Raw genomic sequence first — 57,671 nt, forward strand, 5'->3', positions numbered from 1 at the left:
CCTTATCATAGTGAGGAGGAAATTGCCAAGGCCATGGGGCAGGACCCGGATGCTTTTGCGAGCTATCTCTCCCGGTGGGCCTACGGATATGCCAGCCAGGTGGAGAAGGACTATGGAATGTTCACAGAATGGGTACAAGAACGATTCGGAACGGCGGCTGTGGAGTAATCAATCCAGCTCAGCCCCGGGGAAGAGGTCCCGGATCAGCGTCATAGGTTGCCATCGCCAGACAGAGCGATGCCGTTCAGCTTGCGCAGCAGGGCCTCCCGGGCTTCTTCCGTGAAGGTAAGCACACCACCGCGTTCAACAATGCTCCCCTGCCGGACGCGCTCGTCCAGCCAATCCGTTATGAAGGACGGCGCGTAGCCGCCGGTTCCGAATTCGCCGCCAAAGGCAATCATTTTGGAATAGACCTCAAGGTATTCAGCCCGGATCGTTGTCGGGTACGACTTGGTATACAGCCAGAACTGCATATCATACATCAAGGTGGACCGCTCATCAGCATGGAGAGAGAAATGTCCTTTGTCTTCTACAATCTCCGTGCAGATCGTACGGATGATGCCTTCGATATTCTCTATCTCCGTGACATTGCCGCACAGTTCCGCAAGCAGAGGGGAGAAGGCTCCCTGAGCCACCTTCCGCAGATCCTCTTCCTTGTCCTCCACGGACGTATCGAAGACCTCCTCATTCACCAATCCGCGTACAAAGCTCTCGAAGTCTTTGGCCAGAAAAGTAATCTCATAATCCGCTTCCTGATCCACGTGGATCACTACCGGCTCGCCTTCCGGACCACAGGCCCGGTAATCCAGCATAATCACATCATGCCCTGCGGACGGACAATCGCCGAATACCACCCCAATATCAGGGTAACCCCACTCTTCAATCATGAAGCGGCTGCCAAGTTCCCCGCACAGGGAATAGGTCTTCTCCTGTCCAATGCCCATAATGCCTGTAATGGCCACATGGTCCTCTGCCCAAGAGGTCGCTTCCTCTGTAGGGAAACAGGTATTCCGGGGAATCCCACCGTTCTGCCGCTTCATCATCCCGATATAAAAAGCCGGCAGCTTATACCCCAGCTCCTGCTCCACAGAGGCAATCAGCTCATCCGTAAGCGGCTCGGATACATACGATTCGCGGGCATATTCGCTGTCCTCCCAGAAGCCATCGAAGTCGAAAGGTTCCAACGGGGCTCCTCCTGAAGTGCCTCCGGTCTGTGCCGCTGCAAAACGCTGCTGTTCCCGCACTTCCCGTGCCGCCGCAAGGCGGCTCCAGTCCAGAAGCTGCAGAACCGCCTCATCCCCGGGCTCTAGCTCATCTGCAAGCTCAAATTCGCGAACAGCATGATCGTACTGCTTCAGATAATAATAGGCATATCCTGTCCGGTAGTGCCAGACCGGGTCCTTCTCTCCTTCCCCGACAACACTCAGCAGCTGTTCCAGTGCTTCATTGTAACGGTCCAGATTGTTGAGCGCCCTGCCCAGCTGACCGATAATCGTATAGTCTCTATCCGGTTCGGGAATCTCCATGATGCGGTCTACAATGTTGGCAAATTCATTATCTTCATGCCACTGTGTCAGCTGCGCCAGCAAAGCTGCTTCCATGATGCAGATACCTCCTCTCGAATTCTCTCTTCGGGACTATTCCTCTTCCTCGTCAGCATCTGTATCCGCCGGGGCTTCAGCTGCCTCCTTGCGGCTCCATTCCAGGAACTGTACGGTATCTTCATCTTCAGGGTCCAGCTTGTGTGCAATCTCAAATTCCCGGATCGCATCCTTCAGCTGGTCCAGATAATAGTAGGCGTACCCCACACGGAAATGCCACAGCGGGTCTTTTTTGCCCTGGTCCGCCGTTTTCATGAACCATTTCAGCGCTTCTTTGTATCGTCCCAGATTATTCAGAGCTCTCCCCAAGTGGGTAGCCAGCTCGTCATCAATGAGTATCGTCGGTGTTTCTTTGATCCGGTCTACGATCTCCTGATACTTGTCCTCCTCATGCCACTTATTTAATTGTGCGATCAATTCTTGTCTCATTCCTTCGGCCTCCTGGTTATCATTTCCTGAGAACTCTATCTTCAATTAAATACTTTATCATTTTTGAATAGGGGTCTGCCACAGAGTAACTTTAGGTAGGAATGGTGATGAGGAAGGTTGTGCCCTTACCCTTTTCACTTTCCACCTCAATGTTCCCTTTAACCTTATTGATCGTGCTGTAGGCCATGAGCATCCCTAGACCTGTTCCTTCTTCTTTGGTGGAATAGTAAGGCTTGCCGAGACGGGAGATTTCTTCCTTAGTCATGCCGATGCCGGTGTCCTGGATCGTGATCAGGATGTCTGACTTTTTCTCCGAGATATCAATGGTAAGGATGCCCCCGTCTTTTTCCCTCATCGCTTCAATCCCGTTCTTGTACAGGTTGATCAGGCATTGCTGGATTTGGTTCTTGTCATAGCTTTTATTGAGCGTGTTATGGAAAGTGAATCTGACCTCCACCTTGTGGATGCTCGCATAGGGCATAATGATGTTCTTGGTGTACTCTGCCTCCGCCTGCATATTGGAAAATACCATATTGTCGGATTGCGGCTTGGCAAAAGAGAGATAATCGCTTACGATCTTCTCCGCCCGGTTCAGCTCCAGCAGCGATAGCTCAACATATTCCTTTTCTTCAGGCGTAATGGACGTTGATTTATTCAGCAGCTGCAAAAAACCACTGGTCACCGTTAGCGGATTTCGGATTTCATGGGATACACTTGCTGCCAGCTCACTAACTACATTCAGGCGCTCCGACTGGAGAATCCGGTCACGGTTCTTGATATTGGTGATAATCTGCTCAATCAATATCATGATGATACTCATGACTACGGCATGCGTGGTCAAGGCATAGACCGTGAGCGTCCAGAATTGCTTGTCCAACCTACCCGTCATCGTCGCCAGAACCATCAGGTAGATTCCCATGGTTAGCGTAGCAATAGCAGCGGCCCAGAGGATGCGGCGGCTGGATGACTGCTTGATAAAGCGTTTACTGAAGTAAGGTACCAGCAGCAGCACCGCGGTTGAGAACAGGAAGGAGGGAATCAGCCCCGCTCCCCCTACATAGAAACGGTAAACATTCATAACTAAATATAATGGAAGCACATTACGGTATCCGCCAAAAAGCGCCACAAGAATAAACGGGATATACCTGAGATCATAGATATATCCCATTTCCAGCCGGATAGGCTTGGCCATACACAGAACCATCGTTACGGCTGACATCATAACAAGCAGCCTGTTATTGTACGGGTACGCTCTATTTTCAAAGAAAATCACTACGATCAAGACCGGGAACAACAAAAATAAAAAATTTAAAAGTAAGGTTTCGAACAAGGTTAACTCCCTCTCAGTTGTCTTACTATATAAGATGCCTGTTTCTATTATAAGGAAAGTTCACCCAATTCCCTATACATTTTTCCTGCAATCATTCGATGAGGAAACAGACAACTGATCATTGACGGTGCGGCAGCAGAAAGGATTGGTTTCGATTATTTTATAATCAGGACAAAATCTCTCGCAGATACCCGGTCAACTCTTGGGCAGCCCGTTCATGGGCCAATACGCCGGGATGGGTTCTTGAACCTACGGTTTCATCCGTGGTATTCGGAAGCTGAAAAACCGACACCCTTCTGTCCCCTGTTGCCTTCATATAGCTGTTGACCGCACGGTGGATGGATGGCATCATCGGTATGCCCAGCATGCCATAGACCCACACGATCCGGGCCTTATTATTATTGTGCCGAAGTGTACCCAGAAAACGTTCAACCGCCTCCTCAAAGGCCGCCAGATCCTCTTCATTATAGGTTCCATCTTCATTTAACCGTTGTTTATGCGTAACTCCGGTCGCTTCATCTCTCCATGCCGGGGATTGGAAAGCACCGCCATCATTGGTTGCCAGATTTACTACCACCACATCCGGCTGCCAATCCTCAAAGGCGTTCGCTGAATGGGCCCCTAACGTCTTATTCCTCTCCCCGGTGAGCAGCCCGCATACCTGCTCATAATACCGGGGAATATTGCCATGCGGATTATTATCCCAGCTTGTGAGCACACCCCAGCCACTCTGGGAGATCACCCGGTAATCCGCATTCAGCGCTTCTGCCGTCATTGCCGTGTAGTTATAGGTTGCGCTGAACCAGGCAGGAATCCAGTCTTCCTCCGTCTTGGCCCCTACTGTTCCCTCACCTGAAGTAATACTGTCACCGATAAACTCAATTTTATAGGGTTTATCTGCAACCAGAAGAAATTCCCCATCTCCCTTCACCGCATGGATCTGCAGGAGGCACGCGGGATCTCCGCTCATGGCTTGGACCTCTTTGACGATCCGCACATTTTTGATAACACTCGCATTCATGCCTCTAAAGACACATATCCAGTAGCGCCCTGCGGTCAGCATTTGTCTGCTTACTGGAACGGAATTAATCAGAATGCTGATCCAGGGCTCATACACCTCATAATCCACTTCGACTTCAATCCACAGCTCCGAGCCCTGCACATTGAATTCCACAGCACTCCCCGTCCAAAACAGAGTTAATGGAGCAAGCGCACCGGTTGTTCTGCCATGGACTTTCACATGTGCTACTTCAGACAGCGGCTGTGTCACTAAACGTTCTTGCGTGGTCATTGAATGGCCCCCCATAATTTTCTTTTCCCTTGGATTATATCAATAATTATTTCTCTTCGCTTCAGAACCCCCTCCAGTATGAGAGGATCCTAAAGTACAAGGAAATACACCCTTTGTGTCGAATACCTACACTTTGAAGCAGAACTGCTCACGTTTACGACATTATTGCCAGCAGAGGAGAGGATTAATATGGCCTACACTATCAATAATCTGAAAGATAACAGCAATGTTGTGATCAAGGAACAGCTTGGCGGATTTTCGGTGATTGAGTACAAAGAGGATTTGAGCAGTACTACCTTGGCGGAAGCAAAGTCCAACTTCTTCATGAGCAAAAGCAACATGCGTAACAAGCAGCTCATGATCGAGCTGAACAACAGCGAGGTTACGCTTAGCGCCGGAGCCATGCAGTATATGGTCGGGAATATTGAAATGACCTCAGGGGTCAAAGGGGTCGGCGGACTGATGCGCAATATCGTGTCCAGTGCCGCAACCGGAACCAGTGCAGTCAAACCGCTCTACAAAGGCACGGGGACGATTCTGCTGGAGACCACCTATAAATATCTGTGGCTGATTGATGTCGACAACGATCATATTGTCATTGATGACGGCCTGTTCCTGGCTTGCGAGTCTTCCCTCCAGCTTGCCGTCACCGCGCGTAAGAATCTGTCCTCTGCGGCACTGGGTGGAGAAGGGCTGTTCAATCTGAGCGCCAAAGGCAAAGGGGTCCTGGCTCTGGAAGCGCCTATCCCTTCCGAGGAAGCCGTTGTCATTGAGCTGCAGAATGATGTGCTGAAGGTCGATGGCAACTTTGCCTTAATGTGGTCCAACACTCTGGACTTCACCGTCGAAAAGTCGGGTAAAACCCGCCTCGGCTCCGCCGCCTCCGGCGAGGGGCTCGTCAATGTGTACCGGGGAACGGGTACCGTCTGGCTGGCTCCGCTTACCCCATACAGAAACAGCGTGTTTCAGCCGAATACGCCCTGAATAATTTCTCATATTAGCACTTTGTTTATCGAATCAGCACTTCCTTTGTCACCCATGCAGGGAGCCGCTTATGAAGGGCGAATTGTTCATAACAAGACTACCTGAACTGGAGGAATCGAAATGGAAATGCTGAAAACAAAGGATGCCGCAGAGCTGCTGTCCGTTAGCCAGACTACTATTAAGCGCTGGGCTGCCATGTTCCCTGATTTCTTTCCAAAGGACCGGTTTGGACATTATATATTCTCAGAGCAGGAAATTCGCCGGCTCACACATATTAAAGACCGCATCAATCACGGGGAAGCACTGGAATGCCTGAACCTGGATTCCGTTACTGACACCGGGCAGCACGTGTCACAGCAGGAAAGCCTGCTCCCCCGCACACCGGATGGACCTATGGAAGACATGCTGTCACGGATCGATTACATTGAACGCTCACTAGAACATAAAGCGGACGAGGTGGTGTCGGTACAGCTGCTCCAGCAGCGCGGAGAGCTTGAGGACCTGCGTCAAATGATCAAGCAATTGGCAGTCTCTCTGGAAACTATTCAGGAGCAGAGCGGTCCTCCCCTCTCCCCGCTCCAAAAGCATCCCGCTGTAGCCGGGAGGATCCAGAATCCGCCGCGGAAGCGCGGGCTGCTGCGCACCTTTTTCTCATTCCTGTAACTCTACATGGCTGCTTGCAGGCCAAACAAAGAACGGTTGATTCCATAGATCATGGATCAACCGTTTTTTGTTGTAGCTGTCTAGAACAGGCTTTTAGCGGCTTCAATTCGTTGCTCTTTGGTTACCTATCAAAAAACCGTTCTCAGATTGTGTTTTCTTGTTATATACTCAATGGACATTCTATTCTTACACTCTGGTCTATTCATATAAAGGAGCATACATCCATGAGCAATATACAATTCCGGGGACGCTTATATCCGGGTAAATGGTTCGACAAGCTATTGATCCGCAAAAAGATTATGTATGTCTACATTCCGCTGATTATCCTGCCCTTACTTATTCTAGGTTCTGTTTCGTATCGGGTCTATACGGATGCTATCGTCAAAAAAACAGTGAATAGTGTCTCCGACAATTCAACTCTGATTACCACTCTCATGAACAGCATGCTGACCAATACGGAAAGCGCTGCCAATATACTAACTTTGAATCTTAATAAAGTCATTGCCGAGAAATATTCAGAAGACGGCGGGCAGGTATCTAATCTGCAGCTCTACACCCAAATTACCAATCAGTTAAGCTATGCACTGCTGATCTTCCCGGATGTGGATGCAGCAGCCTATATTAGCCGGAGCGGTATGGTCTATGGCTCGAATCTTGAGATGGAGAGAAATGCTGAACGGCTCCGGGGAAGCGATATGCTGAGCACACTAGAACATTCCCGCGGCTCCAACATTTGGTTCCCGATGGAGCGCCGCAGCTTTCTGGTCGCGAACCCGGATCAACCCGTACTCTCCCTCGGCAAACGGATTGTCAATATCAATACCGGAGATACACTGGGCTACGTGATTCTGAATGTGCGGGAGGACGCCTTCTCAGCCATATACCGCAATATCGGCTCCATCCAGGATGAATCCTTCATGATTGTAGACCCCAGCGGTCTAGTGGTCTCTGCACTGGAGGAGAGCCAGGTCTTACAGCCACTTCCCAAGGGTGCTCTAAGCGAATGGGTGATGGGATCAACGGAACAGAATCTGCTGCAGCCTTCCCCCTCAGGGAGGATGCTTCTGATCCGCGCAGATATTACAAAGCTGGGCTGGCAGCTTATCTCCATGGTTCCCTATAATCAATTGAACGAAGACACCAAAACCATCACCCAGTTGATCTTCCTCATTGGTTTTATCTGCCTATCCTTTGCAATTCTCGGAGCGGGCATGTTGTCCAATCTGATTGCGAAGCCGATTATCAACCTCTCCCGTCACATGAAGCATGTGAATGAAGGCAATCTGGACCCATACCTGGAGGTCAAGTCCAAGGACGAAATCGGAATTCTTGCCTCTGGATTTAATATGATGATGTACCGGGTTGAAGAGCTGCTGAGCAATATCAGCAAAGAGCAGCGGGAAAAGAGGGAGTACGAGCTCGCTTTGATTCAGGCGCAGATCAAACCTCATTTTTTATACAATACACTGGATGTCATTTATACGCTGTCGGACATGGGAAGAGCACGGGATGTACAACGGACCACGAAGGCACTGGCAGACTTCTACAGGGTAGTCTTGAGCAATGGCCGGGACCAGATCACATTACAGGAAGAACTGAACAGCGTTCGGGATTATCTGTCTATTCAACAGATCCGGTATTCCGATGTGTTCAATTTCAAAATCGAGGTCGACCCGGATATTCTACCTTGCATCATTCCTAAGCTTACCCTTCAGCCGCTTGTTGAGAATGCGATTTATCACGGACTTAAGACCAAGGGCTCCTTCGGTGAACTCGTAATCAATGGATATAGGGAAGAAAATAAAGTAATCTTGAAGATTACAGATGATGGCGTGGGGATGCCCGAAGAACGGCTGCACGCACTGGAAACCGCTATGAAGGGCCAGGAAAAGCCTGTTGGCTATGGAATAAGCAGTGTTCATGAAAGAATACGGCTGTATTTTGGCTATGAATATGGATTGCACATTACAAGTATACCGGGACAAGGGACAGAGATTGCTGTGAATCTCCCTTATCCGGGCAGAGCAGGAGAGTAATACACATGCAAACAGTAATGATCGTAGACGACGAGAGTATTTTCCGTGAATATTTACGCGGAGTGCTGGATTGGGACACTCTGGGTTTCGAGATTTCGGTCGAAGCGAGGAATGGAGTGGAGGCACTGGAGCTCTGTGCAGCAAATCCGGTTGATATTGCGCTGATTGATATTACTATGCCGTTCATGGACGGCTTGGAGCTTACCCGGAATCTGAAGAAGCAATACCCTGATATGAGCATCGTGCTCATTACGGGACATAATGAATTTGAATATGCGCGGACAGCACTCAAGCTGGGGGTAGAGGATTATATTCTGAAGCCCTTTTCCAAGGACGAGCTGATGCTGACCCTGCTCAAGCTGCAGCAGGAGCACCGGAAGGTCCAACAGGAGAATCTAACGTATAAGGAGAACCAGCAGCTCGTGAAGGAGAGTTTCCTGAATCAGCTCATCAGCGGAGACTGCATCTTGACTCATGAGGAAATTATAGCGCGCCTTGGGCAGTACAACATTCACATTCAGAGCCCGGTTTTTGTGGTTGCATGCATTGAAATAGACTATATTGACCAGAAATGGGAGAAAATAAGCGAACGGCTCCTGATGAAGTATGCGGTTACGAACATCCTTAACGAAACCCTGGATGACAGCTGGAAACATTATATCTTCAATGGTCCAGAAGGACGAATTGTGGGGCTGATTGAGCATGTGGACCATCATACTCAAATCGCATCTTATCTGGACGGGTACAGAAGACTCGGGGAACTAATTAAGAAATACCTGAATTTCACGATTACGATTGGCGTTGGCCGCAGTAAAGAAGGGTTCAAAGATATTCACGATTCTTACAAGGAAGCGCTTGTGGCGCTGCAGAACAAGTTCGTCCTCGGCCATGACCGTGTGATCACTTATGAATCGGTGGCCGCCGAAGTCGGTAAGCAGGCTTTTTACCCCGTAGAGGTTAACGAAAAGCTGCTGATCCAGCTTCGGATGCGGAATTCGGAAGGGGTGCAGCACATACTGGACGGTGTGTTTGACTCCATTCGTGATAAACGGCTGTCGATTGAGCATGTGTATGTTATTTGCATTGGTCTGATAGCGGTGAATCTCGCCTATATTACAGAATCGGGGCATCCGGTTGAAGAGTGCTTCGGAGAGAATTTTTTTCCCTACAACGAAATCCGCAAGTTTGAATCGCTGGATATGACCTTTGAATGGATTAAAGAATTGTTCCATAAGGCCATCCGGTATACGGGCCAGTATAAAAATACAAGAGCCGCCAAAATCGCACAGTCGGCCAAAGCCTATATAGAGCAATGTTATCCCGATCCCGAGCTCCAGCTGGAGCAAGTCGCTCAGCATGTATTTATTAATACCAGTTATCTAAGGGCTGTATTCAAAAAAGAGTTCGGTATGACACTAAGCGATTACATTACACAGTACCGCATGAAACAAGCTAAGGAACTGCTGAACCGGGGCGGACAGCGCTTATCGGATATCGCCGAGAGTGTCGGTTTTAGCGATGCTGGCTACTTCAGCAAAAGCTTCAAGAAATTCTACGGCTATTCCCCCAGCGAATACGAAAAAAACCGGATGTAGGTTTTTTTCTGCGCGGATTTTACCAGAAGCACTCAGTTTTTGCCTTATCATCGGGGCCTGCTCTAACTATACTTAAGTCAGAAAACAACATTGAAGGGGGTCACCCGAATGAAGAAAATCGCAACAGCTCTAGCGGGCTTAAGCTTGGTATTTGTAAGCGCATGCGGATCAGCGGGCAACAACAACACAGATAAAGCAGCAGACGCAGCCAATGGAGCAAATGCTGAAGCCACTGCTGTAACAGAAACTGCAAAGGCTGATACGGCAAAGGCAGTCAAACTTCGCATTTATGCCCAATATTCTGATGATGACACGAAGCTTCCTTATGATTATGCTGTCGCTGAACTTAAGAAAGAGATGCCAAATGTCGAACTGGAACTCGAGATCCAAGCTCAGGATGATGGGCAGAAGCTCAAAACCTACGCCGCAACCGGAAATCTTCCGGATATTTACCAGGCGGGCACGGACATTATTAATACATTCAAGAAATCCGGCAACATTCTAGAGCTGGATCCATACGCCGATCTATATGATTTTAAAAGCAAAATGTACCCAAGTACGATGAACACGCTAATCAGTGAAGACGGTCATATCTATGCCTATCCTTATGCTGGTAACGAATTCATGCTCCTATACTACAACAAAGAGCTGTTCGAGAAAAACAACGTTAAAGTTCCAACCACCTATGATGAGCTGATGACAGCTGTTCAAACCTTTAACAAAGCGGGAATTACTCCGCTGTCCCTGTTCGCCAAAGAGAAATGGCCAACCGTTGCACTCTATGATGTGTTCGCCACCCGCGCAGAGCCCCAAGGCATTCTGAAGCTTCAAAGCGGAGAGGCATCCCCGAGCGATCCGGCCTACAAGCAAGCAACTGAAGAATTATACAAGCTGATCCAGGCCGGTCTGCTGCCTAAAGGCGCAACCAACCTGAACTTCGATCAAGCGGCATCTTTGTTCTATGAAGGCAAAGCAGCAATGTTCCTGAACGGACAATGGGAAATCGCTACTTCCACCGAGAAGCTTGGAGACAAGGTAGGCTGGATGTACTTCCCGGGTGTTGACGCAGCTTCCTATGAGAAGAACAAATATGCTTTTGTAGGTGGAGGAAATCCTGGAGGGTATGCAGTTAATCCGGATACCAAGGATCCTGAGCTGGCAGCCAAAGTTGCAGCTTTCATGTCCTTGAAATATGCCGAATTCAAGTACACCGAACGCGGAAATCCGCTGGTAGCCACCAAAGTGGATAAGCCTATTGTTAAAGAATACCCACCAATGATGAAGCAGCTGTCCGAAGACATTTCCAAGATCACCAGTACTACTGCCTTCGATTGGGGTCTGTCTGATGCTAAATTCAAAGCTGCCATTGAAGATGCAACGCAAGTATTGATGACCGGCGGCTACAGTGTTGATCAATTCATTAAAGATGTATCCAAAGCAGTACCAACCGCCAAATAAGCAGCCAAAGCCTGAATGGGACTCACCTGAGCTTATAACCGGGTGGGTCCTGGCTTTTTCTTCAAAGCTATGGATTGTGCAGCTACCAGCAAGGGATGTGAAGAGATGAAGAAATTTTTAGGGAACAAGATGGCAATTGCTTTATTTACACTGCCTGCGCTCCTATTGTATACAGTCATGGTGTTCTACCCGATCATGCAGACTTTCTTTCGCAGCTTATATGAATGGGACGGCTTAACGGCAGGCACCTTCATTTGGTTTGACAACTACAAGAATTTATTTGACGACAGTGTGTTCTATACCTCACTCTACAATGGGCTGATCTTTGCAGCGATCATTACTGTTACTCAGATCGGTATTGCTTCTATTCTGGCTTTTGTTATCGCTGATGGTGTGGTTAAGGGCCGCCGCCTGCTTAGAATCAGTTATTTCATCCCCGTTGTGCTATCGATTACCGTGGTCTGTCAATTATGGCTGTCGATCTATAACGGACAATATGGACTCATGAACAAACTGTTTGAGCTCCTGGGCATCCATTATCAACAAGACTGGCTGTCGAGCAGCAAGTCTGCCATCTTCGCCATCGCCTTTGTTAATGCCTGGCAGTACATGGGCTATCATTTTGCTCTGATCCTTGCGGGAGTAAGATCCGTACCCGAGCAATATATGGAAGCCGCCCGTATTGACGGTGCCACTAAACTTCAGGCCATCCGCAAAATCATGATTCCAATGATGGCTGAAACCTACAAGTTCTGTCTGGTCTTCGCAGTAACAGGGGGACTGAACGCTTTTGCAAACATGTATATTATGACCGGTGGTGGACCAGGAACTTCAACCTATACACTTACCTATTTGATGTATCGTTCCGCTTTCCGTGTAGGAGAGTTCGGTTATGGAAGTGCGGCTGCGGCTATGCTGGTCATTGAATGCCTGCTTGCAACACTAATCATCAACCGTCTGGTTGCCAGAGAACGAATCACTTATTAAAGGAAGTGTCCAATATGGCCTGGCTTATTAAGAAGGTGCGCAAAAACAACCTGCCCGTCACAGGCTTTATGTGGCTGTATGCAATCTTGTCGGTTTATCCGTTGATCTGGATGATTTTTTACTCGCTAAAAAATAATGACGAGATCTTCGTAACCAATCCCTTTGGATTCCCGACTCATCTGAGATTTGAAAATTATTCGAATGCCTGGTCCAAATACAATGTGCCGGTGTACTTCATGAATAGTGTAATCGTGGCAGGAGCCACTGTTATTGGAGCGATCATTCTGTCCGTCATGTTCTCCTATGCGGCGGCCCGGTTGCAATGGCGGCTGCGCGGCATCGCCCATACCTACATTATGATAGGCATGTTCATCCCTATCCAGGTTATTATGATCCCGCTCGCTATTCTCGTCAGAGATTTCCATCTCGCCAATACTTATGGTGCGCTGATTGTGCCGTATATCGCATTTAACCTGTCTTTTACCTCCATAGTATTCTATGGATTCTTCCGCAGTATTCCGAACGAACTGGAAGAGTCGGCGTGCATTGACGGAGCTTCGATCTACCGGACATTCTTTAGTATCATGCTGCCGATTATCAAACCGGCACTCGCCACGATGGTCATCTTTATCTTCCTGAACTCCTGGAACGAATTCACGATGGCTGTCATCCTGATTACCAAAGAAAGCCTGAAGACGTTGCCGCTGGGTCTGCTATTTTTCCAAGGTCAATTCACAACAGACTGGGGCGCGATGGGAGCAGCTATGACCATTGCCAGCTTACCTACGGTCTTGATCTACATGCTGTTCAGCGAGCAAGTCGAAAATGCACTTACTGTTGGATCAGCAGTTAAAGGTTAATATCTTCAACAACAAAAAGGTATCCTTCACAGGATGCCTTTTTTGTTGTCCCCTTAATCCTTATCAAATCTTTATAAACGGCTCCTATAATGAGGTCAAATGATATACGTAACCCATTTGAGGAGGAACACCCATGTCAATGAAGTTAAGATGGAACCGTAGGGTAATCACTCTATTATCAGCGCTGCTGGTGCTGTTGCCCAGCCAGAGCGCTCTAGCAGGGGATGCACCACAGGCCGTTTCGAAGCCGCTGGCCTATGCACACGAGATCAAGTCACTCCGCGGAGAGGATTATAGCGATTTGGCCTTTTTAAAGCCGCTGCTGGCAGGTAAAACGGTAGTCAGTCTGGGGGAGAACTTTCACAGGGTAGCCGAATATGCAAGTATGAAGACTAAAATGATTAAGTATCTGCACGAAGAGCTTGGATTTGATGTCATTGCCTTTGAATCAGGCCTGGGCGATGCCGAATTCATCAACAACCAGGCCGGTCAATTGACTGCCACCCAGATGATGATGTATTCCGTCCTGCCCGTCTGGCATTCCAAGGAGACGCTTGAGCTGTTCAACTATATCAAGAAGTCGCACAAGACAGACAAACCGCTGGAATTGGCCGGTTTTGACAACCAGTTTACTTCGCCTATGTTAACCTACGGTGTGAGAGACTTTATCTCCACCCAGGATAAGGAGTACGGGAAGGCCTTTGAGCATTTTGATCTACAGGCAATTACCGACTTCTATGAGGTCATTAACCAATATGGCTTGAAACCGGAGAGTAAAGAGTATAAGCAGGGGATGGAACAAGTAAACCAGCGCAATGTACCAGAATATGAAAAGTATATCCAGTTCATCCAAGACCGGCGGCAGCAGTTGGCGGCGGCCTATCCCAATGATCCTTATCTCGTCGATGTTGTGCTGAAATCACTGGAGGATCGGGTCCAATTTTTGCAGAGTGGCATGATTGTGAATGTGCAGGAATCCTATGAGATGCGCGACCGGGCTATGGCCGAGCATGTGGAGTGGCTGATGAAGGTCAGATATCCAGGCAAGAAAATCATATTGTGGGCACATAACGACCACCTTGCCAAGAACACCTCTGACATCCGGGTGCTGGAGGGCGGTAAATGGGTGGGCAGCTTCAAGAGCATGGGAGAACTGCTGCACCAAAAGCTCAAAGATAAGATGTACGTGGTCGGCTTCTTTATGAACAGGGGCAAGACGGTTTCCATCACAACAATGAAGCCATTTTCAATTAACCCCATGCCAAAGGGCAGCCTGGAGCATACCATTATGAAGTCTGGTTATACAAATACTTTTGTCGACCTGTCCCACCACACCAAGGCGAAGGCTGCCAACAGTTGGATGTTCAAGCCGATATATGCTGCGGAAGACGGAATGACAAGCGAGGTCATTGCTCCGATGTCGATGAAGTTTGTACCGAAGGAGCAGTTCGATGGTCTGATGGTTATCGACCAGGTTCACCCTCCGACTCCTGCGTATTAGAAGAACGAAAGATCGACATCCTGGCAAAAAGAAAAGATCATCCTTCAGCACTTTTTTCTGCTTGAAGGATGACCTTATAATACAGTCTACATGAATTGATTATTCAATAGATTCTAATAGTGTTTTAATTTCCAAGTTCGTTTGAAGTGCATGTAAAACAATTGTTAAAGCTTCTGCACGAGAAGAGGGTCTATTAGGCGCAAATTCTCCATTGCCTTCTCCACTAATGATGCCAATCTTTGCAGCTTTCTCAATTTGATCCTTGTTCCATGTACCATCAATATCTGAGAACGCAGATGCTGCAGCAACCTCTACATTATTAATGTTAACAATTTTAGAGATGATAGAAATAATCTCAGCACGGCTAATTTCTTTGTTTGGTTTAAATGTACCATCTGCGTATCCAGAAACAATTCCTTTATCAGTCAAAGCATGAATTGAGCCTGCAGCCCAATGACCGGAGATATCAGATAATGTGTTCCCAGTACCGCTACCGGAAATATCAAATACTTTTGCAATAATCGTAGCAAACTCCGCACGAGTAATTTTTGCGTTAGGTTGGAAGGTACCATCTGCATATCCATTAATTACTCCCAATTTAACGAAGATGTTAACTGTTGAACCGGCCCAATGGGAGGCAGTGTCCTTGAATTGGACCTTAGTAGGATTAGCGTTGGTTTCCTCTAATTTCTTATTAAGACTGGTTAATACTTTTTCAGCTTGGACAACCTTGCCATCAAACGTCACTTCTGGTGTCGCTGTTGGTGTTGCTGTCGGAACTACTGTTGGTACTGGTGTTGCTGTTGGTGTTGCTGTTGGTGTTGCTGTTGCTGCCGGAACCGGTACTGTTGGTTCCGGTGTTGGTGTTGCTGTTGGTGGAGTTCCCGGGGTTTCAGGATTTCCTGGGGTTCCCGGAGTTTCCGTCCCTGGGTCCGGCTCCATTCCCTTGGCAAAGCTTAAGTAGAAATCATCGAGGGTTCCCCATGCGCCGCCATCAGCTTTGATATTGGCTCCGATGGTAAGCTTACCATCGGTAACAAGGATATTCCCTATTTCAGGATTATTCCATTGCGCCCACCCGTTAACCCCGGTGTCAGCCTTCACTTCTTGTGCACCAGTTACGGCGAAGAGATTCATCTCGGGATTAACAGCATCTCCCCCCTGAATGAACATGGAAAGATTGTAATATCCCGGCTTAAGCCCGTAGACGGTCTGCACTACACTGAAGTTAACTTTGCTTGCGGAGTAGAAATGAAGCGAATAATTTCCTGTTTTCGCATCTGAAACCTTGTTCTGATAGTTCGTATGAGGTGTGCTTCCCTCTCCGTACGTAATCTTCCACATGCTTCTGTCGGTATTCTCAAAGCTTGCGTTAACGATGAAATTCTCTTTTTTAATTTCAAGAAGAGCCTTCACCGCATGCCCGCCTTCTCCGGTCCCACCGATTACATAGCTGCCCGCACCCTGGCTAACGGCCTGATTAACCGCGGCTTGGTCCCATGTAACCTGCATCTTCCCGGTACTTCCATCATTGTAAGTAACACTTACCACAGTCGGTAAATCAATAGGTTCTCCGGCAATCGCAGTCACCGAGACATCCTGGATTTTATCAATGGCCAGTGGAGCAACGGCTCCTGTATCCACATATTTGAATACATTCAGCGATGAGAGAGGATGTCCGCTGAAATCAAATAACGCCTGGTTGTCGACCGCACTCCCGCCATACCATACTCCTGCATCTTTGGGATCATATTCCTTCGCATAGCTGGCAGCCCAACCTGAACCGTACTTTTCCCACAGCAGTTTATTCTGCTCAAGGTTTGCTTTCGGACCTACCGGAAGCCATGCAGGCTCCCAATAAAAGACACCAATTCCCTTAGTACCGACATTTGACACTGCCTCAATAACATTTCTGACCGAGGTGGCCTGACCTTGAACACTAATAGGATAGTCTAGGGTCTGTCCGGAGCTCTGCGGCGCAGTGTTTCCATGCCCATCTCCATCCTCAGCGGTATACGCATACGAGGTTTCGGCTACCATTACTTCTTTGTTATAATTATCGGCAACCTGCTTCAGCACGGATGTCAGATTGCTTAATGTGCCATGCCAGAATGGATAATATGAACTCGCAAACACATCATAGTCTACATTATTATTCTTCAGTGTTTGTGCATAGGATGCATATTTGCCCGCCGACTCCGGGTTCGTAAAATGCAGTGCGATCCGGATAGTAGGATCGACTTCTCTGATCGCTTTGCTGCCCGCATTAAATAATGCACTCATCTTCACCCAATCGGATTCACCAACGAATTGTCCGTTGGTTTCATTACCTACCTGCACCATGCCAACATTAATCCCTTCATTGAGCAGGGCTTGCAGGCTTCCTTTGGTATAGGTGTACAATGCCGTCTTCTTATCATCAAAACTTAGGTTTGCCCAAGCCTTGGGCGTGTGCTGCTTGCCCGGGTCGGCCCAAAAGTCGGAATAATGGAAGTCCACCAGCAGCTTCATTCCATTCGCAGTGGCTCTTTTGCCGATTTCAATGGCAGTTGCCAGATCGTTATTACCGCCGCCATACCCATTTCCTGCTGAATCAAAAGGATCATTCCATATCCGTACCCGAACATAGTTCACTCCGGCTTCATGTACCGTTGTAAAAATATCCTGGACAGCACCAGCCTCATTGTAAAACTTGACCCCGCTGTTCTCCAAGGCAATGATGCTGGAGATATCCACGCCCTTAATAAAGTCGGTCCGGAGTCCTTCCACCTTCTTCACAAAAATATCTGCCGCTACCGGCACGCTCGTCTGCTTCAGCGCAAAGCTGTCCAAATATCCCCATGCTTTGGCTGCACCGCTGATATTCGCCCCAATCACAAGGTTCAAGGTATCCTGAGCCAATGTGAACTTCAGACTCACTGTGCCCCAGGCATTATAGCCGGTAGTGGCAGCCAAAGCTGATTTCCCATTTCCCGCAAATAATTCTACGTTACCTGCTTCCAATCCAGCGCCGCCCATCGATTTGACCGATAATTCATAACTTCCCGCCGGAAGAGACATGAGGGTCTGCTTCACCGTAATTACCTGGTTTGCAGGCGCTGTATCTTTAATCCAGTATTTGAATGCATAATTACCTTGATCCGGCGTGAGCCATTTATCATCAGCGTATGCAAACTGGCTAGTCGTTACCTGATTCAAGTCTGTTGCTTCTACACTCCATGAGTGATCGGTCCCGAAGTTCGTTTCGAAACCGCCATTCACAATATAAGGACTGCCCAAGGCTGCAGCTTTTGCCGCCCCCATCTGGAATGAAAATGAACTGAACATCAACAATACTGCCATTACTACAGATATACCTTTTACTCTAGTCCTCATGTTCTGATCACCTTTCTGCGCGTGTCTTTCGATGCTGATGAGTACTCCATCTTTGCGTAAGCACTTACATATAACTATATCAATGGATAAACTATTAGGTAACGGATGAAAAGATAACATTTTGTATGCTTAAGCAAGCATTTTGAACTTTTGCGTGCATTCCCCCTCAGATGCCATTCCAGGCGCAACGCAAAAAGCCGCTTCCCGGTAAGGCCGGAAAACGGCTTTCTCTCACTCACTAAGACTCCATTCCATTCTCAATGCGCTGCATGAACTCTTCAACGGCGCTGTACCCGAGCTGCTTCAGGTACCAGTTATTGGCTGCTGCTTCGATCAAGCCTGCTACATCCCGCCCCGGCTGAAGCTGAACCTCGATATGCGGTATCTGGACACCGAGGTATTCCGTGAACTGGGGCACCAGCTCCAGGTCGTTGTTGAGCGAATTCTCCCGCCATGGGCTCAGCTCAATATCGAGCACAATACGTGTCTCGTCCTGAAAGGCTTTGCGTCCATATTGGCGCACCACATTGATCAGGCCAATGCTGCGCAGCGCGAGGAATTCACGCGTGGTCTCATTGTGTGTCCCGAGAAGCGTGGACGGACCCAGCTTCTTGAGCACCACAATATCATCTGCCACGAACCGGTGTCCTCTGCCGATGAGCGTGTGGGCGGTCTCGCTTTTGCCAATCCCGGACTTGCCTCTGAGCAGAATACCGATTCCTGATACATTCACACATACCCCATGAATCGACACCTCCGGCGCCAGCGCCTTCACCAGATAACTGTCCAGCTTGGCAATGAACTCCGTTGTGATATCGCTTGTCCGCAGTAGCGGAATTCCCTCCTGGTCACAGAAGAGAGTCAGGTAGGGGATCTCCTGCTGGCCCGAGGTCACGATAAAACACGGTGGATGATACTTCACGATATTCCCGATATGCAGCATGCGTTCTTCTACGCTTAGCGTCAATAAATAGTTGATTTCCTTACGGCCGAGCACCTGCACCCGCTCCATAGGAAAAAAATCAAAATAACCAACAAACTCCAGTCCCGGTCTATGCGTCCGTGGACGGCTGATCTCGCGGTCCATACGGCTGGAACCCGCCAGCACTTCCAAATGGAACTTCTCCGTAAGACCTTGAACAGTGATAGACTTCATTATGGTTCTCCTCCTGCGGTTAGGATGTATCCAGGATAAGCCTGTCATTAATCCTTTGCTTCCGGTTTATATTCAACGATTCAAGGGAGTATTCCTGCATGTAAGTTGTAAGTTAAACCGCGGCTGGTTGGTATAATAAAATCTGATGTGGATATGCCGTTACCCCTACCTGCCTTTTACATATTTTAAAATAGGGTATAGATGCATACAGATAAGGGAGTGATGGAATGAAAGCTGGCTTAGGAAATTCTATAAAAAAACAGGGAGCATACCGTCAAGAAAACGAAATACAGCTACATTGCCAATTTGGATGATGATGGTTATTCTGCTTCCAGAAAACCAATGCCGACGTAATTGGAAAGCGAGCACATTATATGTAGTAAAAAACTGCTATTGCTTAAGGCTTTACGATTTATTCAGCAAGCAATCCAACTTTCTGGCGATTCGCAGGAGAAATATAAGCAAAAGCTAAACATACACACCCAGGAAATAAAGAAGCAGATCTGTCCGGGTAACCGGCAGATCTACTTCTTTTGCAGGACTATATTCATCAATCTGCTTTATGAGATACGCTTACGCTTCCGGGTGTATCTATTTTTTTTCAGAATGATCTGTTTGATCACATATCTGCTCTTTCTTCTCACCGGCCGTAATTTTTTCCGTCTCAGCCGCAGCACCTTTCTCTTTCGGTACTTAATCAGCCTTGCCCGCTTGATAGAACGGTATCTGGCGCGGATCATTCTTCTTCTTCTCAGTCTGCGTATCAGCCGCAATGTTCTGCGGCGTTTTCGTCTGTGCCGCTTCACAGGAATATTCGGGGGCGGCGCAGGCACTTCAGGCACCGGAACTTCCAGAATTGGAGTCTCTGGGAGCTGAATTTCTGGAGCGGGCGGTTCAGCCGGGAGCTGAAATTCTAGAACGGGTTCAGCCGGAGTGTCCGTCAGCATCGGCTCAGAAACCTCTACTGGTGTGAACCCTCTAGCCCATGGAGTCATGGCAAGGTAATTATTGTATATCGGTGCATTGGGTGAATCTATATCCCACCATTTGTTGTCTCCGGCGAAATGAACAATTTTATTCTCTAAATTGAGCCCGCTATGAGCGAACGTATTAAACCGCTGATCCATTTGCAAATAGTTACAGCTATAAACAGCATTCAGAACATCCTGATCAGGCATGGTCATCGTGGGGAAATTACGCAGAAAATCAAGCATTTGGCCATACCAGTTCTCTTTACCACGGATATTGTTCAGATGAAACAGAATGACCCCTGAGTTAAAATACAGCTCCGCACTTAACCCCATTGAGGTGAAGTACTCCAGCAAATTTTCGCCCTGATCCAGTACTGCGCCCAAATAACGTTCTCCCAGGTCGATGCTCCATAATTCATTAATATCCATGTTAACTAAAATGTCGCAGTCGAGATAAATAACCCTGTCAGCCTGAATAATTATCGGAAGCAACAAACGGTACATACTGGCCATTGTCCAGTAGTCGATTTTATGCACACCAGCTGCAACTTCTTGCATATCCTCAGGAATTGTAACATGATAAAAAAAGATGTTGTGATGAAATACATCCACCAATTGAATAAGCTTTAACTTGTTTTCTTCGCTTAGGGAATCATCATGCACAATGTGCACATTGATCTTTTGCTGGGTGTTGAAAAAAACCGATGCAAGAACAACACCCGCATGCTCCGTATAGCTCCCGTCTTTATCGTTAATCGTTAAAACCAAATCAACCATTATCAAGGATCACCTACCTTTAAAGTATCTTTTTGCACAGTTGCCTGATGCATTCGACTACTTTAAGTGTATGTTTCCCCCCATGACTAGATTGGACTATTCCCTAGTACAGCTGCAATTTATTTTGAATCGTTCTGCGAATCCGCTGGAACTCTTGTGACTGATGCACGATCGCCCAGAATATAGCAGGCCGGCCGCTCCTGAATTTCTTGTTCAACCAGATGAACATATGATCCAAAAACACTTCCTTCCGCATTAACATGGGACAATTCCACCTGATCAAGTAAAATACTATTGGTTAGAACGCAATCTTGGACCACGCTATTCGGGCCTATATACACATAAGGTCCAACAACACTGTTCGTTACCCTTGCGGTCGGATCAATCCTAACCGGAGGAATCAACTGAGCAGATATGTGAATATCAGATGGGTTCATAAAGTTCTGTGGATCTTGATTCATCTTGTATCGGTTCGCTTCAAGCCATCGTTCGTGAGTTCCAATATCAAAAAACGGTGCCGTCGTAATGCTGTATGCAACATGCTTGCCCTCTGAGATTAACATCTGGATGGCGTCCGTCATCTCGTATTCTCCACGTGGGGAGGGCATCAGTCTATCTATTACCGGCCAGATAGCTTCAGTAATAGCATATGCGCCGACAATAGCCAGATTGGATTGAGGGTTGCAGGGCTTCTCTTCCAGATTGACAATTTGTCCATCATTGACAACGGCAACACCAAATTGACTAGGGTCCTTAACCTGTTGCAACAGGATCGAGGCCGCAGCCTTACCTGCGTCCAATGACCGGATGAATGGCAATAGATCACCTTCATACAAATTATCGCCAAGCATCAATAAAAAAGGGGAATCCGCCACAAAAGACCGCGCGCTTTTGACCGCATCCGCCAGTCCCTTTGCTTCTTGTTGCAGAAGAAAGGTTAACGAAGCATTCCACCGCTCCCCATCGCCGATCGTTTGCCGGATCTCTCCTTGCAAATGGTTCACTACGATTCCAATCTCGGTTATTCCGGCCGCAACAAGTTTCTCAATGATTGAGACAAGAATATACTTCCCGTTAACGGGTAACATGCACTTTGATTTGGTATACGTCGAAGGCTGAAGTCTAGTTCCTCGGCCGGCGCACAAGATTATTCCTTTCATAAACATACCTCCTTATAACAATATCTGCCACTCGGTTTAAATGAGCTCTTCATATTTTATGCACAAGCTATGAAGGAGCTTGGGTATATGTTAAGCAACAAAAACCTATTGAATCGGCAGATATACGATCGTATGAAAGGAGATTACTAGTTCCGATAAGTTCACATCGCAAACACCCGATTCCGCGTGAATTGGGAATCGGGTGTTCGCTGACTCATTCAAGAATGATGCAGAATACCGGGAAATCGTCTATGAAGTAAATGCATGAGTCTGTGTCTCATATTCGCCCGCTTCATTCGTAAGGCCAAGAGACCGGTCTGTTAAGGTATGAATATCTTGAATCAGTTTGGGGTTCTCCAATAAGCGGGTGCCATAAGAAGGAACCATCTCTTTTATTTTCGCTTCCCACGACTTGATCTGCTGCGGGAAACATTTGGTGAGGACTTCAAGCATGACGGAAACAGCGGTAGATGCACCGGGAGACGCCCCCAATAGTGCTGCTATCGACCCGTCAGCACTGCTTATCACTTCTGTACCAAATTGCAGTGTTCCTTTGCCGGCTGCGGTATCCTTAATAATCTGCACACGCTGGCCTGCCACCACCAACTCCCAATCCTCACTCTTGGCGTCCGGAACAAACTCCCGTAAAGCTTCAATCCGCTGTTCCTTCGATAACATCACCTGTCCAATGAGGTACTTGGTCAATTGAAGGTTTTTGGCCCCTGCTGCCAGCATCGTTGTCAGATTACCCGGCTTAACAGATGTGATCAGGTCAAACATCGAACCGGTTTTGAGGAACTTTGGCGAGAAGCCTGCAAACGGTCCAAAGAACAGGGATTCCTTATTATCGATCACTCTCGTGTCCAGATGCGGAACGGACATTGGGGGAGCTCCGACCGCAGCTTTTCCGTATACTTTAGCATGATGCTTCGCTACAATGTCCGGCTTCTGGCACACCATGAACAGTCCGCTCACCGGAAATCCCCCAATTCCTTTCCCTTCCGGAATGCCGGACTTTTGCAGCAAGTGCAGGCTTCCTCCCCCGCCGCCGATAAAGACAAATTTGGCAGAATGATGCGAAGTGGTCCCGTCACCCAGATTCCGCACCTTCAACTCCCATGACCCGTCACGGGCACGAGTAATATCATCCACATTATGTCTGTACCGGATCTCCGTCTGATTCTTCTGCAGGTGGTCAAACAACATGCGTGTTAAGGCACCGAAGTTCACATCTGTACCTGATTCGATCCGGGTTGCCGCTATAGGCTGTGTTACTGTTCTGTCTTTCATCATTAACGGAATCCAATTCATCAGCTGATCCGGGTCATCGGAGAATTCCATCCCCTGGAACAGCGGATTTTTCGAAAGCGCTTCATATCTTTTTTTCAAAAAAGCAACATCGGTTTTCCCTTGGACAAAGCTCATATGCGGCACAGCCACAATGAAATCCCGCGGGTTGTGTATCCGTTTGCTATTTACAAGATAAGACCAGAATTGCTTAGAGAACTGATACTCTTCATTTACCTTTATAGCTTTGCTGATATCGATCGATCCATCCGGCTCCTCTACGGTGTAATTCAACTCGCACAGTGAAGAATGCCCTGTTCCCGCATTATTCCATTCGTTAGAGCTCTCTTCACCTGCGCCTGCCAGCCGCTCAAATACGGTTATGGACCAGTCCGGCGCTAATTCTTTCAGCATTGAACCTAACGTCGCACTCATGATTCCGGCACCAATTAAAATAACATCTGTTTTTGTTTGTTGGTTGCTCATGTTTACCGTCCTTCTAACCTACGATTTGCAGGAAGATTCAGGCGCTCCTGCTTAGGCGCTATAACAGGCTAGGGCGCGACTTCGTCACACACCTTTTCTGGATCAATATTGACCTGATCTTAGTGTATCACTATTACCCATAAATTTTAATATTTATCTAGTTTTTTATACAAACATAGTGAAGCCCTTAAGCTTGGGGATGAGGTGTGTTATATTTGAAACATGTCCACGAACAGAATTATTCCAATGCTCTATCATTCCCAAGAACAACTTGCAGCGATCATACGTCTTGAGCAGAAGTGCAATCAATTTGAGCCTATCCATATTAAAACCGGCATCGAACATCTCACCAAAAAAGACGGTGATCATGCCCTGCTCTACTATCACGGTGAACACTTAACCGGTCTTCTCAGTTGGCATGCTACGGATGGCAATACTGCACAAATCCATGCGATGGTACATCCGGAGCATCGCCGCCAAGGCGTTTTCCGCAGTTTATTACATCGGGCTGTAAAAGATATCGAACCTCTAGGCATACAAAGGCTCAGCTTCCGGATCCCCCAAGGTTCATTGGCTGGAACAAAAGCCGCCCTGACTATGGGCGCTATATTTGACCGTTCAGAGTACGCGATGACATTCAGCAATACCGTACTGCCAAGCCCGGATCCATCCGGGGTGTGCCTAATCCCCGCGTTACCGCAGGATTTTGAATTTATGGTGGCTTGCTCGTCGCAGGCTTTCGGCGAATCCGAAATTTGGACACGGGATTATTTCAGCCAGACGAATGAGCCTAGCCGCGCCACCTTTGTTGCCTGGGCAGAGAACATTCGAGTCGGCCTGATCCGGGTAAACCATGTGAATACAGGCACGGCTTTTATTCATGATTTTTGCATTCTACCCTCCTATCAAGGCAAGGGGCTTGGCCAGCAAGTCCTGATGCTTGCGGTTGAACAGTTATTCCATCAATCCATCCCGCATATTCGCTTAAGTGTCGTCACGGAAAATGAACGGGCCTTACATCTGTATCGTAATGCTGGATTTGAGGTAACTTCTGAGTATCAGTATTACCTCCTTAACTCCGTTAGAGGATAAAGAAACGGCTGGATCAGATTCCCCTGATCCAGCCGTTTCTTTGATTGTTTTATGATCTTTGAATATAGGACTGGACCCCATCTGCTTATTCGCTTGTGGTATCCAGCATAGCACCCGCAATCGTCTGGAAATCCTCCGGGCTGATCTCGAAATGACCATAACGGAAGCTATATCCCCAGTTCTGATTCCCGCGTGTAAAGCTAAGCTGGTTCAATAGATCCGCAATCTTCACTTCCCGGCACGGCAAATAGCGGATATTCCGTCGGAAGGGTACAAAGGTTTCAGACATCTGATAGGGATAGACACTGTCATCTTCAACCTGTCCAATGGCAGTGAAGGCTTGAAGCGATTCCCCCTTTGCCATATCCGTTCGTGGAGAATAGTAGATCAGCCAGTCGCCACAGCTCATCCGCCGCAAAGGTGCTGCCTTGCCATGGTTGAGCTGGGCGAATCCCCCCAGCACCCCCCGCTTCACATGAGAAGCGGAGACAACACCGATCCAGCAGCGGTTTTGCCCGCTCACTATATCCGTTGATTGGATTTCTATCCCCTCCTTGTTCATGCGATACATTACATCCCAAAAATGTTTTTAACCGGTCCATCTGCAGAAGATGGTGACGATAGTGCATTTCAATAAGCAAAAACCATTCTTTTGCGTGTAATGGACCGAATCGCGGATGAGGGACCGTATTCTGCATGGGTGCCGTTTCGATCTTGGGTAAGATTTCTTGCATCCGGCCAATCACGGTATGTAATCCCTGGATCAACTGTTCTTTGCTCTCTGGTTGCACCGGGGTATACTGCGGAGAAGGCGGAACATGAACACGTATAGGCGGAAAGCTTCCTTGGGCAAATATCGCTGTACCGTCGCTTGTTTTCTCCGCTACAGGGGCAACAGAATCCTCGCCCCGCTCCAGACATTGATCAATATTACGAAGCTGCATATAAAGAGCGGATTGAATCAGATGCACATACATTTGCCCAAGCGACCACTCGTCTTCACTTGGCTGACGTCTCAATTGCTCCATGCTGAAATCCTCCAGTTCATGGAGATAGTGATTGGCTGTTTCTTCAAACTGCTGTAATGCTTCTATAGTATTCATACTTTATAACAGCTCCTTTATTGATGATCTACTATGACTATACAAAAACGCTACTGACAACGTTATGTCAGTAGCGTTTTATTGCTTTTTCACATGGACCAGATTCCGGAAAGACCGTGTTGCTGCCTGGCCTACTTACTTGATGACTTCATACTTTAGCGACACCAATATATCCGTCCAGACTCATGGCAACATACAGCACGACTTTACTCATTGTTCATCGCTCCTCTCATACTTTCATGATACACTTGAATTATGACAACATACGTCGTAATTAAATGAGGTGCGTACAAATGAACGACCGACGACTGGCTATGATGCAAATGATCGACTCCCGTAAAAAATTCACTGCCCGTGAGTTAGCCAAACGCTTTGGGGTGTCCCTGCGCACGATCCAGCGTGATCTCGACTATTTACAGCAGATTGGCTTCCCCTTATATGCCGAAGTAGGTGCCCATGGCGGTTACCGGGCTTTGCCTAACCGGATTCTGCCGCCGCTACGGCTCACGCCTAATGAAGCATTCGGCCTCTTCCTGATGCTTCAGGTCATGGAGCAAATCCAGAGCTTCCCCTACGAGTCATTCCGGACTCACCTGGCCGAGCAGTACTATGCCAGTCTGCCTCCTGATGTGAAGGATTCGATCGACCGGATGCGCAGCCACATTGCCGTCATCCAGCAGCAGCCTGCACAGGCCGCGCCATGTACAACAGCGATTCTGCAAGCGGCCATTGCCAAGAAGCCAATAACATTCACCTACCTCTCACGGAGCGGAACGAAGAACGTACAAGCAACACCTATCGGCATTTACTTGGAGAACGGCTATTGGTATATGCCCGCTAAGAAGGGCGACCGTATGATCCTGTACCGCGCCGATCGCATTCTGGAGTTGGAGGTGCTGGAACAACTTGATCTCTCCGTTCCAAATCTGCAGGAGTGGCTGAGAGCTACCGATGAGCGGCCCCGATTGGAGGTTAAGCTGTGGTTTACTGCCTTTGGCGCCCGGCTCGCAGAATCCGACCCAATGTATCACTCTCTGCAGCAGGCAGAGCTCCCATCCGGGTATGCCTATCTTTGGGAGGGCAGCGTCCCTGTAGATGAATTCCCTTATACGGCGAGAGGGCTGCTGAAGTTCGGACCCGAGGTGAAGGTCGCGGAGCCGTCCCAGCTGCAGGAGACTGTCATCCAACTGCTGGAGCTCAGCTTGAAACCTTACCAGTGATTCACACTTTGACTAGATAAACCTTAGAGAGATGCCTAGCATGCCTGGGGGACAAAAAAAGCATTGGGTCCAGTTGGACCCAATGCTTTTATAGATGATTATCTCCGAATTATTTAATAATTACGTATTCCAGATTTACCAGTTTGGCATAAGTGACTATCTGGTCTGTAGTTAGGTTCAAGGATACCACCGTATGGTGGCCGCCGCCGTTCTCAATCCATGCTTTAACTCCGTCTTGGAAGTTCGGCTTCACGTTCCATAGTACACGTGCTACTGGAAGATTTGGAGCAGGAACTGTGGGTTCAAATGCAGTAACCTCATTGATCAGCAGTTTGTAATGTGTGCCGAAGTCAGCCATGGATACAACCACACCGTCTCCTGCCTTGCCGTCAAATACCAGACGGGCCGGATCTTCACGGTCGCCAATACCGAGCGGAGATACAAGGACTTTGGGCTTGTTGCTTGCCAGCGTCGGGTCTACTTCAAGCATATGGGATTGAAGGATCGATTCCTGACCTGCAGCCAGCTCATAAGTATAATCTTCCATGAAACCGGTGTTTTGGTTGTGGCTCATTACTTTCAGCAGACGATCCAGCGCTGCAGTCTTCCAGTCTCCTTCGCCAGCGAATCCATACCCTTGGGCCATCAAACGTTGAACGGCAAGACCAGGAAGCTGTTTCATACCATAGAGATCTTCGAAGTTCGTAGTAAAAGCAGTGTATCCGCCATTATCCAGGAAACGTTTAATGGCAATTTCATAGCTTGCTTGCACTCTTACACTGGCTTCCCAAGCTTCCTTGCTGTAAGAACCATATTCAAAGTCATAGAGTTCGGAGTACTCTGCGAACAAAGCATCAATCTCTTCTTCCTTCACAGCATTTACGTATCCGACAAGGTCGCCAATTCCGAAGTAGTCAACAGTCCAGCCAAATTGAATCTGGGCCTCAACCTTATCGCCTTCGGTAACGCCAACGTTACGCATATTGTCGCCGAAGCGGGCTACTTTGATTGTGAAACTTTCGTTATAGGCAACCGCCACATCCATCCACGCCGCAATTTGCTTCTGAACTTCCGCGCGTCCCCAGTAACCCACGACCACTTTATTCTGTTTTTTCAGCCGGGCATTGATAAATCCATATTCACGGTCACCATGTGCGGCCTGGTTAAGGTTCATAAAGTCCATATCAATGGTTGCCCAAGGAATGCTCTCATTGAACTGTGTAGCCAGATGGAGCAAAGGCTTCTGCAGCATTTTAGTACCGCGAATCCACATTTTTGCAGGGGAGAAGGTATGCATCCAAGTGATGACACCGGCAACCTCGTCCCGATAGTTGACTTCCTTCATGAGGGTGGTGATTTTGTCTGCAGTAACTGCCAGATCCTGAAGTACAAGCGGGTAAGGCAGAACGCCGCTCTTATTCAGGGCATCAGTCATTACTTGTGCGTTGGCTTTCACTTCTGCTAAGGCTTCTTCACCGTACAAATGTTGCGAACCTACGACGAACCAGAACTCTTTTGCACTTGCTGTTGCCATCATATTCATCCTCTTTTCTTCTATTGTTAGTCTTTATTATTTTTGCCCGTAATAAGCGTCTTTCCCGTGTTTGCGTAAATAGTGTTTGTCCAGAATGCGCTGTGGCAATTCTTCAGCAAAACTATTCAACTGGCGTGCGAACAAATTCATTTTCGAGACTTCTTCGAGCACGACGGCATTCGTTACAGCGGATTTAGCATCTTTGCCCCAGGTGAATGGAGCGTGACCCTTAAGTAGAACTCCAGGTACCGCCAAAACATCCAGTCCGCGCTGTTCAAACGTTTCGATGATGACACGGCCGGTTTCCGCTTCGTAACCACGGTCAATCTCCTCTTGTGTCAAGAAACGGGCACAGGGAACAGAACCATAGAAGGTATCGGCATGAGTGGTCCCCATTACAGGTACGTCCAGACCCGCCTGAGCCCAAATGGTCGCCCAAGTCGAATGCGTATGCACAATGCCGCCAATCTCTGCGTAATGCTTATACAGTACTGCATGAGTCGGTGTATCGGATGAAGGTCTCATCTCTCCTTCAACCACATTGCCGTCAAAGTCCACAACCACCATATCGCTAGCCTTCATCGTGTCATAACTAACACCACTGGGTTTAATAACGAATAAGCGACTCTCCCGATCCACAGCGCTTACGTTACCCCAGGTGTATTTCACGAGTCCATGTTTAGGCAGTTCCAGATTGGCTTGATATACTTCTTCCTTGAGTTGCTCTAACACATCAATTCCTCCAGTTCTCCACCAGATTATCTACAGCAGCCTGCTCAATCGCCAGACCTTGAGTGTAGCGCTCCATAAATACTTCGAATCCTCTAACATCAGAACCATCCGGATAGATTTTCTGTCCCTGAACATCCTTAAATACTTGTTGGTCGAGGAAATCGTCCAGACTTTCTTCCTGGCCCTTGCTTGTCATGTAGGAAGCGAGAATAGCCATGCCCCACGCCCCGCCTTCTCCAGCTGTATCCATTACCGATACCGGAACATTCATAGCAGCCGCAATGATCTTTTGGCCGACAATAGGCGTCTTGAATAGACCACCGTGAGCCAGAATGCTGTCAATCGCGACATTTTCCTTCTTGGTCAAAATATCCATGCCGATCTTCAGCGCACCAAAAGCCGTGAACAGATGAGTTCGCATGAAGTTAGCCAGATTGAACCGGCTCTCAGGAGAGCGGACAAACAAGGGCCGGCCTTTCTCAAGTCCGGTGATATTCTCACCTGAGAAGTAACCATAGCTTAGCAACCCGCCACCGTCCGGATCTGCTTCCAAAGCCTTATTGAACATCACACTATATAATTGACTTGCATCGACTGTTTGTCCCATGGCCTCAGAGAATTCACGGAACAATCCCAGCCAGGCATTGATATCACTTGAACAGTTGTTGGCATGAACCATTCCGACCGGATTCCCACTCGGTGTAGTTACCAGATCAATCTCCGGGTATACCGCTGAGAGATCCTTCTCGAGTACAAGCATGGCAAAAACTGAAGTTCCCACAGAGACATTGCCCGTCCGTTTTCTCACACTATTCGTAGCAACCATCCCTGTTCCTGCATCACCTTCCGGAGGACAAAGCGGAATACCTGGTTGCAGATTTTCGGATTTATCTAAGATCTTCGCACCCGCTTCGGTTAATACACCTGCCTGCTGACCTGAAATGTAGACTTTAGGCAAAATAGCCTTCAGATCCCACGGGTAAGCTCTGGGTGCAACCAATTCAGCAAACTGCTGAACCATGGATTCATTGTAATCATGTGTAGTCTCATCAATAGGGAACATGCCCGAAGCATCTCCGACCCCAATGGCTTTATCTCCAGTCAGCAGCCAGTGAATGTATCCAGAGAGCGTGGTCATAAAATCAATACGGGGAACATGTTCTTCTTCGTTCAATATAGCTTGATACAGGTGAGCAATACTCCAGCGCTCAGGAATGTTGAATTGAAATCTATCCGTTAATTCTTTTGCTGCAGCACCGGTTGTTGCATTCCGCCAAGTCCGGAACGGAACCAGCAGCTCACCCGCACTGTCAAAAGCCATATACCCGTGCATCATTGCAGAGAATCCAATAGAACCAACCGTCCGAATGGTGACTCCATATTTCCGTTCAACCTCTTGCTTCATACCACTATAAGCCTCTTGCAGACCTGCGATAATACTCTCTAAGTTGTACGTCCAATACCCGTCTACCAGAAGGTTCTCCCACTCATAACTTCCAGATGCGATGGTCTCGAACCGATGGTCAATCAGCACTGCCTTGATACGTGTGGATCCAAATTCGATCCCAAGTGAGGTTTCTCCCTTGAGTATCGCTTGTTTGATGTCTTGATCCATGCACACGTTACTCCTCTCTGAACAACTGTTATAACCGCTATAATAGAAAGAATGCGCTTTCCCTTGTTTACAGTTTCAGTATATTTTTTGTTCGTACATTTGTCAACGAATACTGATAGTTATACTTACAAATATGCAAGTCAAGCCGCGCTTTTCGGTTATAAAATCTGAATCATTCATCCATTTATGACGTTGGGATTATAAAATGGTTATAACTATGCTAAAATATGTACATACAACTATTACGGATAGGCAAATTAGTATTAGAACAACCATGAAAGAAGGCGTACAGTGAAACCAAAGTATCAGGTTATTCTCGAGGATATAAAAAGCAATATTCTTTCAGGTACGTACAGCATAGGGAACCAGATTCCAACGGAATCCGCTTTGCAGGATATGTATCAGGTTAGTCGGCAGACGGTCCGGAAGGCTATTCTGGAACTATCCAATGAGGGTTTCTTGCGAAGTGAAAAAGGATCGGGGACTTATGTCAGCAATCAATTCCGTTCCAAAACGGGCGGGAATTCGAATAATAAAACCATCGGTGTAATCACGACCTATATTTCTGACTACATCTTTCCATCTATTATCCGCGGGATTGAATCGAGATTGAATGAAGATAATTATTCTTTGCTATTAGCCAGTACCAATAATGATGTCGAACAAGAAAAGAAAGCGCTGGAGATGATGCTGTCCTTCGGTGTGGAGGGGCTGATCATTGAGCCGACCAAAAGCAATCTGTACAACCCTAATATTGCTTACTACCTGTCGTTCAAGGAACAGGATGTTCCATTTATCATGATCAATGCCTATTATGAAGAACTGGAAGTTCCTTTCTTTTGTCTCGATGACGTACAGTCCAGCTACCTGGCTACCAAAGAATTGATCTCTAACGGACACACTCAAATCGGGATTATTGCCAAAATGGATGATTTACAGGGAAAGTATCGAATGAAGGGTTATATCAAAGCGCTAGGCGAAGCCAAACTCCGCTTTCTTCCTGAGCAGGTACTTTCCTTCTATACAGAGACCAAACAGGACCTGTCGGCCAACTTGAAGAAATTCCTAACTGATAATAGAGGCGGATTAACCGCGATTGTCTGCTATAACGACGAGGTAGGATTGGAAGTCGTACATGTATGCAGACAACTTGATATCTCTATTCCTGACGACCTCTCTATTATTGGTCAGGACAATTCCTATATCGCCAAAAATGCGAACATCAAATTGACGACATTGACGCACCCACAGGAACAAATGGGACGCGATGCCGCCGATTGGGTAATTAAGAAGCTGCAAGGGAAGAAAGATTTAAGAAACAGCACCTATTATCAACCTGTATTAATTGAAGGGGAGACGGTAAAGAAGAAATAGGATGATCTCCCCAGCAGCCGTATCCATTAATGCGATGATGTAGGCGCCTCTGCTGTTTTTCGAATACCGCGCTGCCATACTCCGCGAATCGATAATGTATCCGAGATATTCGCTGTCGGGTCCCCTTCGACCAAGACCAGATCTGCTCTTGCACCTTCCACAATATGTCCGCGATCGTTCAGGCCGAAACGGCGGGCTGTTTTTGAGGTAGCTGACTGTAAGGCTTCTATGGGGGTGAATCCCGCTTCTACTAGTAACTGCAGCTCGTGGTGTACGCTGACTCCATGGGCAAGTCCGCCCAGCGTTGGAACCGGTACGGAGACATCCGTACCCACCAGGATGTCTACACCTGCACGATGAAGATCCATTACATTCCGGTAGTTGTCATCCATGCTGCCTTGCGGATACGTATTGAAGCTGGCATTCAGAGTATCGATCCATTCCGGACTGAGCTTGGAGTTCACACGTGGATCCTTTGCCAATTCCGATGCGGTGTGACCGATAATCGAGGAGTTCAAGACCAGACATGGCGTAACGAACGCGCCAGCCTCAGCAATCAATTTCACCAGATCCGGAGTGGTTTCAGGGCGGTCAATGAATAAGTGGGCAAGTCCCTCAACTCCAACCTCTATGGCTTGCCGGGCAGATTCGGCAGTCAATACATGGGCAATCGCAATCTTGTGATGGCGATGCGCTTCCTCTACAGCTGCTCTTAGAATATCCTGGCTTAAGACCGGCAGGCCCGGTGCAGCTAACACCGTTCCTTCTTCGATCATAATTTTGATATAATCTGCTCCCCCCTTAACTTGTTCACCCACAAAGGCCAGTGCCTCATCCCGGTTCGTTACTGTGGGTGCCTCCCCATGATCATGCGCATGGGCGGCCAGCATAGCGTTACGATCTTCCTCACTCATCTTCTCTAATTCCTTCAGTACAAAATCCGGTATTTCCCCGTCCCCCGGCATGAGCTCATCGGGGTGCCCGCCTGGAGGTGTGACCGCCATTCCGGCAGATCGTACGTCGGCAATATCGTCGATCCCTTTCAATTGCGCCTCACGGCCGCTTTTTGTGAATCCGCCCATCATTTCCAGTTCAGTTGTAACTCCGAATTTCAGTGCGTCGCGCAAGCCATCAACCGAAGTGTGAACGTGAGCATCAATCAGCCCCGGCAGCAAAGTCCCGCCTTCCGCATCAATAATGGTTGCATGCTCCGGTATTTCCCCGCCCACCGATAGGATCTGTTCGCCTTCGATAAGGATTGTTGTGGGTCTGATCACTTTCTCGCCATCAAATATACGTGCGTTGATAATTGCAGTAACCATTGTGTTACCTCCTGTATTCGATTTGGTTTATATTCGAAATATAACAGTTAGATATCTAACTGTCAATATATAAATTGATTGATATCTAATTATACCTCTGCATGAAATTGTTATTCTTATCTCCGCACTTTAGCCCTTTATTAGCCCATATATTGGAGAAGAATGGCTCATCAAATTCAAGCCCGCTATACCGATAATAGGAATATAGACATATTCGAGGGATCCAATATTTTTATATAAATTTGAATGATTTATTAGGCCCATACTCACTCGTTAGGCACATGAAGGGATGATAAACAATGATTCAGCAAAAAAACAAATTAATGATCTGGATGTCCGCCGCAACTATTACTATCAGTTTTGTGATTCACCTGTTACATAGGCAATTTCATTTACTAAACCTCTTAATGGTTCACGGCGAAGGTGAAGCTCTTGCTATCACCCGTGACTTTGCATTTTCACTGAATGTGTTAATGGTGTTACCGGTCATTTTTCTAGGCATTAGCGTTTATTTATACCGGAGGCATACCGAGCACCGATATATCCCCTTAATGAACACCTTAGCTATAACCCTCAGCAGCTTCTCCATGATAGCTGGCGGGGGCGGGACGGTGGAGTTTCATTTCTCTATTTTCATGGTGATTGCGATTGTTGCCTATTACGAGGATATTAAGCTTATACTGATCATGACCGTGTTGTTTGCACTGCAGCATATCCTTGGATTCCTCATCGTCCCGGAGCTGGTGTTCGGAGCGCCTAACTATCCTTTTACAATGATGCTTATTCATGCCGTATTCCTGCTTATGACCGCGGGGGCTACCAGCCTGCAGATCCTCTCTAAGAAAAAGATCACTGAAGAGCTAGAAGAGGAGAAATCAAAAAAACAAAACGAAGTTGCCGTACTCTTGGATACGGTGAAGCAGCTCTCTGATGAAATCGACCATACCTCATCTGCAGTCTCACAGCTATCACAAAGCAACATTCGTGTGAATACGGAGATGCTGCAATCATTCAAAGAGGTGTCTTCTGGACTGAATGATCAAAGCGAGTCGCTGGTCCATATGGAGAATTCCGTGCAGTCCATTACGGAGATGATCGAACAGACCTCCCTTACTTCCACGAAAATGCAAAAAAGGACTGTGGCTACCGAGCAAGCCTTGGCGAACAACCGGAATAACACGAGAGTCCTGTATGATCAAGTTTCCCTCGTATCTGATACGATCACGGCAGCCACTGAAACTATTGTAACCCTGAACGAGTCGACTCAAAAAATTGAAGGGATTATCTCATTAATTCAGGATGTAGCTACCCAGACCAATCTATTGGCCCTGAATGCTTCTATTGAAGCAGCAAGAGCCGGGGAGCATGGCCAGGGATTTGCCGTGGTTGCCAGTGAAATCCGCAAGCTGGCTCAACGTAGCAACAATTCAACCGAAGAAATCAGGCTCATTCTTAACAAAGTACGTGAAGAAAGCGCCACTTCCGTATCACAAATGGAGATTGGAAAACTTACATCGGAGGAGTCCGTTACCTCTGCAAAAGATTTCATGTCAGACTTTGACCTGGTCTATCAGACCATCAGCCAACTGGTTACAGCTATCAACGGCCTGAATGAATCCATTCAGAACATTGAAGTAGTCTCACAGGAAATATCAAAGGATATGACGAATATCTCGGCCGTAATTGAGGAGAATGTTGCTTCCATGGAGGAGTTGTTTGCAAGCAGTGAAGATCAAATGAGCTCTTCTCAACAGGTCAACGATAAAATTAAAGATTTAGAAGAACTCGCATATTCCCTTAAGAGGAAATTCACAACTAACTGATAAAGCGAAAAAGGCGGCATATACAAGAAGTCTTGAACATACAAAGAGCGAACCTGCACTTACAGGTTCGCTCTTTTTGTATATCTGTCATTCGTATCTTATAGATTGCTCCACAGCTAAAGTGTGACCCGTTTCACTTCCGTTACATTTTTCCGGGTAACCACCTGGGGGACAAAGCTTTGATGGCCGCTGTCTTGCGAGGTAATATTATAATGAGCGTACACAATGGTACTCGGTGGATTATTAGGATTGATCAGACAGGTGACCTTACCATCGTTTTGAATACCGTACAACAGCTTTCCGTTTTTTACGTCGAACGTATTGGATCCGGTTTTGAATTTTACAGCCACACAAGCCCCTGATTCGATCAAGCCTGCTTTTGCTTTACATGGGGAGGAATAATCAGGAGTTTTTTGGATGGATAATACGTTTTTCCTGGGGATCGACAAATTTTCAATTTTCATAGTTTTTGCATTTCCGACATGTCTTAATACCACATTCGTAGAGTTGCTAGGCTCTTTTTGAGCCAACTTTCCGTTATGAACCTTTAACTCACCTTTATTGTCTTTGTACAGTACACCCACGCATGCTCCTTTATTAATGCTTGGAACGCTTGGCACAGCAACTCCCCCTTTTAATCTGAAGGTCTTGCTACACTATATGTGCATGTGCAAAGACTCGAACTATGAAATCGCCCAAAATATATAAATAGGATAGAGAATCCTTATGTAAAATTGAAATGAGTATAAAAAAACAGGCTGCCCATTATCAAAATGAACAACCTGTTTTTGTTGAAACAGATTTATTTCAAGGAATCCAATAGATTCTTCACTTGCGGGTCAAGGCTCAATGCATTCATAAGGGTCGTCAATGCTTCCGCACGCGTTGTACTGCTCTTCGGATCGAACTTACCAATGGATTTACCGTTGATCATTCCCACTTGAGCGGCTACCTCTATTTCCTTTCCTGCAAAAGAATTGGACAAGTCGGTAAACCCGCCTTTCGTGCTGTCCTTAGAAATAGAGTCAAGATTCAGGATTCGAGTCAGTATGACCACCATCTCTTCGCGTGAAATGAATTGATCTGGATGGAAGGTGGAATCTGCATATCCTTTAACAACTCCCGCTTGAGCAAGCTTTAGAATTGCATCACTTCCCCAGTGACCTGTAATATCCGTGAAAGATGGAGAAGTTACCGCCGTTCCGGTCTGGATATTAAACACTCGTGCCAGGATGATCGCGAACTCGGTTCGGGTAATATTGCCGTTCGGAACAAAGTCTCCACTTCCATTGCCTTGAATGGCACCAAGCTTCACGAAAGCCGTGATGGTCTGCTCAGCCCAATGACCTTTCGCATCCGAGAACTGCAGGGGCGCTGAGGATTGGCTCGCAATTTCCACTTTATTCTCCAAGAATGAAATTAACTTGGTAGTATCGACAATGCCGCTATTGAACACATTAGCTCCTGCCGGTGCCGGTGCCGGTGTTGGTGTCGTTGGCGGTGTTGGTGGTGTTGGCGTCGGTATTGGTGTCGTTGGCGGCGTTGTTGGCGTCGACGGCGTTGTTGGCGTTGGCGTCGGCGGTGTTGTTGGTGTTGGTGTCGGCGGTGTTGATGTCGGCGGTGTTGTTGGCGGTGTTGTTGGTGTTGGTGTTGGCGTTGGCGGTGTTGTTGGCGGCGTTACCGTCACCGCAATAAGTGAAATGGTGCCCACGCTCACGCTCTGCCCCGCTGTTACCGTCACAGTTGCCAATCCGTCGTTATAACCCGCACTACTTACGGTCACCGTCTGACTTCCCGGCAGGATGTTGCTGAGCGTGAATTGACCCTGCGCATCCGTAATATCACTGATTCCGCCGATCGATACGCTCGCTCCGCTAATCGGAGTATTGCCAAGTCCTTGCACAATGCCCGTTACGGATCCTGTTGTCTGCGCCGGGGTTAGTGTTACGGTGCCCACACTTACGCCCTGTCCCACCATTACTGTCACAGTTGCCAATCCGTCGTTATAACCCGGACTACTTACGGTCACCGTCTGGCTTCCCGGCGGGATGCTGCTGAGCGTGAATTGACCCTGCGCATCCGTAATATCACTGATTCCGCCGATCGATACGCTCGCTCCGCTAATCGGAGTATTGCCAGGTCCATATATCACACCGGTTACGGATCCTGTTGTCTGCACCGGGGTCAGTGTTACGGTGCCCACACTTACGCCCTGTCCCACCAATACTGTTACAGTTGCCGTTCCATTGTTATAGCCCACGCTGCTTACAGTGACCGTCTGGTTTCCCGGCGGGATGTTGCTGAGCGTGAATTGACCCTGGGCATCCGTAACATCACTGATGCCGCCGATCGATACGCTTGCTCCGCTAATCGGAGTATTGCCAGGCCCATATACCCCACCGGTTACGGATCCTGTTGTCTGCACTTGCGTCAGTGTTATGGTGCCCGCACTTACGCTCTGTCCTGCCGTTACCGTCACAGCTGCCAATTCGTCGTTATAACCCGCACTACTTACGGTCACCATCTGACTTCCCGGCGGGATGTTGCTGAGCGTGAAGTGACCCTGCGCATCCGTAACATCACTGATGCCGCCGATCGATACGTTTGCTCCGCTAATCGGAGTATTGCCAGGTCCTTGCACAATGCCCGTTACGGATCCTGTTGTCTGCACTTGCGTCAGTGTTATGGTGCCCGCACTTACGCTCTGTCCTGCCGTTACCGTCACAGCTGCCGTTCCATTGTTATAGCCCACGCTGCTTACAGTCACCGTCTGGTTTCCCGGCGGAATGTTGCTGAGCGTGAAGTGACCCTGCGCATCCGTGATGTCACTGATTCCGCCAATCGATACACTCGCTCCGCTAATCGGAGTATTTCCAGGTCCTTGCACGATGCCTGTTACCAGTCCCGCCGATGCTACCGTTACTACGAAGGAGTCTGTCACAATAGCTCCTTGCGAATTTACAGCCTTTGCTGTTACCGTTACCGTACCCTGTGCAACTGGCGTCAGCAATAGCTGATTCCCGCTCACTTGAGCCGTCAGAACGGTTGTATTGCTGGAAACTGCAGTAATCGTCAACGGATCGCCCGCAGGATCAGTGAATGAGGAGGTAAGATCGATGCTGTACGATCCATCTGCTATATTAATCGCTTTATCTGGAATCGCTTGGACGGTAGGCTGGTAGTTGCGTAAGAAGGGATACGTAACCCCCTCTTCGATCGACCATACGTTAGTAAAGTCCCAACCTGAATAGTTCAGTTTACTCTTCATTTGTGTTGTAGTTCTCGGAGTACCATCGACGTAGTTATTACCGATCTGTCCGCTAACTGTGGAGTCCCAGAATGTCGCCGAAATGCTGCCGTTGCCATACCCAACGCTACCGCCTGGATTATAGTAATCCCAACTATTAGTTACTTCATCTTTTACAGTTCCTACAAAATAACTATTGGAAATACTGCCATCATTCCTCCCGGCAAGTCCACCAACTTTACCGTAATCATAGGGGCTGCTACCGGCTTGTGCTACGTCCACTTGTGCAAGAGTATTTGCAATCATACCACCTGGTGCATTAAGACCGACCAAACCACCGTCCATTGCAAAAGTAAAATAATTTGAAGTAACGATACCTGTGATATTAACCCGGCCGGATACGTGAGAATTTTGAATAGTCCCCTGGTTCGTTCCAGCTATAATTCCTGCTCTAATGTTAACTTGCCCAGCTGAAGGAATAGCAATGTTCGCATACAGAATGCCCAGATTTCGGACGACTCCGCCAGTTGCAAGGGTACTAAACAATCCAGCATCCGCGTTATATTGATTAATGTTCAAATTCTTAATATAATGTCCTGCTCCATCCAGCATTCCTGCGAAACTGCTGATCGGACTCCACTCATAATTGCTGAGATCAATGTTCGCACCAAGCTTATAGTATCCGGTCCTCAGGGTATTCATATAGTACAGTTCTTGAGGGGTCGTAATGATATAGGGAGAGTTGTAAGTCCCATTACCGGTAGTAGGCACAGCACCTGTTATAGGCATTGCCTGTACGGCAGTTGGAACTAGAGCCACCATTGGGCTAACAAGCATCACTGCTGACAGGGTCTTTATGGCTCCTTTTTTCCAGAGCATGCCTGTCTTTTCTTTCTCTTCTGAACTAATGAATCTGATCATATCGATTCCTCCTCTACATTATTAACGCATTTTTTATCACATTTCCGAGAAAGAATAGTCTCTGCGATCCACTCTCCGCACCTCTTGAACCATTCCTGGAATAAGAAAGGAGGTGCGGCTCGTGTAGTCCGAATGAAGCACGTACAGATGGCCGTTACCGTTATGCCTCTCCTCCCTTCTCATGAATACAGAGCCACCGATCACAATCTGATCGTCCGAGAGGGACAATCCTCTTGTAAAGTGCTGGGATTCGAACACGACCTTCCCGTCTGCCTTCAACGACTGGTGGGTCGAATCGCAATGATAACTGACACCTTGATGGACAATCAGATTATGTGCACAGGAGGATTCTGTAACGATCCGCTCCTTCACACGGAAATCAGAGTCTACCTTCAGAATTTCACTGGGCCTTCCGGTTTTGACCGTTTGGTTATGGCAAACCAGATGAATAGCTCCATCGTGCTTATATATGGAATTGATATGTCCATAATTGGAGGACTCTTCCTGATCGGCTAACTTGCCGAGAGGATAGTATTCCATCCAACACTCTCTTTCGAAGCTCCACTTAATAATCCGGTTATTGGGTGTATCGGTCATGAAGAGACTTCCGTCTATCATGTCGATCTGATGAATCCATCCTGGCAGATCAGCAAATACTACTTCTGCTGTTGTGTCCATTTCTTGTTGGAACCCCTCATCCAGCTTTAAGATTCTTCCGACCCTTCCAACCGACTCATAGATATACCACGATCGTCCATCACGGGTTATTCCGTAAAAATTGCCGCGTAACAGTAACGTGAGTATACCCTCGCGGATAAGAAACAGTCCCCTATTCGTAGCAATCAGATATATTCCTTCGACATCCACTTCGGAATTAATGATTTGCCTCTCGGGCAACAGCATTTCAACCTTGCGATCGCTCACTTCTAACCGCTGTGCGTTAACCATCCCCCTGTCCTCCTTTCCCCTCCAGTAAATTCGGCAAGGCTTGACCAAGCATCCATTCCCCGATTTGTCTTGTCAGATGCCGCTGCATCTCGGCGAACTGCTCATAAGCTGCGTTACGGAACATACGAATGGGATCCTCTTGTGCGTATGTTTGGTAGTGGACGCTCCACATTAGATCTCTCAGTCTCTCCAAATGGTTTATCCAATGACGATCAAGCATCCTCAAGTACCGTTTGTGCCACACCGGGATGAAATGTTTAAGCCTCGGCGAAGTGAGCGCTGCATGCCAGTATGCTGGCCATCGTTCCAGATCAATGGTTTCATTTATAGAAGAATCTCGCATATCCGATTGGATATATTCAACAACATGCCGGTTCAAGGTGGCTCTGAGCGCGCCTTTCTGCCAAAGCTCATTCCGGTGGGCATAGATCTGTTCACGCTGCTCACCCACGACCGAGTCCATTCGCGAGAGATAAGTCCGAACCTCTTGCCCGCGATTCTCTGCCCGCTGCTGGGCTTGCTTGAAGAGGAGCTCGGGTCTTTTTCGAAGCCTATCGTTTTCATTCGTGTAACGAAGGATCAGATCATCTTCCAAAGACACAATGAACCTGGACTGCCCGGGTTCACCCTGTCGTCCCGCCCTTCCGCGCAGCTGATCGTCCACCCTTCTGCTCTCATGACGTTCCGTGCCGATAACACAGAGCCCTCCAACTTCTGCTACCCCTTCACCCATCCGGATATCCGTCCCTCTTCCAGCCATATTGGTGGCCACCGTAACCGCTCCATACTGTCCGGCATCTGCAATAATCTCCGCTTCCTCCCGCTCGTTCTTCGCATTCAACAACCGGAATGGAATGGCCTCCTGCTCTAACTTGTGAGCTAGTTCTTCAGATTGCACGATTGTCCTTGTGCCAACCAATACGGGTTGACCGGCCTGATGGCAGGTTTTGATTGCCTGGAGAACGGCTTCCCATTTTTCATCCCTCGATTGACAGATGAGATCTCGTCCGTCCTTCCGTCGAACCGGCTTTGCTGTTGGAATAGCAGCAACCTGTAATCCAAACCGGCGTCTAACCTCTTCTTCGTCCCGCTTGATCGTTCCCGTCATCCCGGTTACGCGTTCATATAGCGATAGGTATTGTTGGACTGAGATCTCCCCAAGTACACTGTTCTCCATGGACAGAGGAATTTGCTCTTTCGCTTCAATCGCCTGGTGGAGCCCCTCATTGAACAGCCGCCCTTCCAGGATTCTCCCTGTGAAAGAATCAATAATCTTCATCTGTTGACCTTCGATGATATAATCCGAATCGCGCTTCATGATAAAAAATGCCTGCAGACTTTGATCTAGTATATGTAACACCTGCGAATTCTTTAGATCATATAATGGACCGATGCCGAACGCCCTCTCCGCCCGTTCCATACCCGAATCCGTTAAACTTACCTGCTGTGTCTCGACATCTACTTCATAGTCATCATTGATGTTGAAATTGCAGACCAAATCGGCGCAGACTGTATACCATTCTGAAGGCTCCTTGTTCCGGTCGGCAATAATCAACGGCGTCTTTCCTTCGTCAAGCATGATGCTGTCTGCTTCATCCACAATGGTATAAGATAAAGGACGCTGTACCCTCTGCCTACCGTCATATACCAGATGATCTCTTAAGTAATCGAACCCGAATTCGTTAAAGATTCCATAGGTAATCGCTTGTCGGTAGGCTAGTTTTTTGGATTCCACCTTCATACCGACTTCATTCAAACCAACACTTAAACCTAGCATTTCGTATACAGGCTTCATATGCCCGTAATCGCGTTCAGCGAGATAGGCATTTGTCGTCATTACATGTACACCTTTGTTCTGAAGAGCATACCAACTGGCTGGCAATGCCACAGTTACAGTCTTACCCTCACCCGTTGCCATCTCTACGATCTGTCCCTGTGCCATTCTGAGGCCTCCGGTAAGCTGCACATCATGCAATTCAAAACCGTGTACGCGTCTAACCGCTTCCTTCACCAGAGCGAATAATCGGTAAGTCCGGTCTTCCTCGTGTAATGCCACTTGGGCGTTTTCACGCAATTGATCTACGAAAAAGCTAAGCTCCTCATCCCGGCTCTGCTTCAGTGATTCACCGTATTGTCTGATTAAGTTCAGATGGGCATTCGCATCCGTTCGTTTCCACAACCCTCTTGTTAAGCTCCTGGTGAGTCCCATACGCTCATCCCCCAGATTCCGCTCTAAACGGCACAGGTGATGTGTGTTGAATGATCTTCAAGACACATTCATCTAAGGAGAATCTATCGGTCTCCACGATCACATCCGGGCAGTCAGGCTCTTCGTAAGGCGAATCGATACCCGTAAAATGCTTGATTTGGCCAGCTCTTGCTTGTTTATATAGGCCTTTCGGATCCCGATCTTCACAGACTTCCAAAGGGCACCGGACATACACTTCTATGTAGGAGTGCCCGATGAGAGAGCGGACCTTATTACGTGTGGAGCGGTAAGGAGAGATCGAGGCAACGATCACATTCAGATTGGCATCAAGCAGAAGCTTGCCGATCTCACCAATTCTTCTACCTGCCTCCAACCGGTCTTCTTCACTGAATTGAAGATCCTGATTAATTCCTCTGCGCAGAGCATCGCCATCCAGGATATAGCAATTATTAAGAAGCGGCTTCAGTGCCTCTGCAAGAGTCGATTTACCTGAACCAGACAGACCGGTTAGCCATATCAATTGACTCATAGATCCCATCCTCCAGCGGCCTGTTATTTATTTCAATTATACCAATTTTAAATGACACAAAAATGACAAACTAAAATTTTATATGTTGAACCTCCATAGGCACATGCGCATATTTTGTGAAGTATAAGATTCTAGGAGGACGCTATAATGACAAAACCCGCACAGCTTGCCCGAATATCCGAGAATGGGATTTTTGAAATAACCGGGATTCAATCTGTAGAGCAATACTTAAAAGCCGTTGATCAAATTTTCCAGAAGATTTGCCCTCCCAATGAGCCTAAATCATGCGAGCTTTGGTACAGAGGGGTTAAGAGCACTACCTATGATCCTTCCCCCTCCATCGCAAGGGGCCTTGGTCCCCAAGCTGAGATTGTCTATTTGTCAAAATTCCGTTCGCTCGCTTATCCATACTTGGAGCGGGTGCCGTATTTCCCCTTTTCTGAAGATAAAAGCTCGTATTGGGGCTGGCTCTTTCTGATGCAGCATTACGGAGTGCCTACACGCCTTATGGATTGGTCCCGGGAGGCCTTAGTTGCCTTATTATTCGCCCTTGGAGAACCAACCAGAGATGTGGAAAAGACGACTGACAAGGTAGTCTGGCTTTTAGACCCTGTCTCTTTGAATAAGTCCTTCCGTTTTTATAGTTTCCTTAAACCGGGCTATATCCCAAATGTAACTGAACCTGCTTTCACTGCACGCTTCGGCCCGATCAGCAAAAACGATAACGTAAAGGCGGCCGCCGCCATTGGCCCACTGAATAATCCGAGAATCATCAAGCAATCCGGCACCTTCACCGTCTTTCCAAAAACACAGAAAATCGTTCCGCTAGATAAGCTTCCTGATAGTTCAAGGTACTTATACAAAATTGTCATAAAAAACGATGCCCGCAAAGAAATGAATACTCAACTCCTGCATTACGGGTTAACTGAGCATGATTTATATCCGGGAATCGAAAATGTAGCTGCAGATATTACCCAAGAGCTCCAAGCGGAAGGTCTCCTTCCAAGCAACTAGAACTACCCGAAATATGAAATCCACTCCTGTCCATTACTAACAAACCTCAACTGACATAAAATACAAGAGGTGGAGGTGATATCCTATGAAATCCAAAAAGATTACTCCAAAAAGAGGAAGGTTTGGCCAAATCCCTAAAGTTGTCACTATCCCTAATCCATTATTTGAGTCGATGGAAGGCAAATATTTTGTGGGGCAGACACAATTATTGACTTTTGGCCGCGGGACAAACGCTTGGGGCGGGTTAATCAATCCCAAAGGTTCAGGCGTTAACCTATATGTTAATGTCTATACTGTCACAAATTTCTCTAACAAGACCTTTCCGGCCAAGATTTTCTTTAATACCTTCCCGCCCGGACACCCACTCACATCGCGGCTGTTTAGTCCTGCCAATACCACACGCAGTTCCATCCCAAAAGTAAAAATACAATTTGTCCGATCAACGGCGGGGATCCCGAGAGGGGGCACAAATGTGTTTCTCCGGGAGGCGCCACCACAATCAACGCTGGCCAGTGAGGAAGATGGGAAGTATATTATCCCGCCCGGAGGCTCGTTCATCCTATTTCTCTCCGGCCCCCTCTCCGGCATTGTTAAATCAAGGATTGCCTTCGGCTGGTGGGAGAAAAGAAGGAAGTAGGCGATTCACTATGCAAAAGAAGAGAGACCCGCAAATCGGGGCTCTCTTTTTTTATATAATAACGTATCTTAATTCCAATGGTCCTGGAGTTCTAGCCGCTTATTGAGGTAAAATTAGGCATTACCGATGAAAGCTACCTTAGGTAAGCCAAGTAATCCGGAGGTGAACCATTTGGACAATAATAATCTTGCATTCACACCAAGCCCAAGCCTAAAGAACGGGGACATCATTACGTTTGGAACATACCCGCAGTCAGAGAAGGGTACAGTACTTCCAATACAATGGCGTGTTCTTCAAAATTCGGGCAATGCTCTGTTTGTTTTGAGCGAATATATTTTGGACTGCAAGCGGTACCACGGGAGTAGCGTGGATATATCATGGCGTGATGCAGTGGATATTACGTGGCGTGACTGTGATTTGCGCATGTGGCTCAACGATGAATTCTATAACACCGCATTCAATCCTGCCGAAAAAAAACATATAAAGACGACTCATTGTACGGACAACGGAGAAAGCAGCCCGGATACAGAGGACAACGTCTTCCTGCTTAGCGTTACCGAGTTAAAGGAATTATCTGAGATTCACGGTAAGGATTTTCGGCGCGCTGTGGGAACGGATTTTGCCAAAATGAAAAAAACCGACGGATGTAATTTATACGTATATGATAAAACAGACACCGATAATTATATCGTCAAAAACGGCGAGGAAGTTGGCTGTTCCTGGTGGTGGCTTCGAACACAGGGAAACAAGCCTTCACGCGCGTTTTTTGTCGGACCGGGTTGCAGTATTCGCAGCTATGCGAATGTCAGCCTTGCCCGTGACGGTGTTCGCCCTGCACTAAAAATTAATTTTCAATGATAATAAGCCACGTAATGATAGATAACACTAAAAAAGATCCGTGCACACTTCATTTTTTGAGGTAAATCACAGCCAACCTTCCACGAATGTTATATACTAATTTTTCTGCATCCGCAGTAGCATCTGATAAATTGAAAAGTCTCAGAATGGGTATTCTTACTAAAGGATGATATTTTGCAGAAATAGTGTTAACACCAAGGGAGGAAGTAGCCGCATGGCCGATTTAAACAAACAAAGAATTGTGGAGAGTGTTCCGCAACGGGGGTTTTTTGGACACCCTAAAGGGTTATTCACTCTGTTCTTCACAGAGTTTTGGGAGCGCTTTTCCTATTATGGAATGAAAGCCATCCTTGTTTATTATATGTATTACGAACTGAGTCAAGGCGGACTAGGCATGGAGGAGAGCACAGCTCTCGCTATTATGTCTATCTATGGTTCACTTGTCTATATGTCGGGGATTATTGGCGGTTGGTTAGCAGACCGGGTATTTGGAGCATCAAAAGCGGTGTTCTACGGGGGCATATTAATCATGCTGGGGCATATCTCCTTGGCCATTCCGGGAAGTATTTCATTATTTTTTGTATCCATGGTTCTGATTGTGCTAGGTACGGGCTTGCTGAAGCCTAATGTATCCAGCATTGTAGGTGAACTATACAGCGAACAGGATGGGCGCCGGGATGCAGGATTCAGTATATTCTACATGGGCATTAACCTGGGGGCATTCATCGCTCCGCTTATTGTAGGAACCATCGGTATGAATTATAATTTCCACCTGGGCTTCAGCATTGCCGCCGTCGGAATGTTCTTGGGATTACTTATCTTTATCTTTACCAAGAAAAAAAACCTCGGCCTTGCAGGCACTTTAGTAGCCAGTCCGTTATCACAGGCAGAACGAAAAAAGGTGTCCCTTATCTTCGGTATCAGTGCAGTACTTCTCGCTGTTATCGTTGCTATTACGGTTCCGTTAGGTCTGCTAACGTTTAAATCCTTTATAGTAATCGTAGGTATTCTGGGCATTCTGATCCCAACCTTATATTTTATAGTCATGTTCCGGAGTCCCCGAACAACAAGCGTTGAACGCTCAAGACTCATTGCCTATATTCCGCTGTTTATTGCTGCGATCATGTTCTGGGCTATTCAGGAACAAGGATCAACCATCCTTGCCAGTTATGCAGATAAACGTACGCAACTGGATTTTGCCGGACTGCATATTTCACCAGCCTGGTTTCAGTCTTTAAATCCTTTATTTGTTATCACTTTAGCTCCCCTATTCGCCTGGTTATGGGTGAAACTTGGAAAAAGACAGCCCACGATACCGAAGAAATTCGCCTTAGGCTTGTTGTTTGCCGGCTTATCCTTCCTGGTTATCCTTTTACCTGCTTACTTTGGCGGTGAGAATTCCTTGGTTAATCCGTTATGGCTCGTCCTTAGCTATCTTGTAGTTGTACTGGGGGAATTATGCTTGTCACCTGTAGGACTGTCGGCTACGACAAAACTAGCACCCTCCGCCTTCTCAGCCCAGACCATGAGCTTATGGTTCTTATCGAACGCAGCCGCCCAAGCGATTAATGCGCAGATTGTCAGATTCTATTCGCCTTCCACCGAGATGGTATACTTTGGTGTCATTGGCGGATCGGCCATCCTTCTCAGCATTCTGCTCTACTTATTCTCCTCGAAAATACAGGGGTATATGAAAGGGATACAGTAAACCAATTCGTCAAGATTAGTGAGGAGCACCAGTATAATGGGGTGCTTCTTTCTTTGTTGGTTGTTTAATAAGGCGGATTCATATTCTTGATGTGTTCCCACTATTCATCGCAGCTAACGTAGATAACCCATTTCCCAAACCTGATAAGATAAATACCAACCAAGCGATTAGCACAAAAATAATGATGATCATTAAAAACCTCATTTTACTATGCATCAATTCTTTCATAGCTAAAAAAATTTCCTTTCCCAACTCTTTATCCTCATTTTAGACACTTGTGTCAAATTAGATCCAAGACTGCGGCTAGCTCTTGGCCCCTTCGATCCACATTTGGAACAATAGTTTTCCCCAATCAGGAATAGGGATATTCAACATATTAGGCGTATCAATTAAGTTAAAGAAAACACCAATAAGTACAGGAAGCGGGATATCCTGCCGCAGGCCTTTATCCTGTTGTGCGCGTTCAAAGAGGCGTGATAATTGAATTTTAAGAGTCTTATGTGCTTCCTCAATAAATTCAAGATCTCTCGCTGCTGCAGAAGAATTAGCCGTATTAATTTTACTGGCATTTCCCAAAAGTTGATGGAGCGTAGACTCTTCTACGTACATGAGGAGTAACTGTTCGAGAGCGTGCATAGGGTCAGTCTCATCAATTGCTAATGCATTTTCTAATACCATTGCCATTACGCGCTTCATACAAGCAGCCACGATCTCTTCTTTATTAGCGTAATATTGATAAATAGTGCTTCGGGCTCCTGAAAGATGCTGTGAGAGCAACTTGAGATGAAAACCGTCGTATCCATACTCAAGCACTAATTTTTTGGTCATATCCAGTAGCTCTGTCTCAGTAAAAGATTGTTTTCTTCCCATCGAATCTCTTCCTTTTTATCATTTAAGATCTGTGTTAACAGTAGCGTGAATCCAGCCCATCCGTTCCGTATCCATTCTGCTACGTAGAATTCTCACTAAAGATAAGAATAACTACATAGGACAAAATAATCTATAAAGAAATAGCTTAAGTCTAAAAAAACATCCGGTGGCACCGCAGTTTTGACTGACCGCAGAAATAGAACCAGACCGATTTCCTCGTTATGTATCAGCGCATCTTCTCCAATTAGATACATCCAAGCTTTCCTTTTTTAATCAAAAAAAGACGCCCAGGGGGCGCCATACATGTAATAAATAGTATGGACATTGGAGTAAGTTATATCTCGTCATAGAACCTTGTGCCACCCTCCTATGAAGTGTGGTTCGTCCTCACAATCAGCCGTTCAAGAAGTGCAACAAGGCATGGTTAAATTCCTTAGCGTGGGTAGCATTGAATCCATGGGGGCCGCCATCAATCAAGACTAACTGACTGCCCGGGATCCGCTCATGCGCTTTTTGACCACTGATCTCCACAGGAACGATAGCATCCGAGTCACCATGGAGAATAAGCGTTGGCAATTTAAATTTCTCCAGGTCCTCACGGAAATCGGTATAACTGAATGCGGAGATGCAATCAAGCGTACCCTTCGGCGATGCAAAAGCCGCAATATCGCGATTGTATAAGCGGAATGCTTCGTTTACCAAGTCCGTTCTGTCCCCGGAAGCGAAGAAATTGGTTGTGAACTCATCCAGGAACGCTAGACGATCCGCCTTTACCCCATCCTGAAACCCTTGAATAGTCGCATCGTCGAATCCACCGTCCGGATTATCCGATGATTTGTACAGGTACGGAGGGATAGCACCGGCCAACACCGCTTTCGATACCCGCTCCAACCCATAAGTACCAATGTAACGCGCTACTTCGCCTCCGCCCATGGAGAACCCGACCAATGTTACATCACGAAGATCCAGATGCACAATTAAGCTATGCAAATCCGCTGCGAGCGTATCATAGTCGTATCCGTTCCACGGCTGGGAGGACTGGCCGAACCCACGACGATCGTACGTGATCACCCGATAACCTGCTTCAACTAGTGCAGGTACTTGCTTCTCCCAGGACCTTCCGCTGAGCGGCCACCCATGGATCAACACAACCGGCTTGCCTGCTCCGACATCCTCATAGTGAAGCTCTATTGCAATTCCATTCTCGTGTCCAACTGTAACCATTGCCATTTCTATATCCCTCCATTTTGTGGCGCCTCCATGGGCATCTATTATTTATGTTTTTCGAGTATTACAAATTTTTATCTGATAGAATTACCTTATTCACGAACCTCTCCTTTCCTTGTTAAATTTATCTAAAATTCTTAACACCTGGAATATACTAATTAATAGTCAGGCTGTCAACTCCCTAAAAAATGGATTATTATGTCGTAACCATGAACCTTCATTCCTTTGCTGTTCAAACGACTATGTGCTTGTATTATGGAACCAAGTATAGAACACCTATGCATGACAAAAAAACCAGCAGACCCGCTACGGGACCTGCTGGTTTCCTTGTATGAACAAGCAATTTCGGCGGACTTGGCTCAACCCTGAAGCACAGGCTCCAGTACTCTATCCTGTACAGTGAGACTGTTAAGGGGTGTATTGTTAATCCACGAAAGCGCAAGCGTACCCTCACCCATATGAACACCTACGACCGGAACAAAGGTCATAATTTCTGTACGCACAGAAGGCGACATTTCCTTGATCACAGCCTCCAGGCTCAGCGCCTCTTCCATATTGTTGGCATGCATAATACAAATATCCTGAATCAGCCGGATATCCTGGCCGAGTGTCTCCAGCAACTTTTGCTTCGTCTTCTTGAAGGTGCGGATTTTGTCCACGACGACAATTTTGCCTTTATCGAATTTCAGGAGCAGATGAATCCGCATCAGCTGGCCCAGCAGAAGCTGGGAGCCGGAGAGCCGCCCGCTGCGGTGCAGCTGGCTGAGACTGGCAGGGATCAGATAGAAAGACATCTCTTCAATGATATTATCGATTCTGCTCTTAATCTCCAGCGCTGAGCAGCCTGCCTGCTGCCAGTGAACACCGCGCACAATCATCTCACGGATCGGGTAAGCACCTACCTTGGAATCAATGCCAATTACAGTAACGCCAGCGATGTCCGCTGCCTGCATCGAGGTATGGAAGGTCCCGCTAAGCTCAGAGGAACAATGTATCGCAATAATTTCGTCATAGTCTTCCTTCAGTCGCTCATATAATTCCACGAACTCACCGATTGGCGGCTGGGAGCTGCTGACCTTGTCATTCTGGCGCATTTTATCATAGAACTGATCGGCGGTAATATCGATATTTTCTTTATAACATTCATTATTGATTATTAGACGGAGAGGGACAATATAGATATGGTTATTCATGGCGAACTCAGAATCAATGGTGCTGGTGCTGTCGGTTACCCAGGCAATGGATTTCAAGGTTACAACTCTCTTTCGTGAGGGATTGGCTACGATCATTTAATCAACAGCTTTAACTATCTGCATATTCATAAATTATACAGGAAGCTTAGCTCCGGTATAGCGATTACGGGATAATCCCAGCACTTTTTTTCAACTTAATTCGACATAAATTCACATTATACATGATAGATATACCTATTAAAGAATAGACTGTGTATGGTATGTACGTGCGGAAAAATGGATGATCTTCGTACCTTGACATACAAGGCACAACAGTTTACCTTATGTGTGAAATGCCACATTCCTGGCAATTAACGGATGAAGCCAGAATCAACTTGAAAGCAGGGGGTAAAACGGTGAACCAGGCTGTGAATGCTTTTCTAAATGATGTATGGACGGAAGTCACTTCGATTTATGCTAGAGAACATCAAAGGATAGACAGGATAAAGAATTTCAGTTCCCTGCAGGCAGGAATCAGAGATTATCTTCGTGTGGCGTGGAGAAGAAGCCATGCTTACGGAGAGCAGGGCAACATCCATATCGATATTGATGAACCGTTCTCCTGGAGCGACAGCTCTTACACCATTAAAGCAGGCCCTTACATCGAGGAGTTAACCGATGAACTGCTGTCCCAGGAGTTTTTCCCCGCTTTATGCGAGCTTGTCGATAACCTGTTCCGCTCTAACGATCTTGGGCCTCATTTTTTTGATTACAAGTTTGAAGTGGTGTTTGAATTTGAAGGTGAGCATTCTGAATTGAGGATTTGCCGCCGCCTGTTGCATGAACAAAAGCTTGTGAAGCTTCAAAAGTCGCTGGAACATTTCATCCAAATCAAAGTTCTCTCTGATCCGCCTGTGCTGCCCAAACCAGAGGACATGTTTTTCTTCGCTCAACACCTCATTAATCCCGATCTCATGAGACAGCAAGAGAAGGTCATTCAACCGATGATACAGCGCCTTTCCGATAAGCTACAGCAGAACCAAAAACGCAAACAAGAGTGGATCGGTCACTATACCTCGGCCTTCGATAATTGGGCTCAGGATCATTTTCTTCCACAGTATTTCGTTCGTCCCGATGATTATGGATACGACTATAAGCTAAAGGAAGAGTCTATTCGTCACGTTGTAGATACCGAGGAAATGGAATTCTTCCTATATGCCGCCTTGCAAATTGGGATTACCAAGCCGGATACCCGCCAGAAGTATCTGGAACTCGCAGGACAGCTGGGTTCTGGCCAGGCTTTGCAGTATCTGAAAGTCGGCAGCGGTAAATTTAGGAGTACGTATCAGGGTGAGCGGGTTAAAGGCAGCAACAATGACGTAACGCAGACGATTGAAATCCGGATCCTTTCTGAAGAGGCGAAGGCTTACGGAGAAGCGTTAGATTATATAGTCAACCTGTTGCGGCAAGGCTTTCCCAAGGGCTACCAGCTGAAGCTGAAAACTGCCCAAAAGCATTTTCTGCCGATGAACAATCTGGCGAAGTCCAAGCTGCATCAGTTTTTTGCCAATGCGCTTAGCTACCCGGACCTCTTCCCTAAGATTGCCGAATATGCGGATACGGTAATGGAGGAGTATGCATGGTACCGGGACGTAGAGCCGGGCGAGAAATCGGTAATGCCCGGTACCTACGCTGTATTAGGCCTTGGTTTATATAGCGAATCCTATTTCCCGTTAGTCTGCCGTTATATGGAGCTGGTGGATACGGAGCATCAGATGGTGCAGGACAGCTATGCAAAAGCGTTTGTTGATGCTCATGGCGTAAAGACGGAACATATTCCGGTAATCACCTCCATTCTTCTAGGCGGTAATGAGGAAGCGAGACCGGTCAAAAACATAAATATCGACCGTCCCGAGCTAGCCGAAGCGCTTGTTCAAGTGCTGAAGAATAAAAAGGATCACGAGCGTGAGTTGGTGCTGTGCAGAATTTTCGGCAGCGCGGACAAGCTTGAGAGGGCCGTCCGACAAGCCTCCCCCCCGCTTAAGGAAGGATTGGAACAATTGTTGTCTTATTGTAAATATGAATAGTATGAAATATCATACTATATAAGATGAACTTGAGAATGGATAACGATCATTGCGGGAACGCCATGAATAACAAGACTTTCCGCAATGATGAGCCTAACATTCTCAAGTTCACGTTCTATAATGAGTAGATTGATTATCAAAGGAGAGATTGATGATGCATCAAAAAAAAGAAAATAGTCACGGATTCGGACATGGCAAAGTACTAGGAACCACATCAATGGGTGAGAGAGGACAAATTGTTATTCCTAGAGAAGCAAGGGAAGAACTTGAACTCAAGCCAGGTGAGAAATTCATCGTTTTCGGGAATAAGCGCAAGGGCGCTGTCATTCTGGTCAAAGCAGAAATGTTCAACAAATTTGCGGATTTCTTCATGAGCGCCTCTAAAAAGTTTGAAAGTATGGCCCAAGCAATCTTTGATAAAAGCACTACTATTCCTGAAGATGAGGATACTGAACCTGAGGTCGATGAAAAAGGGCCTGGGGCTGATGAAAAGGAATGAGCGAATTCTTTAAATTGATGAAGGATCCCCGGTTCAGAAGAACCATGCGAATGATTTTTAAGTTCGCTTGGGATTTCTGGTGGCTGAGCAAGCAAAAGAATTTTATTCCGAACCGGCGCTATGAAGCGAAAACAAAAGCATTATATCAAAAGCAGGCAACATATTTTACGAAGACTGCTATGGATATGGGTGGATTAATTATCAAACTTGGGCAGCATGTTAGTGCGCAAGTGGATATTTTGCCGAAGGAAATTATTGATGAATTGTCCAAGCTGCAGGATTCCGTTGATTCTGTAGATTTTTCCGAGATACAGCACAAAGTAGAGAGTGAACTCGGAGTATCCATTAGCGAGATTTTTGCTGAGTTTAGTAGGGCTCCCATCGCAGCAGCTTCCTTAGGACAGGTACATCGGGCGATACTACGGACAGGTGAAGACGTTGCAGTCAAAGTTATGCGTCCTGGGGTCGAGGATATTATTTCAATTGATTGGAAATCCATACAAGTTGCGATTTCGTTATTAAAACGCTGGACGAAGATTAGAGACTTCATGGACCTAGATGCAGTGTATGATGAGTTTTACGAGACCGTTATGGATGAGCTCGATTATCAAAAAGAGGGACACAATGCAGAACAATTTCATATGCAGCTTATCCATCGGGATGATATCGTGGTTCCAGCTATTCATTGGTCTTATACCACTTCAAAAGTGTTAACCATGGAGTTTTTGCAAGGTGTAAAAATCAACGATTTTACCCAGCTTGATGCTTGGGGGGTGGATCGGACTACACTCGCGAAGTCATTGCTGGAGATCTTCATAGAACAGATTCTAGTGGAAGGCTTCTTTCACGCAGACCCGCACCCGGGGAATGTTCTCGTGCAGCCTGACGGCACCATAGCATTAATCGATTTTGGAATGGTCGGACGGATTGCAGATGATATGAAGGCGCAAATGGTAGCCCTTCTAATGGCAGTGTATTTAAAAGATGCTCACGGCGCCATCGATGCCCTTAATCGTTTGAAATTTCTAAGACGGAATGTTGATTTAGAGGTATTCTCAAGGAATCTCACGTTATTATTTGAACAAATCAATGGTGATACGTTTGACCTCAATTTTGTGACGTCAGGTGATAATGCTGAAGAGTTACGTGATTTCCTCTTTTCTCAGCCTTTTCAGTTACCTGCATATACAACATTTTTGGGAAAAGCACTGGGCACAGTATATGGACTATGTCTAGGACTGGACCCGGAGTTTGATCTGATTGGGACCGCTAAGCCTTATGTCGAAGAGGTTGTGCGTAGCGATTTACGGGGGAATGTCTTCTCCAACGTTGTAGATGAAGGCAAGAAGATTCTCAAAGGAATTCTTCCTACGACAAAGAAGTTCATCTCTGCAGTAGATAAAATGGACAGCGGAAATTTACGGGTAAAGTTATCGAGTTCCTTCGAGAAGAAATTGATAGAGACGCAAAATAAGAATACAGAGCGAATGATCGCAACAATCATTGGCGCCGTATTCCTTCTGACTGCTGCAATCATGTGGGATGAAGTGAATCATATAGTTTCTTACGTGCTCGGCACTTTGGGACTCATCATTATGCTCAGTCAACTCAGATCGAGAGAACGCCGCCGTGATGTAAGGCATGCAAGGCAGATGAGAGCCATGCGTGAGCATAATCGATTGGAGAAATCGAAGTTTAATTCCACGCCGAAATAATTAGAGCCATCCTTAACGGGATGGCTCTTTCATTTTTTATAAATACTAGCTAATCTTTTTTTTAATCTGCATTTCTATACCGCGCTTTTTCTCATATTTGCTATACATTAACCATGCAACAACCGAGAAAATAATGGGTCCGGCCACGCTCCAAATGGTGGTTTGCAGATCCCCTTCTAAAGCCGGCTGTATAATACTAAAGAAATTCGCAAGCCCGATGGTTAGTACAACTACCCACGCCCAAAAATTAACGGCCCATTGACTTTTAATAATGATAAACGGCTTATGTATTTCTTTTCTTCTTCTGAAATATGGGAAGGCGAGTGCTATAAATACATATGGGATCGTCATAGCCACATTAGTCATCGAGACAAGGATGTTAAAGAATGCGGCCATTGTGCTTCCACCAAAAGCAATAAGTGCGATCATCACACAAACAACGGTAGCTTGAATCCACATTGCGTTAACAGGCAGCCCATTCTTTGTTTCAGCGATTTTTCCAGGCCATATCTTGGCCGGCGTGCCCTCAATCAATTGCTTTAGTGGCGAAAACATCAAGGTAAAGAACGCACCAGACAATGCTAGGAACATAGAGATTCCTACGAATCTTGCAACGCCAGCACCCAAAGCTGAAGCTGTCTCTTGACTTGCTCCAAAAGCTGAACCAAGGGATTGGCCTAAATTAGCCATAACGATATAACTTGCGTTCCCCAGATTAACATTTTTGATACCCATTACAGTGGACCAGTTGGTAAATACGCCAACTAGCAGTATTCCTAATGAATATCCTACAGAAATAATGGCTGCTGTTATAAGAATTCCTTTGGGAAAAGTTTTTTCTGGATTTTCTGTTTCATCCACCAACCCCCCTACTGCTTCAAGCCCGCCATAAGCGAATAGAGCGTATACAACAAATGCTAATGCGGCAATCATATCTCCCGCATATTTAGGATTTGGTGTCTGAGTAAATGAATGTAATCCTTCAATCGGCTGTGCCAAATGTCCATGGTTGCCTATAAGGACTGCTATTGCACCAATCCATAGAAATACATTTAATGCCAAGACTGCAGTACCACCTATAGAAGTTACTTTCCTGATCTTATCCAGTCCCTTAGTTGATGTGTAAGTGACTAGAAGAATCCATGCCATTCCCAAGATACCTAAAGCCTGTGGTCCATGAAGGCTGAATATAGTCCAGTTTTGTGTCGTATCTTCTCCGAATATTGCATTTGATACAGGAACCCACATACCGGATGCGACATTAACCATCCAAGTGATATAAGAAAAATACCACATGAACGTTCCTACAAATGCAAATCTTGGACCAATGGATTTTTCCATCCATGAATGAATTCCTCCCTTCTCCTCTTTGAAGGCGGAACCAAATTCAGCTACCATTAGTGCAAATGGAACAAAGAACGTAATTGCTGCAAGTATGTACCAGGGAATAGCCGCATAACCCATCTTATAGAACGATCTTGGGATGTTGTTGAATCCATAAACAGAAGTGAAAATCATTAAGACCAGAGACACTAAATTTAATTTTTTCGTTGTCTTTGTCTTTGTCTTTGATGCCATACTAATTCTCCCTTTTCATAACGTATCGTTGAGCTCCAACATGAAGTCAACCCTACGTAGTTTTACCATAATAATGCGTTCTCAACAAGACAAAGATAAACATTACCATCCCTAAGTCAGCGAAGGATTATGATAGCGCTTTAATATCTTATCGTATTATTCTTCACATGCACTAAGATTTTACAATGATATGCTTAATAATGTATGCCTTACGACATTTTAGGAGGTAATATAATGAGCAAGTATGACGAAGCCATGAAGCTGCTGGAAGAACAAGTGGGTAACAAGGACGGCCTGATCTCTCTGTCCACCATCGCGCTGGAACCGGGGCCCAATGGCAAGAGCCGTCCCGCTGCCCGCATTGTGGACGCCTATTATGAGGACGGCGCATTCTACACTGTCACCTACGCGACCTCAGGCAAGATGCAGCAGATCTCCCAAAACCCTGAAGTCGCCGTTTGCATCATCGTCGAGAACTTTACGGCTGATGGTATCGGTGAAAACCTGGGCTGGGTATGTGACGAGAAAAACGTGGAGATGATGACAAAGCTGCGCACAATATTCGCCGGGTGGTATAACGAAGCCAATAACGACGAAGACCCTAACACATGCCTGCTGCGCATTCGCCTGACAAAGGGCTTGTGGAATGACGCCCATAAAGGGATCAGAAATGAGATTGACTTTGTCAAT

Annotated in this window: 44 protein-coding genes and 2 pseudogenes (2 of these 46 cut by a window edge); 21 read left to right on the forward strand and 25 right to left on the reverse strand. The window is 46.8% G+C overall.

The window, feature by feature from the left end:
• Positions 1 to 168, forward strand: partial view of a DUF2252 domain-containing protein gene (locus AC0MA3_RS07105; protein ID WP_474655655.1) — the 3' end only. Its footprint begins 1,182 nt before the window's first position; the window shows 168 of its 1,350 coding nt (coding positions 1,183–1,350); the start codon falls outside the window, past its left edge; its stop codon occupies positions 166 to 168.
• A gap of 41 nt (positions 169 to 209) precedes the next feature.
• On the opposite strand, the gene AC0MA3_RS07110 is transcribed toward AC0MA3_RS07105, so the two are convergent.
• The 4 genes from AC0MA3_RS07110 to AC0MA3_RS07125 all read right to left on the reverse strand — a co-directional run bounded on the left by AC0MA3_RS07110 (position 210) and on the right by AC0MA3_RS07125 (position 4,651).
• Complete coding sequence (locus AC0MA3_RS07110; RefSeq protein WP_474655656.1) at positions 210 to 1,601, reverse strand: SMI1/KNR4 family protein; 1,392 nt, start codon at positions 1,599 to 1,601, stop codon at positions 210 to 212.
• A 36-nt stretch (positions 1,602 to 1,637) separates the two neighbouring features.
• Complete coding sequence (locus AC0MA3_RS07115; RefSeq protein WP_379156368.1) at positions 1,638 to 2,030, reverse strand: tetratricopeptide repeat protein; 393 nt, start codon at positions 2,028 to 2,030, stop codon at positions 1,638 to 1,640.
• 91 nt (positions 2,031 to 2,121) lie between these two features.
• Positions 2,122 to 3,303, reverse strand: coding sequence for an ATP-binding protein (locus AC0MA3_RS07120; protein WP_379156365.1), 1,182 nt, complete (start codon positions 3,301 to 3,303; stop codon positions 2,122 to 2,124).
• 223 nt (positions 3,304 to 3,526) lie between these two features.
• Entirely contained in the window at positions 3,527 to 4,651 is a 1,125-nt protein-coding gene (locus AC0MA3_RS07125) for an SGNH/GDSL hydrolase family protein (protein WP_474655657.1), read from the reverse strand.
• 189 nt (positions 4,652 to 4,840) lie between these two features.
• Between AC0MA3_RS07125 and AC0MA3_RS07130 the strand changes: the two genes are divergently transcribed.
• From AC0MA3_RS07130 to AC0MA3_RS07165, 8 genes are all read left to right on the forward strand, one after another.
• Positions 4,841 to 5,635, forward strand: a complete 795-nt coding sequence (locus tag AC0MA3_RS07130) for an AIM24 family protein (protein WP_474655658.1) — start codon at positions 4,841 to 4,843, stop codon at positions 5,633 to 5,635.
• A 120-nt stretch (positions 5,636 to 5,755) separates the two neighbouring features.
• Positions 5,756 to 6,298 carry a MerR family transcriptional regulator gene (locus tag AC0MA3_RS07135; protein WP_474655659.1) on the forward strand — a complete coding sequence of 181 codons (543 nt, stop codon included), beginning with the start codon at positions 5,756 to 5,758 and terminating at the stop codon, positions 6,296 to 6,298.
• A 224-nt stretch (positions 6,299 to 6,522) separates the two neighbouring features.
• Positions 6,523 to 8,334, forward strand: coding sequence for a sensor histidine kinase (locus tag AC0MA3_RS07140; RefSeq protein ID WP_474655660.1), 1,812 nt, complete (start codon positions 6,523 to 6,525; stop codon positions 8,332 to 8,334).
• A 5-nt stretch (positions 8,335 to 8,339) separates the two neighbouring features.
• A complete protein-coding gene (locus AC0MA3_RS07145) occupies positions 8,340 to 9,929 on the forward strand; it encodes a response regulator (protein WP_474655661.1) in 1,590 nt (529 codons plus the stop codon).
• Positions 9,930 to 10,037: 108 nt separating this feature from the next.
• The gene (locus tag AC0MA3_RS07150; protein WP_474655662.1) at positions 10,038 to 11,387 is read left to right on the forward strand and encodes an ABC transporter substrate-binding protein; all 1,350 of its coding nucleotides are present in this window, start codon (positions 10,038 to 10,040) and stop codon (positions 11,385 to 11,387) included.
• A 105-nt stretch (positions 11,388 to 11,492) separates the two neighbouring features.
• A complete protein-coding gene (locus tag AC0MA3_RS07155) occupies positions 11,493 to 12,374 on the forward strand; it encodes a carbohydrate ABC transporter permease (RefSeq protein WP_379156341.1) in 882 nt (293 codons plus the stop codon).
• Between the two features lie 14 nt (positions 12,375 to 12,388).
• Complete coding sequence (locus tag AC0MA3_RS07160; protein ID WP_379156338.1) at positions 12,389 to 13,234, forward strand: carbohydrate ABC transporter permease; 846 nt, start codon at positions 12,389 to 12,391, stop codon at positions 13,232 to 13,234.
• 133 nt (positions 13,235 to 13,367) lie between these two features.
• Positions 13,368 to 14,735, forward strand: a complete 1,368-nt coding sequence (locus AC0MA3_RS07165; RefSeq protein WP_474655663.1) for an erythromycin esterase family protein — start codon at positions 13,368 to 13,370, stop codon at positions 14,733 to 14,735.
• A gap of 99 nt (positions 14,736 to 14,834) precedes the next feature.
• On the opposite strand, the gene AC0MA3_RS07170 is transcribed toward AC0MA3_RS07165, so the two are convergent.
• The 5 genes from AC0MA3_RS07170 to AC0MA3_RS07190 all read right to left on the reverse strand — a co-directional run bounded on the left by AC0MA3_RS07170 (position 14,835) and on the right by AC0MA3_RS07190 (position 23,947).
• Complete coding sequence (locus AC0MA3_RS07170) at positions 14,835 to 18,110, reverse strand: glycosyl hydrolase 53 family protein (RefSeq protein WP_474655664.1); 3,276 nt, start codon at positions 18,108 to 18,110, stop codon at positions 14,835 to 14,837.
• A gap of 238 nt (positions 18,111 to 18,348) precedes the next feature.
• The gene (gene hprK, locus AC0MA3_RS07175) at positions 18,349 to 19,266 is read right to left on the reverse strand and encodes an HPr(Ser) kinase/phosphatase (RefSeq protein WP_379156328.1); all 918 of its coding nucleotides are present in this window, start codon (positions 19,264 to 19,266) and stop codon (positions 18,349 to 18,351) included.
• Between the two features lie 560 nt (positions 19,267 to 19,826).
• Entirely contained in the window at positions 19,827 to 21,014 is a 1,188-nt protein-coding gene (locus AC0MA3_RS07180) for a glycosyltransferase family 8 protein (RefSeq protein WP_474655665.1), read from the reverse strand.
• A gap of 119 nt (positions 21,015 to 21,133) precedes the next feature.
• A complete protein-coding gene (locus tag AC0MA3_RS07185) occupies positions 21,134 to 22,174 on the reverse strand; it encodes a sugar phosphate nucleotidyltransferase (RefSeq protein WP_474655666.1) in 1,041 nt (346 codons plus the stop codon).
• Positions 22,175 to 22,423: 249 nt separating this feature from the next.
• Positions 22,424 to 23,947: a malate:quinone oxidoreductase gene (locus AC0MA3_RS07190; RefSeq protein ID WP_379156318.1), complete on the reverse strand. Its 1,524-nt coding sequence runs from the start codon at positions 23,945 to 23,947 to the stop codon at positions 22,424 to 22,426.
• A 222-nt stretch (positions 23,948 to 24,169) separates the two neighbouring features.
• Between AC0MA3_RS07190 and AC0MA3_RS07195 the strand changes: the two genes are divergently transcribed.
• Positions 24,170 to 25,039 (forward strand): GNAT family N-acetyltransferase, encoded by an 870-nt coding sequence (locus AC0MA3_RS07195; protein ID WP_474655667.1) that lies wholly within the window; start codon positions 24,170 to 24,172, stop codon positions 25,037 to 25,039.
• Positions 25,040 to 25,124: 85 nt separating this feature from the next.
• Here the strand turns inward: AC0MA3_RS07195 and AC0MA3_RS07200 are convergent, their stop codons facing one another.
• Positions 25,125 to 25,601: an EVE domain-containing protein gene (locus tag AC0MA3_RS07200; protein ID WP_474655668.1), complete on the reverse strand. Its 477-nt coding sequence runs from the start codon at positions 25,599 to 25,601 to the stop codon at positions 25,125 to 25,127.
• A gap of 25 nt (positions 25,602 to 25,626) precedes the next feature.
• A pseudogene (locus AC0MA3_RS07205) lies at positions 25,627 to 26,142 on the reverse strand (DinB family protein); the annotation flags it as partial.
• A 293-nt stretch (positions 26,143 to 26,435) separates the two neighbouring features.
• On the opposite strand from AC0MA3_RS07205, the gene AC0MA3_RS07210 reads away from it, so the two are divergent.
• Positions 26,436 to 27,362: a helix-turn-helix transcriptional regulator gene (locus AC0MA3_RS07210; protein WP_474655669.1), complete on the forward strand. Its 927-nt coding sequence runs from the start codon at positions 26,436 to 26,438 to the stop codon at positions 27,360 to 27,362.
• A gap of 109 nt (positions 27,363 to 27,471) precedes the next feature.
• Here the strand turns inward: AC0MA3_RS07210 and araA are convergent, their stop codons facing one another.
• Genes araA through AC0MA3_RS07225 form a run of 3 tightly spaced genes read right to left on the reverse strand, consistent with a single transcriptional unit; the run spans position 27,472 to position 31,243 of the window.
• Positions 27,472 to 28,896 carry an L-arabinose isomerase gene (gene araA / locus AC0MA3_RS07215; protein ID WP_474655739.1) on the reverse strand — a complete coding sequence of 475 codons (1,425 nt, stop codon included), beginning with the start codon at positions 28,894 to 28,896 and terminating at the stop codon, positions 27,472 to 27,474.
• 36 nt (positions 28,897 to 28,932) lie between these two features.
• Positions 28,933 to 29,628: an L-ribulose-5-phosphate 4-epimerase gene (locus tag AC0MA3_RS07220; protein WP_474655670.1), complete on the reverse strand. Its 696-nt coding sequence runs from the start codon at positions 29,626 to 29,628 to the stop codon at positions 28,933 to 28,935.
• Position 29,629: 1 nt separating this feature from the next.
• Complete coding sequence (locus AC0MA3_RS07225; protein WP_474655671.1) at positions 29,630 to 31,243, reverse strand: xylulokinase; 1,614 nt, start codon at positions 31,241 to 31,243, stop codon at positions 29,630 to 29,632.
• Positions 31,244 to 31,534: 291 nt separating this feature from the next.
• Here AC0MA3_RS07225 and AC0MA3_RS07230 point away from each other — a divergent pair, with 291 nt between their 5' ends.
• On the forward strand, positions 31,535 to 32,617 hold the full coding sequence (locus tag AC0MA3_RS07230; RefSeq protein WP_379156293.1) for a GntR family transcriptional regulator: 1,083 nt from the start codon (positions 31,535 to 31,537) through the stop codon (positions 32,615 to 32,617).
• A 26-nt stretch (positions 32,618 to 32,643) separates the two neighbouring features.
• On the opposite strand, the gene AC0MA3_RS07235 is transcribed toward AC0MA3_RS07230, so the two are convergent.
• Positions 32,644 to 33,939 (reverse strand): amidohydrolase family protein, encoded by a 1,296-nt coding sequence (locus tag AC0MA3_RS07235; RefSeq protein ID WP_474655672.1) that lies wholly within the window; start codon positions 33,937 to 33,939, stop codon positions 32,644 to 32,646.
• Between the two features lie 299 nt (positions 33,940 to 34,238).
• Here AC0MA3_RS07235 and AC0MA3_RS07240 point away from each other — a divergent pair, with 299 nt between their 5' ends.
• Positions 34,239 to 35,762 (forward strand): methyl-accepting chemotaxis protein, encoded by a 1,524-nt coding sequence (locus AC0MA3_RS07240; RefSeq protein ID WP_474655673.1) that lies wholly within the window; start codon positions 34,239 to 34,241, stop codon positions 35,760 to 35,762.
• A 116-nt stretch (positions 35,763 to 35,878) separates the two neighbouring features.
• Here the strand turns inward: AC0MA3_RS07240 and AC0MA3_RS07245 are convergent, their stop codons facing one another.
• The 5 genes from AC0MA3_RS07245 to cysC all read right to left on the reverse strand — a co-directional run bounded on the left by AC0MA3_RS07245 (position 35,879) and on the right by cysC (position 43,616).
• The gene (locus AC0MA3_RS07245; RefSeq protein WP_474655674.1) at positions 35,879 to 36,382 is read right to left on the reverse strand and encodes a hypothetical protein; all 504 of its coding nucleotides are present in this window, start codon (positions 36,380 to 36,382) and stop codon (positions 35,879 to 35,881) included.
• 182 nt (positions 36,383 to 36,564) lie between these two features.
• Positions 36,565 to 39,930: a beta strand repeat-containing protein gene (locus AC0MA3_RS07250; RefSeq protein ID WP_474655675.1), complete on the reverse strand. Its 3,366-nt coding sequence runs from the start codon at positions 39,928 to 39,930 to the stop codon at positions 36,565 to 36,567.
• Between the two features lie 36 nt (positions 39,931 to 39,966).
• Entirely contained in the window at positions 39,967 to 40,878 is a 912-nt protein-coding gene (locus AC0MA3_RS07255; protein WP_474655676.1) for a hypothetical protein, read from the reverse strand.
• The gene (locus AC0MA3_RS07260) at positions 40,871 to 43,087 is read right to left on the reverse strand and encodes a preprotein translocase subunit SecA (protein ID WP_474655677.1); all 2,217 of its coding nucleotides are present in this window, start codon (positions 43,085 to 43,087) and stop codon (positions 40,871 to 40,873) included. The genes AC0MA3_RS07255 and AC0MA3_RS07260 overlap by 8 nt, the downstream gene beginning before the upstream one ends.
• Before the next feature lie 4 nt (positions 43,088 to 43,091).
• Positions 43,092 to 43,616 carry an adenylyl-sulfate kinase gene (gene cysC, locus AC0MA3_RS07265; protein ID WP_474655678.1) on the reverse strand — a complete coding sequence of 175 codons (525 nt, stop codon included), beginning with the start codon at positions 43,614 to 43,616 and terminating at the stop codon, positions 43,092 to 43,094.
• A 147-nt stretch (positions 43,617 to 43,763) separates the two neighbouring features.
• Between cysC and AC0MA3_RS07270 the strand changes: the two genes are divergently transcribed.
• From AC0MA3_RS07270 to AC0MA3_RS07285, 4 genes are all read left to right on the forward strand, one after another.
• Positions 43,764 to 44,630, forward strand: a complete 867-nt coding sequence (locus AC0MA3_RS07270; RefSeq protein WP_474655679.1) for an FRG domain-containing protein — start codon at positions 43,764 to 43,766, stop codon at positions 44,628 to 44,630.
• Between the two features lie 85 nt (positions 44,631 to 44,715).
• Entirely contained in the window at positions 44,716 to 45,267 is a 552-nt protein-coding gene (locus tag AC0MA3_RS07275; protein ID WP_474655680.1) for a DUF6143 family protein, read from the forward strand.
• A gap of 162 nt (positions 45,268 to 45,429) precedes the next feature.
• On the forward strand, positions 45,430 to 46,125 hold the full coding sequence (locus tag AC0MA3_RS07280; protein WP_474655740.1) for a DUF6273 domain-containing protein: 696 nt from the start codon (positions 45,430 to 45,432) through the stop codon (positions 46,123 to 46,125).
• Between the two features lie 214 nt (positions 46,126 to 46,339).
• Positions 46,340 to 47,833, forward strand: coding sequence for a peptide MFS transporter (locus tag AC0MA3_RS07285; RefSeq protein WP_379156255.1), 1,494 nt, complete (start codon positions 46,340 to 46,342; stop codon positions 47,831 to 47,833).
• A gap of 93 nt (positions 47,834 to 47,926) precedes the next feature.
• On the opposite strand, the pseudogene AC0MA3_RS07290 reads toward AC0MA3_RS07285, so the two are convergent.
• The 4 genes and pseudogenes from AC0MA3_RS07290 to AC0MA3_RS07305 all read right to left on the reverse strand — a co-directional run.
• Positions 47,927 to 48,073 (reverse strand): annotated as a pseudogene (locus AC0MA3_RS07290) (ABC transporter permease); the annotation flags it as partial.
• Between the two features lie 63 nt (positions 48,074 to 48,136).
• A complete protein-coding gene (locus AC0MA3_RS07295; RefSeq protein WP_474655681.1) occupies positions 48,137 to 48,703 on the reverse strand; it encodes a TetR/AcrR family transcriptional regulator in 567 nt (188 codons plus the stop codon).
• A 393-nt stretch (positions 48,704 to 49,096) separates the two neighbouring features.
• Entirely contained in the window at positions 49,097 to 49,933 is an 837-nt protein-coding gene (locus tag AC0MA3_RS07300; RefSeq protein WP_474655682.1) for an alpha/beta fold hydrolase, read from the reverse strand.
• A gap of 356 nt (positions 49,934 to 50,289) precedes the next feature.
• Positions 50,290 to 51,180: a DegV family protein gene (locus AC0MA3_RS07305; RefSeq protein WP_474655683.1), complete on the reverse strand. Its 891-nt coding sequence runs from the start codon at positions 51,178 to 51,180 to the stop codon at positions 50,290 to 50,292.
• 338 nt (positions 51,181 to 51,518) lie between these two features.
• Between AC0MA3_RS07305 and AC0MA3_RS07310 the strand changes: the two genes are divergently transcribed.
• The 3 genes from AC0MA3_RS07310 to AC0MA3_RS07320 all read left to right on the forward strand — a co-directional run bounded on the left by AC0MA3_RS07310 (position 51,519) and on the right by AC0MA3_RS07320 (position 55,403).
• Positions 51,519 to 53,189 carry a DUF6138 family protein gene (locus tag AC0MA3_RS07310; RefSeq protein WP_474655684.1) on the forward strand — a complete coding sequence of 557 codons (1,671 nt, stop codon included), beginning with the start codon at positions 51,519 to 51,521 and terminating at the stop codon, positions 53,187 to 53,189.
• A 151-nt stretch (positions 53,190 to 53,340) separates the two neighbouring features.
• Positions 53,341 to 53,688, forward strand: coding sequence for an AbrB/MazE/SpoVT family DNA-binding domain-containing protein (locus tag AC0MA3_RS07315; protein ID WP_474655685.1), 348 nt, complete (start codon positions 53,341 to 53,343; stop codon positions 53,686 to 53,688).
• Between the two features lie 50 nt (positions 53,689 to 53,738).
• Positions 53,739 to 55,403: an ABC1 kinase family protein gene (locus AC0MA3_RS07320; protein ID WP_474655686.1), complete on the forward strand. Its 1,665-nt coding sequence runs from the start codon at positions 53,739 to 53,741 to the stop codon at positions 55,401 to 55,403.
• 45 nt (positions 55,404 to 55,448) lie between these two features.
• On the opposite strand, the gene yjeM is transcribed toward AC0MA3_RS07320, so the two are convergent.
• Positions 55,449 to 56,981, reverse strand: coding sequence for a glutamate/gamma-aminobutyrate family transporter YjeM (gene yjeM / locus AC0MA3_RS07325; RefSeq protein WP_474655687.1), 1,533 nt, complete (start codon positions 56,979 to 56,981; stop codon positions 55,449 to 55,451).
• A 234-nt stretch (positions 56,982 to 57,215) separates the two neighbouring features.
• On the opposite strand from yjeM, the gene AC0MA3_RS07330 reads away from it, so the two are divergent.
• Positions 57,216 to 57,671, forward strand: partial view of a pyridoxamine 5'-phosphate oxidase family protein gene (locus tag AC0MA3_RS07330; protein ID WP_474655688.1) — the 5' portion only. The gene runs 27 nt beyond the window's last position; 456 of the gene's 483 nt are visible here — the first part of the coding sequence; the start codon lies at positions 57,216 to 57,218; the stop codon falls past the right edge of the window.

This window comes from Paenibacillus sp. LS-5 (assembly GCF_056121505.1).

Excerpts from the sequence above, each read along its gene's own strand:
- AC0MA3_RS07185 (WP_474655666.1), bottom strand. The coding sequence starts at position 22,174 with ATGAAAGGAATAATCTTGTGCGCCGGCCGAGGAACTAGACTTCAGCCT.
- hprK (WP_379156328.1), bottom strand. The coding sequence starts at position 19,266 with ATGAAGTCTATCACTGTTCAAGGTCTTACGGAGAAGTTCCATTTGGAA.
- AC0MA3_RS07300 (WP_474655682.1), bottom strand. The coding sequence starts at position 49,933 with ATGGCAATGGTTACAGTTGGACACGAGAATGGAATTGCAATAGAGCTT.
- AC0MA3_RS07235 (WP_474655672.1), bottom strand. The coding sequence starts at position 33,939 with ATGGTTACTGCAATTATCAACGCACGTATATTTGATGGCGAGAAAGTG.
- AC0MA3_RS07125 (WP_474655657.1), bottom strand. The coding sequence starts at position 4,651 with ATGACCACGCAAGAACGTTTAGTGACACAGCCGCTGTCTGAAGTAGCA.
- AC0MA3_RS07145 (WP_474655661.1), top strand. The coding sequence starts at position 8,340 with ATGCAAACAGTAATGATCGTAGACGACGAGAGTATTTTCCGTGAATAT.
- AC0MA3_RS07255 (WP_474655676.1), bottom strand. The coding sequence starts at position 40,878 with ATGGTTAACGCACAGCGGTTAGAAGTGAGCGATCGCAAGGTTGAAATG.
- AC0MA3_RS07260 (WP_474655677.1), bottom strand. The coding sequence starts at position 43,087 with ATGGGACTCACCAGGAGCTTAACAAGAGGGTTGTGGAAACGAACGGAT.
- araA (WP_474655739.1), bottom strand. The coding sequence starts at position 28,896 with ATGGCAACAGCAAGTGCAAAAGAGTTCTGGTTCGTCGTAGGTTCGCAA.
- AC0MA3_RS07200 (WP_474655668.1), bottom strand. The coding sequence starts at position 25,601 with ATGAACAAGGAGGGGATAGAAATCCAATCAACGGATATAGTGAGCGGG.
- AC0MA3_RS07160 (WP_379156338.1), top strand. The coding sequence starts at position 12,389 with ATGGCCTGGCTTATTAAGAAGGTGCGCAAAAACAACCTGCCCGTCACA.
- AC0MA3_RS07225 (WP_474655671.1), bottom strand. The coding sequence starts at position 31,243 with ATGGATCAAGACATCAAACAAGCGATACTCAAGGGAGAAACCTCACTT.
- AC0MA3_RS07115 (WP_379156368.1), bottom strand. The coding sequence starts at position 2,030 with ATGAGACAAGAATTGATCGCACAATTAAATAAGTGGCATGAGGAGGAC.
- AC0MA3_RS07240 (WP_474655673.1), top strand. The coding sequence starts at position 34,239 with ATGATTCAGCAAAAAAACAAATTAATGATCTGGATGTCCGCCGCAACT.
- AC0MA3_RS07170 (WP_474655664.1), bottom strand. The coding sequence starts at position 18,110 with ATGAGGACTAGAGTAAAAGGTATATCTGTAGTAATGGCAGTATTGTTG.
- AC0MA3_RS07320 (WP_474655686.1), top strand. The coding sequence starts at position 53,739 with ATGATTTTTAAGTTCGCTTGGGATTTCTGGTGGCTGAGCAAGCAAAAG.
- AC0MA3_RS07285 (WP_379156255.1), top strand. The coding sequence starts at position 46,340 with ATGGCCGATTTAAACAAACAAAGAATTGTGGAGAGTGTTCCGCAACGG.
- AC0MA3_RS07180 (WP_474655665.1), bottom strand. The coding sequence starts at position 21,014 with ATGGTTGATTTGGTTTTAACGATTAACGATAAAGACGGGAGCTATACG.
- cysC (WP_474655678.1), bottom strand. The coding sequence starts at position 43,616 with ATGAGTCAATTGATATGGCTAACCGGTCTGTCTGGTTCAGGTAAATCG.
- AC0MA3_RS07315 (WP_474655685.1), top strand. The coding sequence starts at position 53,341 with ATGATGCATCAAAAAAAAGAAAATAGTCACGGATTCGGACATGGCAAA.
- AC0MA3_RS07250 (WP_474655675.1), bottom strand. The coding sequence starts at position 39,930 with ATGATCAGATTCATTAGTTCAGAAGAGAAAGAAAAGACAGGCATGCTC.
- AC0MA3_RS07155 (WP_379156341.1), top strand. The coding sequence starts at position 11,493 with ATGAAGAAATTTTTAGGGAACAAGATGGCAATTGCTTTATTTACACTG.
- AC0MA3_RS07195 (WP_474655667.1), top strand. The coding sequence starts at position 24,170 with ATGTCCACGAACAGAATTATTCCAATGCTCTATCATTCCCAAGAACAA.
- AC0MA3_RS07135 (WP_474655659.1), top strand. The coding sequence starts at position 5,756 with ATGGAAATGCTGAAAACAAAGGATGCCGCAGAGCTGCTGTCCGTTAGC.
- AC0MA3_RS07275 (WP_474655680.1), top strand. The coding sequence starts at position 44,716 with ATGAAATCCAAAAAGATTACTCCAAAAAGAGGAAGGTTTGGCCAAATC.
- AC0MA3_RS07190 (WP_379156318.1), bottom strand. The coding sequence starts at position 23,947 with ATGAGCAACCAACAAACAAAAACAGATGTTATTTTAATTGGTGCCGGA.
- AC0MA3_RS07295 (WP_474655681.1), bottom strand. The coding sequence starts at position 48,703 with ATGGGAAGAAAACAATCTTTTACTGAGACAGAGCTACTGGATATGACC.
- AC0MA3_RS07110 (WP_474655656.1), bottom strand. The coding sequence starts at position 1,601 with ATGGAAGCAGCTTTGCTGGCGCAGCTGACACAGTGGCATGAAGATAAT.
- AC0MA3_RS07210 (WP_474655669.1), top strand. The coding sequence starts at position 26,436 with ATGAACGACCGACGACTGGCTATGATGCAAATGATCGACTCCCGTAAA.
- AC0MA3_RS07270 (WP_474655679.1), top strand. The coding sequence starts at position 43,764 with ATGACAAAACCCGCACAGCTTGCCCGAATATCCGAGAATGGGATTTTT.
- AC0MA3_RS07130 (WP_474655658.1), top strand. The coding sequence starts at position 4,841 with ATGGCCTACACTATCAATAATCTGAAAGATAACAGCAATGTTGTGATC.
- AC0MA3_RS07165 (WP_474655663.1), top strand. The coding sequence starts at position 13,368 with ATGTCAATGAAGTTAAGATGGAACCGTAGGGTAATCACTCTATTATCA.
- yjeM (WP_474655687.1), bottom strand. The coding sequence starts at position 56,981 with ATGGCATCAAAGACAAAGACAAAGACAACGAAAAAATTAAATTTAGTG.
- AC0MA3_RS07150 (WP_474655662.1), top strand. The coding sequence starts at position 10,038 with ATGAAGAAAATCGCAACAGCTCTAGCGGGCTTAAGCTTGGTATTTGTA.
- AC0MA3_RS07140 (WP_474655660.1), top strand. The coding sequence starts at position 6,523 with ATGAGCAATATACAATTCCGGGGACGCTTATATCCGGGTAAATGGTTC.